Here is a 57671-nt window from a genome sequence, read left to right as displayed (position 1 = left end):
GGGCCCGCGCCGACTTCCGGCGGATGCTCCTCGGAGAGCCGGGGCAGGCCCTGCCGGCCGACCGGAGGGAACCTTCGGGCCGCGAGGCACGTAGTCTTGGTAGCAGTACGACCGCTCTCACGAAGGACTGAACGACACTGGGCAAGCGACAGCCCGAAGGCCCGCCGCCCGCACCCGCGGTGCAGCGCATCCGACTGCGCTACACCAAGCGCGGCCGCCTCCGGTTCACCAGCCACCGTGACTTCCAGCGCGCCTTCGAGCGTGCGTTGCGCCGTGCCGAGGTGCCGATGGCCTACTCGGCAGGCTTCACGCCGCACCCGAAGGTGTCGTACGCCAATGCCGCACCCACCGGCACGGGCAGTGAGGCGGAGTACCTGGAGATCGCGCTCACCGCGCCCCGCGACCCGGAGCAGCTCAGAGTCCTCCTCGACGCGTCGATGCCCACCGGGCTCGACATCGTCGAGGCGGTCGAGGCCCGTACCTCGGGGCTCGCCGACCGGCTGACGGCCTCCGTGTGGGAGCTGCGCCTGGACGGAGTGCCGCAGGAGGAGGCCCGCCGCGCGGCGGACGCCTTCATCGCGGCCGAGTCCGTCGAGGTGAAGCGCCTCGCGAAGAACGGCGTCCGCACGTTCGACGCCCGTTCGGCCGTCGTGAGCCTGGAGACGCGCGACATCCCGGAAACGCACAGTTCGCAGGCTGATAGGCCGAGCGACCAGCCCTGTGCGATACTGCGGCTGGTTGTTCGGCACGTGACGCCTGCCGTACGACCCGACGACGTCCTGTCCGGTCTCCGCGCCGTGGCCGACCTGGCGCCGCCGGTCCCCGCAGCGGTGACCAGGCTGGCGCAGGGGCTGTTCGATGAAGAGACCGGCACGGTGACCGACCCGCTCGCGCCCGACCGCGAGGCAGCACAGGCCCACTCAACGGCCGAACCGCCTGCCGCCGCGACGGCGCCGGCGTAAGGAAGGTTCCGCGTAGGGACGGACGTCGTAGCGCCGCCCTCGGACTCGGGAGCCACCTGGGTCGGGCAGCGCACCGACCAGAAGACTTTCGCCAGGCCGTACGCATTCGGCGTACGGAACCGGTGAGACAGGACACGGAAAGCTCCCGTGCGGCGCCCGCGCCCCGGACGGCGGCGACGCGCACAGCGCGAGCCGCGGACGTCACCGGCATCGCCGGACCAGGTGCGGCGCCCGGGAGCCTGACGGGAGAAAAGCCCGCATGCTCGAACCGACCGAACCCACAGAGTCCTCCACGGGCTCCGAACAGAACACCCCGAGCGACACCCTGCCGCCGCGCCGGCGGCGTCGTGCCGCATCCCGCCCGGCGGGGCCGCCCGCCGGTGGCCCCTCCGACGCGTCGGCCGAGACCGTCGCGCCGGCCATACCGGCCGCCGACCCCGAGGCCCTGACCGAAGCCGACCTCGAGGCCGTGGAGGCCGACGAGGCCGCCGTGGCGGAGACCGCCGCGCAGCCGGAGCCCGCCGAGGCCCCCGCCGCCGAGGAGGCGGCGCCCGCGGAGCGCAAGCGCCGCCGGGTGGTGCGCCGGGCCGCCGCGCCCGCCGGGTCCCCGGCGACCGCCGAGGTCGCCGAGACCGTGGTGCCGGCGAGTGCTCCCGCCGCCTCCGAGGAGCCGGAGGAGACCGAGGTCTCCGCGCCCGCCGCCGAGGTGTCCGAGGACGCCGCTCCCCGGCGCTCCCGCCGTCGCGCGACCCGCAGCGTCACCTCGCCCTCCGCCGCCGCCGCGGCTGAGGCGACCGAGGCGGTGGCCGCGCCGAGCGGCGCCGAGCCCGCCACGGACGAACCCGCCGAACCCGCCGAGGTCGCTGAAGCCGTCGAGGCTGCTCCCGCCGCCGACGACGCGGCTCCGCGCCGGACGCGCAGGCGTGCCTCCCGGCGTGCCTCCGCGCCCGCCGGCGCGCCCGCGGCCCCGGACGCGGCCGCCCCCGCGACGGACGAAGGCACCGACGCCGGTCCGTCCGTCTCCGCCGACGCGTCCGCCGAGGCCGGCGCCGGCTCGCCCGAGGAGGCGAAGGCACCTGTGACCGAGAACTCCCGCTCCAGCTCGCGCCGCACATCGAAGGCCAGGTCCAAGGCCGCGGCCGAGGCCGCCGAGCCCGCCGCCGCGGACACCGCTGCCGCCGCACCCGCCGCCGAGGCCCCCGCCGTGCCCGAGGCGCCGGCCGCCGCCGAGGCAGCGGCCGAAGCCGCTCCCGCCGCCGACGAGCCCGCCGAGGAGGCCGCTCCGCGGCGTCGCCGCCGGGTCGTCCGCCGGGCCGCCGGCGGATTCGCCGAGCCCGCCCAGCCCAAGCGGTCCGCCCGCGCCGCCGCCGGTGACGGCGAGAGCGACGCGCCCGCACGGCCCGCCCGCCCCGCGGTCGCGCTGTTCCAGCCGCCCGTCTTCACCGAGCCCCAGTTCCAGACCCCGGAGCGGGCCGCCGCCGCGGCCGCCGCCGAGGCCGCCGAGGCCGAGGAGCCGGAGGAGTCCGCACAGGACACCCGGGCCACCCAGGACCGCCGGGACTCCCGTGACGAGCGGGACTCCCGTGACGACCGGGACGAGCAGTCCTCCGGGTCGCGCCGCCGGCGCCGCCGCCGCGGATCCGGCGACGACTCCGACGTCCAGGCCGCCGAGCCCGCCGCCGACGAGGTGGAGGAGCCCGACGAGTCCGCCGAGGACCAGGCCGAGGGCGACGACCAGGACGAGTCCGAGGGCACCGGCTCGCGCCGTCGCCGCCGCCGGGGCGGTCGCCGCCGCCGGCGTGGCGAGTCCGCCGACTACGACGACGGCGAGTCCATGGACGCCGAGACCGAGCAGGTCGCCGCCGCCCAGGCCGCGCAGGACGCCGAGGACACGGCCGAGCAGACCGAGGAGGACCAGGAGGACTCCGAGGGGTCCGCCGACCGGGACGAGTCGGCCGGTGGGGGCTCCAGCAGCAGCCGCCGTCGCCGTCGCCGCCGTCGCCGCGCCGGTGACAGCGGCGCCGAGCCCGAGTCCTCCGACGACGACCCGGAGCGCACGGTCGTCAAGGTCCGCGAGCCCCGCCCCAAGGCGGAGCCGTCCGACGAGGTGCAGTCCATCAAGGGCTCCACCCGCCTGGAGGCCAAGAAGCAGCGCCGCCGCGAAGGCCGCGAGCAGGGCCGCCGCCGCGTGCCGATCATCACCGAGGCCGAGTTCCTCGCCCGCCGCGAGGCCGTCGAGCGCGTGATGGTCGTCCGCCAGCACGGCGACCGTACGCAGATCGGCGTCCTCGAGGACGACGTGCTCGTCGAGCACTACGTCAACAAGGAGCAGGCGACCTCGTACGTCGGCAACGTCTACCTCGGCAAGGTGCAGAACGTGCTGCCGTCGATGGAGGCCGCCTTCATCGACATCGGCAAGGGCCGCAACGCCGTCCTGTACGCCGGTGAGGTCAACTTCGAGGCGCTCGGCATGGCCCACGGGCCGCGCCGCATCGAGTCCGCCCTGAAGTCCGGCCAGTCCGTGCTCGTCCAGGTGACGAAGGACCCCATCGGGCACAAGGGCGCCCGTCTCACCAGCCAGGTCTCCCTGCCGGGCCGCTACCTCGTGTACGTGCCCGAGGGCTCCATGACCGGCATCAGCCGCAAGCTGCCCGACACCGAGCGGTCCCGGCTGAAGACCATCCTCAAGAAGATCGTCCCCGAGGACGCGGGCGTCATCGTGCGCACCGCCGCCGAGGGCGCGAGCGAGGACGAGCTGCGCCGGGACGTCGAGCGGCTGCAGCAGCAGTGGGAGGACATCCAGAAGAAGGCCAAGAACGGCAACGCGCCGACGCTGCTGTACGGCGAGCCGGACATGACCGTCCGGGTCGTGCGCGACATCTTCAACGAGGACTTCTCCAAGGTCGTCGTCAGCGGCGACGAGGCCTGGTCGACCATCCACGGCTACGTCTCGCACGTGGCGCCCGACCTCGCCGAGCGGCTGCAGAGGTGGACCTCCGAGGTCGACGTCTTCGCCACGTACCGGATCGACGAGCAGCTCGCCAAGGCCCTGGACCGCAAGGTCTGGCTGCCCAGCGGCGGCTCGCTGGTGATCGACCGGACCGAGGCGATGGTCGTCGTCGACGTCAACACCGGCAAGTTCACCGGCCAGGGCGGCAACCTCGAGGAGACCGTCACCAGGAACAACCTGGAGGCGGCCGAGGAGATCGTCCGCCAGCTGCGGCTGCGCGACCTCGGCGGCATCATCGTCATCGACTTCATCGACATGGTGCTGGAGCAGAACCGGGACCTGGTGCTGCGGCGCCTGCTGGAGTGCCTGGGCCGGGACCGTACGAAGCACCAGGTCGCCGAGGTGACCTCGCTGGGCCTGGTGCAGATGACCCGCAAGCGGGTCGGCCAGGGCCTGCTGGAGTCCTTCTCCGAGACCTGCGTCCACTGCAACGGCCGCGGTGTCATCGTGCACATGGAGCAGCCGACGGCCCCCGGTGGCGGCGGCAAGCGCAAGAAGCGCGCCCGTGCCGGTGCCGCCGAGCAGCCGCACGTCCACGAGGCGGCCGTCGAGACCGCCGAGGAGGAGGCCGAGACCGAGGCCGAGGTCGTCGCCGAGGCCGCCGAGCCGATCGCGCTGCCCGAGCCGTCCTTCGAGCCCGACGAGGAGCTGTACAGCAGCGCCGCCGAGGCGGAGGCCGCCGCGACCCGCGGACGGACGCGGCGCCGGGCGAGCCGGCGGGCGTCCGCCCCGGCGGGTGCGCCGCGCGGTGAGACGGCGGAGCCGAAGGCCGAGCGGGGCCGGGACCGGTCCAGGCCCGGCAAGGACCAGGCCGAGCAGGCCGAGGTGCCGACGGCTCAGGACGTGACCGCCGCCGAGGAGGTGGCCCGCCCGGTGCAGCCGGAGCCGGCCGCCGAGGCGCACGCCGAGCCGATGGCCGTGGAGGACCCCGTCGTCGAGGCCGCTGCCGCCGCTGCGGAGGCCCCGGCCGCCGAAGCCCCGGCCGCCGAGGAGGCCGCGCCCAAGGGCCGTGGCCGTCGCCGGGTGACCCGCAAGGTGACCGCGCCGGCCGGTTCCCCCGCCGGTGCCGAGGCGGCCGTGGTGACGGTCGCGGAGACCGCCCCCGCGCCGGCCGAGCAGGCTCCGGCCGAGCAGGCTCCCGCCGGGCAGGCAGCGGCCGAGGAGGCCGAGGCGCCCGCCGAGAGCGCCGCCCCGGCCCGTCCGCGGCGCCGCGCCGTGCGCAAGGCCACCGCGCCCACCGCGTCCGAGGACACGGCCGTCGTGGTCGTGCCGTCGGCCGCCGCGGAGCCGCAGGACGAGGCCCCGGTCGCCGGGGAAGGCCGGGCCGCCGAGGAGGGCGAGGCCGCCGAGGAGCAGGCCCCGGCCAAGAAGACGGCCCGCAAGACGGCCAAGAAGGCCACGGCGAAGAAGGCCGCCACCAAGAAGACCGCGGCGAAGAAGACCGCGGCCAAGAAGACGACGGCCAAGAAGGCGGCGAAGACCACCAAGTCGGCCGCCAAGAAGACCACGTCGAAGAAGACCGCGGCGGCGGAGCAGTCGCTCTCCTCCGTCTCGGCCTCCGCCGACGAGGGCTGACCCGTACGACGCCTGCCGGGGCGTGCGCGTGCGCGCGTGCGCCCCGGAGCGCGGCCGGAGTGACCGGACGCACAGGCGGGGGGCCCGGCTCGGTTTGACCCTCTCGGTCGCGGCCCCGTAACCTTGACCGTCGGCGTGTCGACTGACACGTCACATCCCCGTAAACCTCATCCTCCGGGCGCCGGGCGCCCAGGAGAGGCCGCCCGCTGTGCGGGTGGCTGGCCTGCGGGGGTGCCGTTTCCCGAGCGAGAGAGTGAGTTCCGCGTGTACGCCATCGTGCGCAGCGGTGGTCGCCAGCACAAGGTTGCTGTCGGCGACATCGTTGAGGTTGACAAGATTTCCACTGCCAAGGTTGGCGACACGGTCGAGCTCTCGACCCTGCTCGTTGTCGACGGCGAGGCCGTGACCAGCGACCCGTGGGTGCTGGCCGGCATCAAGGTCCAGGCCGAGGTCGTGGACCACCACAAGGGCCAGAAGATCGACATTCTGCGCTACAAGAACAAGACCGGTTACCGTCGTCGGCAGGGCCACCGCCAGCAGTACACGGCGATCAAGGTCACCGAGATCCCCACGGCTGCGAAGTAAGGGACTGAGGAGAAATGGCACACAAGAAGGGCGCATCGTCCACCCGGAACGGTCGCGACTCCAATGCCCAGCGGCTCGGCGTGAAGCGCTTCGGCGGTCAGGTCGTCAACGCTGGTGAGATCCTGGTCCGTCAGCGCGGCACCCACTTCCACCCGGGCGCGGGCGTCGGCCGCGGCGGCGACGACACGCTGTTCGCCCTGCAGGCCGGTTCGGTGCAGTTCGGCACCCACCGTGGCCGCAAGGTCGTGAACATCGTTCCGGTCGCCTGATCGGACACTCTCGCGAGGCGGACCTCACTTCCCGTTGCGGGAAGGCGGGTCCGCCTTTCGCTTGTTGAACAAGTAAATCTCGTACGTACTTCTGGAGGCACCCACCATGACCACCTTCGTGGACCGCGTCGAGCTGCATGTCGCCGCGGGTAACGGAGGCCACGGCTGTGCCTCCGTCCACCGTGAGAAGTTCAAGCCGCTCGGCGGCCCGGACGGCGGCAACGGCGGTCGCGGCGGGGATGTGATCCTCACCGTCGACCAGTCCGTCACCACGCTGCTGGACTACCACCACTCCCCGCACCGCAAGGCCACCAACGGCAAGCCCGGCGAGGGCGGCAACCGTTCCGGCAAGGACGGCCAGGACATGGTCCTGCCGGTGCCGGACGGCACGGTCGTGCTGGACAAGGCGGGCAACGTCCTCGCGGACCTGGTCGGGCACGGCACCTCCTACGTCGCCGCGCAGGGCGGCCGGGGCGGGCTCGGCAACGCGGCCCTGGCCTCCGCCCGGCGCAAGGCGCCCGGTTTCGCGCTGCTCGGCGAGCCGGGGGACGTGCAGGAGATCGTCCTGGAGCTGAAGACGGTCGCCGACGTGGCGCTCGTCGGCTACCCGAGCGCCGGCAAGTCGTCGCTGATCTCGGTGCTCAGCGCCGCCAAGCCGAAGATCGCCGACTACCCGTTCACCACGCTCGTGCCGAACCTCGGTGTCGTCACGGCCGGTTCGACGGTCTACACGATCGCCGACGTGCCCGGGCTGATCCCGGGCGCCAGCCAGGGCAGGGGCCTGGGCCTGGAGTTCCTGCGGCACGTGGAGCGGTGCAGCGTGCTGGTGCACGTGCTGGACACCGCGACGCTGGAGTCCGAGCGCGACCCGGTCTCCGACCTCGACGTCATCGAGGAGGAGCTGCGGCAGTACGGCGGGCTGGACAACCGGCCGCGCATCGTCGTGCTGAACAAGATCGACGTACCGGACGGCAAGGACCTGGCCGAGATGGTGCGGCCCGACCTGGAGGCGCGCGGCTACCGCGTGTTCGAGGTGTCGGCGGTGGCGCACATGGGGCTGAAGGAACTGTCGTACGCGCTCGCGGAGCTCGTGGCGCAGTTCCGGGCGGCCAAGCCGAAGGAAGAGGCCACGCGGATCGTGATCCGGCCCAAGGCCGTGGACGACACGGGCTTCACCGTGACGCGCGAGGCCGACGGCCTGTTCCGGGTGCGCGGCGAGAAGCCCGAGCGCTGGGTGCGCCAGACCGACTTCAACAACGACGAGGCCGTCGGCTACCTCGCGGACCGGCTCAACCGTCTCGGTGTCGAGCAGGAACTGATGAAGGCGGGTGCCCGGGGTGGCGACGGTGTCGCCATCGGCCCCGAGGACAACGCGGTCGTCTTCGACTGGGAGCCGTCCATGACGGCCGGGGCGGAGATGCTGGGCCGGCGCGGTGAGGACCACCGGCTCGAGGGGGAGCGGCCGGCCGCGCAGCGCCGCAAGGACCGGCAGGCCGAGCGGGACGAGGCGCAGCGCGCGTTCGACGATTTCGAGCCCTTCTGAGCCTCCTCGGGTGAACGGGGAGCATACGCACGGCGGACTCGGGGGCAACCAAGTCGTCGTCCGGTGAGTCGTACGGGGCGGTGCGGAGCGGATCTTGGTCCGCTCCGCACGGCAACTGCCCAGCGGATCACCGGAGTTCACGTGCCCCAGTCCATGAGCAAGCGCAGGCTCGGCCGGACGGCGGCGGCTGCCGTCGCCGTCGTGGCGGCGGTCACCACCCCGATGGCCGCGCACGCCGCGCCCGCCGCCGGGTCCACCACGGCGAAGCTCCACGACGATTTCAACGGCGACGGCTACCGCGACCTCGCGGTGGCCGCCCCGAGCGCGACCGTCGACGGCAGGAAGGGCGCCGGCTACGTCGCCGTCGTCTACGGCTCCGAGAACGGGCTGAACGTCACGACACGGCAGGTCCTCACCCAGAGCACGGCCTCGGTGCCCGGCAGTCCCGAGACGGACGACGCCTTCGGCAGCGCGCTGACCACCGCCGACCTCGACCGGGACGGATTCGCGGACCTGGTCGTCGGCGTGGGCCGCGAGGACACCGCCGAAGGCGGCGCGGAGTCCGGCCTGGTCGAGGTGGTGTGGGGCGGCCCGAAGGGGCTGACCGGCGGTGCCGTCCTGGCCACCGGCAAGGCCTACGACGGGCTCGGCGGCCAGGGGCGCCTGACCGTGGGCGATGTGAACGGCGACGGTGCCGAGGACCTGGTGACCGTCGAGAACCAGTTCGACCTGCGGGTGCTGAACGGCCCGTTCCGCCGGGACGGCGCCACGGACGGCGGCGAGCAGATCGTGCGGGACGAGTTCGACAGCCGCGTCCTCGACCTGGCCGCCGGTGACGTCAACGGCGACGGCATCACCGACGTCGCCGCCACCGAGAACGACGGCGACGAGTTCGACGCCCGCCGGGTCGTGTACTGGCCGGGCGGCAGGCAGGGGCTCTCCCCGTACGTCACCGTGCGGGGCGGCGACGGCCACCGGCTCCAGGGCGGCGAGAACCTCGACCTCGGGGACATCGACGGGGACGGCTACGACGACATCGTGGTCGGCCGGGCCGTCGACGGGTACGACAGCGACCTCGACACCCCCGCGGCCAGGGGCGGCCGGGTCACCTGGATCCCGGGCGGCGCGGACGGCCCCGACGGCCCTGCGGCCGTGCACCTCAACCAGGACAGCCCCGGCGTGCCCGGTTCCGCCGAGGCGGGCGACGGCTTCGGCACGGACGTGCGGATCGCCGACGCCGACGGTGACGGCCACCCGGACGTGGTGACCGGCTTGCCCGGCGAGGACCTGGGCAGCGTCCCGGCGGCCGGTGCCGTGGTCCTGCTGCACGGCACCGCGAGCGGGCTCACCGGGACCGGCGCCCGGGCGGTCACGCAGGACCCGCCCGACGTGCCGGGCGCCGCCGAGCAGAACGACGCCTTCGGCAGGGCCGTCCACCTCGCCGACGCGAACGGGGACGGCCTGGCCGACCTCGCCGCCGGTGCCCCGGGGGAGAACTCCGGCGCCGGGTTCGTCTGGTCCTTCAGGTCCGGCCCCACGACCGTCGTGAGCCCCAACGGCACCACGGCCTTCGGCAACACGCTCCTCGGCACGACGGCCACGGGTGCCCGGCTCGGCACCGGCTTCGCTCACTGATCAGCCGTCAGACCCGCCCCGGCAAAGGCTTGTTCCGACGCTGGCGGCAGGTCTCTCTTTGTCTGCTTAGTTGTCATGTACGTGAACCCCGGCGTTCAGCGGGCGGACCGCCCGCGAGCGTGAAGCTTCCCCGTGTCCATGTGGCCAGCGAGGTAAGGGAGTTTGCCGATGACCGCAGCAGCATCCCCCGGACGACGCCGCTTTCTGACCGCCGGCGCCGCGGTGCTCGGCGCCGCCGCCTCCGCCCAGTTGTGGCTCCCGGCCGCAGCGCACGCGACCGGGACGACGCTGCCCGACGGCGTGTTCAGCCTGGGTGTGGCCTCGGGCGACCCGCTGCCCGACGGCATCGTGCTGTGGACCAGGCTCGCCCCCGACCCGCTCCAGGGCGGCGGCATGCCCGAGCAGGTGGTGCCCGTGGAGTGGCAGGTCGCGCGGGACCACCGGTTCAGAAGTCTCGTCCGCCGCGGCACCGCCCAGGCCAGGCCCGAGTACGGGCACAGCGTTCACGTGGACGTACGGGGACTGCACCCGGACCGCACCTACTGGTACCGCTTCCGCGCCGGCGGGCAGCTCTCGCCCGTCGGCCGCACCCGCACCGCGCCCCACCCCCACAGCTCCGGCGGCTCGCTGCGGATAGCCCTCGCCTCCTGCCAGAACTGGCAGCACGGCTACTTCACGCCATACGCCGACATGCTCGACCAGGACCCCGACGTCGTGGTGTTCGTCGGCGACTACATCTACGAGTCCACGCCCTCGGCGACGGCCCTGCGGCGGCACGAGGGCACCGGCGAGCCGGTCGGCCTCGTCCAGTACCGCAACCGGTACGCCCAGTACCGCACCGACCCCGACCTCGCGGCGATGCACGCCGGCGCGCCGTTCGTGGTGAGCTTCGACGACCACGAGGTGGACAACGACTTCGCCGGCGAGATCCCGCAGGACCCCGGCAAGCAGCCGCACGACGCGTTCGTGGCGCGGCTCACCGCGGCGTACCAGGCGTACTACGAGCACATGCCGGTCCGCGCCACGGCCGTCCCCACGGGTCCGCACATCCGGATGCACCGCCGTCTGGAGTTCGGCCGCCTGGCGCGGCTCAACGTCCTGGACACCCGGCAGTACCGCAGCGACCAGGCCACCAGTCAGGAAGGCGCCCAGGACCCGTCGCTGACCATGCTGGGCGCGCAGCAGAAGCAGTGGCTGCTCGACGGGCTGCGCCGCTCGCCCGCCCGCTGGAACCTCATCGCCTCGCAGATCATGATGGCCGAGACGGACCTCAAGGTCGGCGAGGGCAAGCTCTGGTTCTACGACGCCTGGGACGGCTACCAGGCCGAACGCAACCAGCTCCTGCGGGAGTTCAAGCAGGTCCGCAACCCCGTCGTGCTCTCCGGCGACCGGCACCTGACGATGATCAGCGACCTCAAGGAGGACTACGCCGACCCCGGCTCCGCGGTCGTCGGCGCCGAGTTCGTCGGCACCTCCATCTCCAGCAACGGCGACCAGGACCAGGAGGCCTTCCGCAGGGAGTGGGACCCGCGCCGCCCGGACAACCCGCACTGGAAGCTGCTCGACGCGCACCGCGGCTACCACCTCCTCGACGTCCGCCGCTCCGGCATCGACGCGCAGGTGCGCGTGGTCGACACCGTCCGGCAGCCGGCCGCCACCCCGAGCACGCTGGCCCGGCTGCGGGTCGAGGCCGGCCGGCCGGGCGTGGAGGTCGTCTGACCGTCAGGAACCCACCGGAGCCCGGGACCGTTCGCGGTCCCGGGCTCCTCGGGTTGTGCGCGCGGCCCGGCGACTGGTTACCGCTGCCCGCTCCGTAACCGATAGGCTGCGGAATCTTGATCCGGAACTCAGCGATCCGGAACTCCTTGTGGAGTTACTCACAGCAAATTCCGAGACGTGCGCGCCGATCGGTGGAACCGTCTCGCCAATCACCAGCGCTCGCAGGTGAATGACAGGTTGCGCGCACATATGCGGTGGAGGGCGCTCACCTTGCACTGCGGTAACCACAAGTGGGACCATTTCAAGGTTCCCTGTCGCCCCAAGGTAGGTCCTCTGTGTCCCAGCACATAGCCAAGCCCCGTACCACCGCAGTGATCCTGGCCGGTGGCACCGGTCAGCGGGTGGGTCTGTCGATCCCCAAGCAGCTGCTGAAGATCGCCGGCAAGGCAGTCATCGAGCACACCCTGACCACCTTCGAGAACGCCGACTCGATCGACGACGTCATCGTGCTGATGGCGCAGGGCTACGTCCCCGACATCGAGAAGATCGTCGCCAAGGCCGGCTTCAAGAAGGTCTCGAAGGTCATCGAGGGCGGCTCCACGCGGAACGAGACCACCGAGCGCGCCATCGCCGCCCTGGGCGAGGGCCTCGCCGAGGGCGAGGACCTCAACGTCCTCTTCCACGACGCCGTCCGCCCGCTGCTCTCGCAGCGCGTCATCGACGACTGCGTCGCCGCGCTGCAGCGCTACCAGGCCGTCGACGTGGCCATCCCCTCCGCGGACACCATCATCGTCACGCGCACGCACGGCGAGGACGGCGAGTTCATCACCGAGATCCCGGACCGCTCCCGGCTGCGCCGCGGCCAGACGCCGCAGGCCTTCAAGCTGTCCACGATCAAGCGGGCCTACGAGGTCGCCGCCGGCGACCCCAACTTCCAGGCCACCGACGACTGCTCGGTCGTGCTCAAGTACCTGCCGGACGTGCCGATCCACGTCGTCGCGGGTGACGAGTACAACATGAAGGTCACCCAGCCCGTCGACGTCTTCATCGCCGACAAGCTCTTCCAGCTGGCCTCCGCGGCCGCCCCCGAGCAGGTGAGCGAGGAGGCCTACCGCCGGCTGCTGACCGGCAAGACGGTCGTCGTCTTCGGCGGTTCCTACGGCATCGGCAAGGACATCGCCGAACTCGCCGGGTCCTACGGCGCGAAGGTCTACGCCCTCGGCCGCTCCACCACCGGCACCCACGTGGAGAACCCGGAGGAGGTCGACGACGCCCTGTCCAAGGCGTACGCCGAGACCGGCCGCATCGACTACGTGGTCAACACCGCGGGCGTGCTGCGCATAGGCAAGCTCGCCGAGACCGACAACGCCACCATCGAGGAGGCGCTGAAGGTCAACTACCTGGCCCCGGTGCAGATCGCCCGCTCCTCGTACAAGTACCTGTCCGAGACCAAGGGCCAGTTGCTCCTGTACACCTCCAGCAGCTACACCCGCGGCCGCGCCGAGTACAGCCTGTACTCCTCGACCAAGGCCGCCATGGTGAACCTCACCCAGGCCCTGTCCGACGAGTGGGCCGGCGACGGTGTGCGCGTGAACTGCATCAACCCCGAGCGCACCGCCACCCCGATGCGCACCAAGGCGTTCGGCCAGGAGCCCGCCGGTTCCCTGCTGTCCTCCGAGGCCGTGGCCCGCACCTCCCTCGACGTGCTGCTGTCCGAGCTGACCGGGCACGTCATCGACGTCCGCCAGCAGGACCCGACGGCCGGCGCGGCCCGCGCGTCCGGTTTCGAGCAGGCGCTGGCCTCGGTGCTGGACCGTCAGGACGGCGTGTAATAATTGGCGCCAATTAGACTTCAGTAATTCAGGCCTCTGCGCCCTCCTGTTAACGAAGCCGGTAACAGGAGTGTTCGCAGGGGCCTGAATCCGTACCCCTCGGAAAATTCACAGACCAGCCGCATTCTTGAACAAGACCGGCACACCCCTCTCAAGAGCAGGTTCCTCCGTGATATCCACCGCTATTCGCGTCGCCCGGGTGGGCAGCGCGGCCGAGCTGGCCGCGGCGGTCCTCATGGTGGCGGGCTTCCCCGCCCTCATGCTGGCCGCGCTCGTCCCGAGCGTCCCCGCCTTCGCGGCAGCGGCCGCCGTGACGTACCTGGCGGACCACTATCTGCACCGCAAGGGCAGCTACCTGATCAACCGCCTCGGCAAGGTCCGGGCCGGCCTGTCGATCCGCTTCCTGATCCGGCAGCTGCTGCTCATCCTGCTGCTGGCCCGGCTGTCCCTCGCGGACAACCTGATCTACTACGGGGCGATCGCCTGCTTCATCGCCTTCTACGGTCTGCAGGCCCCGCACGGCGCGCTGGTCCAGCTGATCCGCAACCGCCGCCGCCTGCCGGTCGCCACGCGCAACATCGACCTGAAGTCCCGCATCCGCATCCCGGACGCCCCGCCGCGCCGGCTGATGCACCGCTCCGCCGAGAAGATGCTGCACCTGGACCTCGCGGCGGTGGCCGGGATCCTGGTCGCCGCGCAGGTCGAGTCGGCGCTGATCGGCTTCGTCGGCATCGGTGTCACGGTCGCCCTCGGCATCCTGTACGTCCTGGTGCTCGTGCCGTACGTGCGCGGCCGGAAGACCCCGCCGAACGCCGAGAAGGTGCTGGCCGCCGTCGACGACTGGCTGCGCGAGTACCAGCCGGAGACGGTCCTGTACTTCTCCGGTTCCAAGGACTCCGCCTACCAGGTCAACATGTGGCTGGACACCATGGAGAACCTGGACTCCAGGCCGCTGATCATCCTGCGCGAGCGCGCCATCCTGAAGAACCTGGCGCCGACCACGGTCCCCGTCATCTGCGTGCCCGGAGGGGTGCACCTGATGAACCTGGACCTGTCCACGGTGCGGGTCGCGCTCTACGCGGCGAACGTCGGCAAGAACATCCACCTGCTGCGCGTGCCCACCATGAAGCACGTCTTCATCGGCCACGGCGACAGCGACAAGCTCGCCAGCGTCAACCCGTTCAGCAAGGTCTACGACGAGGTCTGGACGGCCGGCCGCGCGGGCCGCGACCGCTACGCCATCGCCGACGTCGGCGTCCGCGACGAGGACATCGTCGAGGTCGGCCGCCCGCAGCTCGCCCCCATCCAGACCTGGCAGGGCGTGCCCGCAGGCCCCCGCGGCGAAGCCGCCGACGGACACTGCCCGACCGTGCTCTACGCCCCCACCTGGGAGGGCTGGGACGGCAACCCGGGCAACACCTCGCTGGTGCTGGCCGGCGAGAACATCGTCAAGAAGCTGGTCTCGGCCGACCCGCCGGTGCGGGTGCTGTACAAGCCGCACCCCTTCACCGGCACCGTCAGCAAGGAGGCCGGCGCCGCGCACCAGCGGATCACCGCCCTGGTCGAGAAGGCCGCCGCCGAGCGCGCCATGAACCCGCGGTTCGTCGCCGACACCGCCGCCCAGGCGCAGGCCAAGGACGAGCTGCAGCGGATCGAGGCCCGGCTGGCGCAGCTGACCGGCTCCGGCGGCGACCGCGGTGACGAGGCCGAGGCCACCCGTGACGGGCTGGTCGACGTCGCCCGGCACGAGGAGATCGCCCGGCTGCGCACCGAGTGGAACGACGCCTACTGGCGGGCCTTCCCGTCCTGGGAGCACCGCGTCATCACCGGCCCCGAGCCGCGTCTGTACGACTGCTTCAACGTCTCCGACGCGATGGTGTCCGACATCTCCAGCGTGGTCTCCGACTTCATCGCCAGCGGCAAGCCGTACGCGGTCACGGACTCCGCCGAGGTGGGTGCCGAGGAGTTCAAGCGGAACAACACGGCGGTGCGTGCCGCGGTGATCCTCTCCAACAGCGCCGCCGAGCTGGGCGAGCTGCTGGACGCCGTACGCGACCCGGCCGCGGACCCGCTGGCCGAGGACCGCAAGGAGCTCAAGCAGTACCTGCTGGGCCCGGACGAGCCCGCCTCCATCGAGCAGTTCAACACCGCGGTCGCGAACCTCGCGCTCAAGGCCGAGACGCGCAACGTCGGCCAGCAGTCGCGGGACGCGGCCGCCCTCGCGGAGGCCGAGGCGCAGACCGAGGCCGAGGCCGAGACCGAGCTGGCGAACGTCGTGCCCGGGCAGCGGCTGTCCACGGCCGGCGAGACGGACGGAGTCGGCACCGCCTGAACTGCCGTCCACAGCTGAGGGGTTCGGCCCCGGGGAGTTCTCCCCGGGGCCGAACCCTTTCCGTTTCGCGTTCCCTGTGCGTTCACCGTGTGACGTCCCCCACTAACACCGGTGGGTGAGGCAACCGCTTCCGGTGATCACCCGTCTATCAAGTAGCGAATGAGTGGATACAGGGGAAATGTCCAGTGGTCAGGGGGAGAACGTGACGAGGGGGAGACGTGACCGTGGCGCAGCCTGATGTGAGTGTCGTCATCGGGGCGTACGAAGCGATGCCGTACCTGATCGAGTGCCTCTCGTCCGTCGAGGCACAGACCATCGATCCGGAGCGCATCGAGGTCATCGCGGTGGACGACGGCTCGACGGACGGCACGGGGGAGTACCTGGAGGAGTTCGCCGAGCGCGCTCCCATGCACGTCCTGGTGATCCGGCAGGAGAACTCCGGCGGCCCCAGCGGCCCGCGCAACGTGGGCCTGAGCAAGGCGACGGGACGCTACGTCTTCTTCCTCGACGCCGACGACCGGCTGGGGCCCGAGGCGCTGGAGCGGATGGTCGCCATGGCCGACCGCGCCGGCACGGACGTGGTCCTGGGCAAGGTCGAGGGAGTGAACCGCTCCGCGCCGAAGTCCATGTGGGGCCGGACGGAGGAGCGCACCGACGTGTTCTCCTCCAACATCATGTTCACGCTCAGCGCGCAGAAGCTGTTCCGCCGGGAGCTGCTGGACCGGCACGGCATGCGCTTCGACGAGTCGCTGTTCACCGGCGAGGACGCGCTGTTCACCATGGAGGCGTACCTGCGGGCCGACGGCGTCTCCGTGGTCGCCGACCACACCTGCTACTACCTGGTCGGCCGCGACGACGGCAAGCACGTGACCAAGAGCGGCGGTTACACGCTGCGCTTCGACTCCGCACGGGCCCTGATGCGGCTCATCGCCGACCTCGTCCCGGCGGGTGCCCGGCGCGACCAGCTCATGGTCCGGCCCTTCGTGGTGACGCTGCTGCCGCAGTTCGGCCCGAAGTACCTCACGGACGACGAGGAGACGCGCCGGCACAAGCTCGAACTGGCCAAGCCGCTGATGGACGCCTACTGGACGCAGGGCGTCGCCCGGCGCCTCAAGGTCCACGAGCGGCTGCGACTGCACCTGGTCGCCGAACAGCGCCCGGAACTGCTCCTCGACGTGGTCAAGTTCGTCAAGAACAAGAAGCAGGCGGCGGCACTCCTGGAGAAGAAGGGCCGCCGGGTCTACCTGGCCTACCCGCACTTCCGGGACCGCGCCGCCGGCATCCCCGACGCGGTCTACCTCGCCGGGCCGCGCGAGGCCCGCGCGTTCCCGGGCTACCGGGAGGGCGGCGTCGACTCGTTCGTGCGGCGTGCGGCGCGCAAGGCCCGGCGGGTGCTGACGGCCCGCGAGATGCGGGCGGCATGACAGCGGGGCCGCCGGCCGGTGGCCGGCGACCCCGTGGCCGCCTCGTCGTGCCGTTCCGTCAGCGCGGTGCGGCCGTGACCGCCGGCTCGGAGCGCGGGCTCGGCACGGCGGGCAGCTCCGCCCGCAGCCGCTCCATCACCCGGGCCCGGTGCTCCCGGGCCGTCTCGCACAGGGCCTGTACGGCCGCGTTGAAGCGCTCCTGGGACGACGGCTCGGCCGGCCCCAGCAGGCGGAGCTTCAGCTCGGCGCGGGCTTCGGCCAGTTCGTCCTTCTCCGGGTGCCGGACCGTCTCCAGCAGCGCCGGCACACCGGCCGCGTCCGGCGTCAGCACGGTCGCCGCGGCCACCGTCGGGAACGCCGCGCGGAAGGCGTCCTCGGGCAGCCCGCTGGTGTTGGCCACCGCGTACGGCTTCTCGCTGGCCAGGAAGTCGCTGATCACGCTGGAGACGTCGGAGATCAGCAGGTCGGCCGCGTTGAAGCAGGAGTACAGCGCGGGCCGGGCGTCCGTGATGACCTGGTGCTCGCCCTCCGGCAGCGAGGCCCAGTACGCCTCCTCCCACGCGGCCGTCGCCCGCGCCACCGCCTCCGCGCGGCCCGGCTCCGGCGCCGACTGCAGCAGCATCCGCTCCACGGTGTCGGCCCCGGACCGGAAGACGGACGTGGTGAGGCGGTCCAGCTCGGCGGCCCGTGCGGTCACCTCCGCGCCGGCCGGGGGACGCTGCTCCGTCCGCTCCCGGTTCGCCGCCCGGATCAGCTCCCGGATGCGCAGGTCCGCCGCTCCGGCGCGCGGGTCCACCGAGCCCGTCAGCGGGTGCGGCTTGTACAGCAGCCGCACGCCCGGGTCGGCCAGCAGCGCCCGCACCAGGTTCTCGCCGGCCTCGATCACCGAGGTGTTGCCGGGGTTGCCGTCCCAGCCCTCCCAGGTCGGCGCGTACAGCACGGTCGTGTACGCCCCCGTCGGCGCGCCCGTGCCGGGCAGCACGCCGTCCAGCTGCGGGCGGCCCGTCTCCACCACGTCCTTGTCCTCGACCCCGACCTCGGCCAGCGCGTACCGCTCGCGGGCGGCGGGACCGGCCACCCACACCTCGTCGTACGCCTTGGCGTACGGGTTGCACGAGGAGAGCTTGTCGCTCTCGCCGTGGTTGACGAAGGTGTGCTTGATCGTGGGGATGCGCAGCACCTGGGAGGTCTTGCCGGAGTTCGACGGGTGGATCAGCACCTGGAGCGTGGACTGCTCAAGACGCATCAGCGTGGACACCTTCGGCAGGCAGACGATCGGGATGTCCGTCGCGGCGATCTTCTGCACCATGAACCGCTCGCGCAGCACGATGACCGGCCGGCCGTCGACCTTCGCCAGCGGCTCCAGCCACATGTTCGCCTGGTACGCCGAGGAGGCGCCGCCGGAGAAGTACAGGCCGACCGTCGGCCGGTACTCGGCCAGCCACGCGTCGAACCACTCCAGCACCCGCTGCTCGTCGGCCGGACGGCGGCCCGGCAGCAGCCGGACCAGCAGCGCGCCCAGGCCGGCCAGCGCGAGGACCAGCGAGAGCGCGACACCGGCGGCCCCGTACACCGGCCGGTCGGTGGAGGCGGTGGCCAGCAGCCCCGCCGTCGCCGGCAGGCCGAGCACCAGCAGCCGGGGGCCGGGGCGGCGCAGCAGCACGTGCGGGGCGGGGGAGAGCCGCAGCGCCGAGGCGTCGATGTTGCGGGTGAGCACCGGCAGCGTGCGGGTGCGGCGCACCAGCACCGAGGCCGCCTGGATCGCGCAGTGCAGCACGTAGAACCCGAGCAGCCCGGCCACCAGCGGGACGTACACCGTCTCCCGGTCCTGCTCGCCGAGCCGCAGCAGACCCACGACCAGCAGCAGGTCCCGCAGGACGTGCCGCACGGTGATGTCCGCCTGGGACTTGGCGAAGAGGTTCAGCACACCGCGCTGCCAGCGGTACAGCACGCCCTCGGTGACCAGGGACAGAGCGGTCGCGGCGAGCAGCAGCGGGACGTGCGGCAGCAGCGCCGCGACCGCCTGGGCGGCGAACGCGGCGGCCAGGGCGAGGGTGACCAGCCCTTTGAACAGGGCCGGTGGGCGGGGGAGAGGTAGGGGCACTGCGGTCACTCCAGGAGCTTCGGTTCGGCGCGCATCGGCCGTCCGGGTTAACGCGCGGCGACCTCCGGACGACACGCGCGTGTCCGGTTCATGGCAGACGACTGCCGTCCCGCCGTGCGATCGGACGGTAGCGGATGATCGCCGTCCTGTCGCGGGGTGGGGTGCGAAATCACTGCCGCCCCCGCCGCCGCGTGATCCGCCCGGCACTGTCCGTAGCGTGGACCGGCTCCGCGCCGCGTCCGCGCGTCCCGTAGATTTCCTGGTGAGGGACCGGAACGACGTTGAGGGGACGGGCGGCGACGTGGCAGGGGCAAGGCAGGCCGTGGGCGAGGCCCGAAGGATCGTCGTCAAGGTCGGCTCCTCCTCGCTGACCACCGCCTCGGGCGGCCTGGACGCCGACCGTGTGGACGCGCTGGTCGACGTGCTCGCCAAGGTGCGCGGTTCGGGGGAGCGTGAGGTCGTCCTGGTCTCCTCGGGCGCCATCGCCGCCGGTCTCGCCCCGCTGGGCCTGCGGCGCCGCCCCAAGGACCTGGCCCGCCAGCAGGCCGCCGCCAGCGTCGGCCAGGGGCTGCTGGTCGCCCGCTACACCGCCTCCTTCGCCCGCTACGGCGTGCGCGTGGGCCAGGTGCTGCTCACCTCCGACGACATGAGCCGCCGCGCCCACCACCGCAACGCCTCGCGCACCCTCGACAAACTGCTCGCCATGGGTGCCGTCCCGGTCGTCAACGAGAACGACACCGTCGCCACGGACGAGATCCGCTTCGGCGACAACGACCGCCTCGCCGCCCTCGTCGCCCACCTCGTCCGCGCCGACCTGCTGGTGCTGCTCTCCGACGTGGACGGCGTCTACGACGGCGACCCCGGCAGGCCCGGCACCTCCCGCATCGCCGAGGTGCACGACCCCTCCGACCTCGCCCACGTCGAGATCGGCAGCGCGGGCAAGGCCGGAGTCGGCACCGGCGGCATGGTCACCAAGGTCGAGGCCGCCCGGATCGCGGCCGCCGCCGGTGTCCCCGTCGTCCTCACCAGCGCCGTCCACGCCGCCGACGCCCTGACCGGCCAGGACACCGGCACCTACTTCCACCCCACCGGCAAGCGCTCCGCCGACCGGCTGCTGTGGCTCCAGCACGCCTCCACCCCGCAGGGCGCGCTCACCCTGGACGACGGCGCCGTGGAAGCCGTCGTGCGGCGGCGCAAGTCGCTGCTGCCGGCCGGTATCGCCGCCGTCGAGGGCGAGTTCAGCGCCGGCGACCCGGTCGAGCTGCGCGACGGCACGGGACGCGCGGTGGCCCGCGGGCTCGTCAGCTTCGACGCCAAGGAGATCCCCCGCCTCATCGGCCGCTCGACCCGCGAGCTGGCCCGCGAACTCGGCCCCGCGTACGAACGCGAGGTCGTACACAGGGACGACCTGGTGCTTCTGCACCCGTAATGTGCCCAAACATCCGCCCCCGGTGGTGGACGTTCCGCAAAACCGCCACGCGATCCCTTGCGGCCTGCTCAACTTTGACGCAGGGAACTGTTCCGCAGCAGCGCCGCTGAGCGAAGGAGGTCGTCGTGAGACGAGTGCGCCCTGGGACCGCCGCGTCCCGTGGTGGTGCCGGCTCCCGCACGACCGGCGAGGAGCGCGCCCTGACCAGCGTGGCGGCCGGGGACCGCTTCGAGGGCGGGGAACCCGCGGACACCCCGCGCCTGTGGCACGTCACCCTCAGCGTCTCCGGCAAGGAGGCCCCGCTCCCCGAGGTCCGGCGCGCCCTGGAACAGCTCGCGCACGACCACCCCTTCCTGCTGACCAGCCGCTACGCCGTCGACCACGCGGAGATCCGCTACTGGGAGGAGGCCCGCGACCTGCACGACGCGGCCGCCGTCGCCCTGCGGCTGTGGGGCGAGCACCGGCAGACCGCGGGGCTGCCGCCCTGGGAGATCGTCGGCCTGGAGGTCATCGACCGCGCGACCTACCACCAGCGCATCGCCGAGGGCTACGGACCGCCCCCTGCCTCGCCCGTCGGAGTCCACCCCTTCTGATCGCCCTGCGGTCCCTGTCCGGTCAGGGTCCGGTCCGAGTCCGGGTCCGGGTCCGAGCCCTGTCCGGTCCCGGTCATCTGCCGGTCCGATCCCGTCAGGGACGTGTCTCGGGACGTGTCTCGGGGTGTGTCTCGGGGTGTGGAATGCGCGATGAACGGATCCGCCCGGCGCACTACGCTTCCGGTATGACCACGCTCTCTCCGTACGACTCGATGTCCCCGGTCACCGAGGCCGCCTACCGCGCCAAGGCCGCCGCCGCGAGCCTCGCGCCGCTGCCGCGGGCCGACAAGGACGACGCGCTGCTCGCCATCGCGGACGCGCTGGAGGTCCGTACGAGCGAGATCGTCGAGGCCAACGCCAAGGACGTCGCCAAGGCCCGCGAGGCCGGCATCAGCGAGGGCATGATCGACCGGCTCACGCTCACCCCCGAGCGGGTCCGCGCCATCGCCTCAGACGTGCGCGACGTGGCCGCCCTGCCCGACCCGGTCGGCGAGGTCGTCCGCGGCTCCACGCTGCCCAACGGCATCGACCTGCGCCAGGTCCGCGTGCCGCTCGGCGTCGTCGGGATCATCTACGAGGGCCGGCCGAACGTGACCGTCGACGCCGCCGCCCTCTGCCTGAAGTCGGGCAACGCCGTCCTGCTGCGCGGCTCCTCCTCCGCCTACCAGTCGAACACCGCCCTGGTGCGCGTCCTGCGCGACGCCGTGGGCGGGGCCGGGCTGCCCGCCGACGCCATTCAGCTCGTGCCCGGCGAGAGCCGCGACAGCGTGCGCGAGCTGATGCGCGCCCGCGGCCTGGTCGACGTGCTCATCCCGCGCGGCGGCGCCTCCCTGATCAACACGGTCGTCCAGGAGTCCGTCGTCCCGGTCATCGAGACCGGCACCGGCAACTGCCACGTCTACGTCGACGCCCAGGCCGACCTCGACATGGCCGTCGAGATCCTGATCAACTCCAAGGCCCAGCGGGTCGGCGTCTGCAACGCCGCCGAGACCCTGCTGGTCCACCAGGACATCGCCGCCGCCTTCCTGCCGCGCGCCCTGGACGCCCTCGCGGAGGCCGGGGTCACCGTGCACGCCGACGAGCGCGTGCAGGCCTACGCCAAGGACTCCAAGGCCACCGTCGTCGAGGCGACCGCCGAAGACTGGGAGACCGAGTACCTGTCCTACGACATCGCCGCCGCGGTCGTCGACTCGCTGGACAAGGCCGTCGAGCACATCCGGCTGTGGACCTCCGGCCACACCGAGGCCATCGTCACGACCTCCCAGCAGGCCGCGCGCCGCTTCACCCAGCTGGTCGACTCCACCACCGTCGCCGTGAACGCCTCCACCCGCTTCACCGACGGCGGCCAGTTCGGCTTCGGCGCGGAGATCGGCATCTCCACGCAGAAGCTGCACGCCCGCGGCCCGATGGGCCTCCCGGAGCTGACCAGCACCAAGTACATCGTGACCGGCGACGGGCACGTCCGCCGCTGAGCGCACCGGACCCGCACCCGCCCCGAACGGCGTAGTGGGTATGCGCGGCGGCGTATCGGTGTGCGGCGGGGGCGGACCCCCTGGCCGCGCGCCGCGGGGAGCACCGGGAACGCCGTCTCGACCGGCGGATGAATTTCCCTGCCGTCTGCCCAAAATGACCCCCCAGGTCTACTCTGGATGCGTGCCGGAGGACGTGGGGGGCACGCCGTTCTCGGACGGCCGCGAGCCCGACGACGACCACGACCGCGGGGTGTCGGACGAAGAGTTCGCCTCCGTGGTCTTCGACGAGGCCTTCGTACGCGCGGCCGTGGTCCACGAGCCGACCGCCGTGGAGCGTCTCCTGGCCGCCGCACAGGCGAGAGCCGAGGCCTCCGAGGCGGAGGCCCGCCGCGCCCACTCCGCGGGCGAGCGCTTCGACGACGGATACGGCCACCGCGGCTTCGACCGTGATCCCGACCTCGACGACCTCGACGACCCCGATCTCCTCGAGGACCACTACGGCGACGGCGGGCCCTACTCCAGACAGGTGCGCTGGCACCGCCCCGTCGCCTGGGTACTCGCCCTCGTGATGGGCATCGGCATGGTCGCGCTGGCCTTCACGGCGGTCTACCGGGGCGCGTCCTCCAACCGCGAGGACCCGGTGCCGCCGCCCGCCTCGACAGGGCAGGAACAGGGCGGCGGCGCGGCCCCCTCCGCCTCCGCCGACCACTCCCGGCCGGCCATGTCGGTGATCCCCCGCACCCCCTGACCTGAACCCGCCCTTCTTGGTGAGAACCTGTCAGAACTTGTGGCGGAGCGGGGCGTTTACCCGGGCTTCGGGCGACCTACCCTGAAGATATGGGCGGACCTGGAGACCCACCCGAGGGGACACCCGAGGGCGCTTCCGGAGGTGGAGAGGACGAGTACCGATCCGTCGTCTTCGACGAGTCGTTCGTCCGCGCTGCGCGGCTGCAGGAGTTCTCCGCCCAGGAGCGCATCGGCGACCACGCGCCCGCCGTGCGCCGCCGCCCGCCCCTGCGCCGCGGCCTCTCACGGCAGGCACTGGTCCTCGTGCTGCTGATCGCCCTCGCCTTCGGCACCGCCATCTACATGGGCGTACGGCACCCGTACCAGACCCCCGCCGCCAAGGGCACCGCCGAGCCCCTGCGCATGACCGTCATCCCGCTGGCCCCCGAGGGCAAGGTGCCCGGCACGGCCGACACGGCGTCCCTGTACGACAACAGCCCCGCCGCGCAGTTCAAGGTCGGCGCGGAGGGGGTGGCGCTGCCTCCCTCGCGGCGCACCGCGCACTTCTCGGACAGCCAGGTCGTGACCGCCCTGACCACCGCCAAGGACTACATCGTCCGGTCCGCCATCGACCCGGACGTCGTCACGGGCGGCGAGGTCCGCGCCGTGCGGGTGCTGCTGGACCCCGACCAGCTGGACCAGTTCGACCAGAGCTTCGCCCGCCCCACCCCGGACGGACGCCACGCGCCCACCGGCTGGCTGGTCCGCTTCGACCCCGGCCGGGCCGAGCTCGCCGACCGCGAGGTGCGCGTCCAGGGCACCCTGCAGGCCGCCGAGGTCGACTCCTCGACGCTGGAGGTCACCGCGGACCACACGTTCGTGTACGCGCTGCGCCCGGCCGGGGCCGGGGACAAGGCCGACGCCTCCCTGTTCACCGTCCGGCGCGAGCTGCACTTCCGCTTCGACCGCGACGACCTGCGCCTGCACCAGGCCCAGCTCGTCGTCTCCTACGTCCAGGCCGGACCGCTCTCCTGTGCCGAGGACTCCACGAACCACCTCCGGCCCCTGCTCGCCGGCCAGACCGCCAAGGAGGGCGGACCGGCCGGCACCGACCCGTACGCCACGGGCAGCGCGACGGCCCTGTGCGGCTCGCTGGCGACGAGCGCGCTGCCGAAGGTGTGAGGCGCCACCGGCGCCGGCGCGGGGCTTGGGGGTCCTGGGGGGGGCACGCCGGGTGGGCACTCGCACCCCCGGGCCTCCCGCGCCCCCGGGCACTCGCACCCCCCCGGCACTCGCACCCCCCCGGCATTCGCACCCCCCGGGCATTCGCACCCCCCGGGCATTCGCACCCCCCGGGCATTCGCACCCCCCCGGGCCTCCCACGCTCCCCGCTTCTCCCGCGCGCCGCGGCCCCCGCGGGGCCTCCGCTCAGGCCCGGGGCACCGCCCCGGTCCCCCGGCCCGGTGTCACCTGGTCACTTGCCGTCGCGCGGGCCGTCGCCGCCCGGGCCGTCGGACCCGTCCGGTGTCCCCGTACCGCCGGAGGACGGCCGCTGACCCGAACCCGTGAAGCCGCCGAAGCCGCGCCGGACCCGGTCCCCCAGGTCGCCGGCGCCGCCCGCCAGGTCGGTGACCAGCTTCATCAGCGGGTCCTTGGAGTTCTTCACCTCTGAGGTGTAGTGGGCCGCCGACTCCCGCCAGGAGTCCCGGACCGAGGTGTCCTTGTCCTCGTCGCGCCGCGCGTAGTGGCCGTCCATGATCCGCTGGTAGTCCCGCGACTCGGCCCACCTCTTCAGCTCCGCCGCCCGCACGGTGGTGAACGGGTGGGAGCGGGGCATCACGTTGAGGATCTTCAGCACGGAGTCGCGCAGGTCGCCCCCGGCCTCGTACTCCTCGGCCTGGGCGAGGAACGCGTCCACGTTCATCTCGTGCAGGTGGTTGCCGCCGGCGATCTTCATCAGGCCCCGCATGGACGCCTGCAGATCCTGCCCCACCAGCAGCCCCGCCCGGTCGGCGGACAGCTCCGACTTGCGGAACCACTCCCGCAGCCCGGTCACGATCGCCATGATCGCGAAATTGCCCAGCGGGATCCAGGCGACCCGGACGGCGAGGCTGGTCAGGAACAGCAGGATCGTCCGGTACACCGAGTGGCCGGACAGCGCGTGCCCCACCTCGTGGCCGACGACCGCCCGCATCTCCTCTTCGTCGAGCAGCTCGACCAGGCCCGTCGTCACGACGATGATCGGCTCGTCCAGGCCGATGCACATCGCGTTGGGCTGCGGGTCCTGGTTCACGTACATCGGCGGGACCTTCTCCAGGTCCAGGATGTAGCAGGCGTCCCGCAGCATCACGTTCAGATGGGCGAACTGCTGGTCCGACACGCGAACCGAGTCGGACAGGAACAGCAGCCGCAGACTGCGCTCCGGCAGCAGGCCGCTGAGCGCCTTGAACACCGTGTCGAACCCGCTCAGCTTGCGCAGCGCCACCAGGGCGGAGCGGTCGGCCGGGTGCTCGTAGGCGCGCGAGGAGATGCCGGGGAAGCGCCTGCGCTGCCTGCTCGGCACGTGCTCGTGGCCCTGGTGCGCGTGGCCGTCGGACATGTCTTCCCCCATGTGCGTATGGATGACCTTTGCGGCCCCTTGTGCGGCCCTTTGCTTCCCCGGGACCGAGCTCAGCCTAGGCGGAGTTACGGTGGTCGGGCAGTACGGCGAAGGGAACCACCGTCATGGAGCAGCACCCCGCCGCCTGGCTCGCCGAGGCCGCGAGCGCGGCCGACCGGCAAGGAGGGCCGGGGATTCTCCGGATCGTTCTCATCGTGATGATCGTGGGGTGTGCGCTGACCGCGTGGTTCCTGCTGCGTGGCTACAGACGGAAGGACGACTGAGCCACCGCGAAGGTTCCCTCGCGGGGCCCCGCGACCGGGCCCGGCGGCAGCTCCCGCGGCCTGGCGCGAGACGAACAGGCGGAGTCGGGGTGATCGCGCTCGGGGCGCCCGCTTACGATGAGCCGACGTCTTTAACCCGCCCTCACGCGATAGGTACTGCCGAAGATGAGCTTCCACAGCACCGCTGCCCAGTTGGTCACCCTCGCCGCCGAGGGCGAGGAGCACGGCGGAAACCACGAGAGCCTCAGCCCCTACCTCACCGGTGGTGCCGCCCTCTTCATCCTGCTGCTCCTGCTGTGGATCACCACCCGCTTCAACCGCGACCGCTGAGCCCGGCCGGGCGCCCCGCGCGGGGCGCCCCGGGGACCACGGGGGCCGCCGGGGCCCTCAGGCGGGGCCGGTAGGGTCTGCACGCATGGGAGAGCAGGACATGCCTACCGGTCCGGCGAGCGAGACGCCGCACGACCCGGCACAGGACACGGCGAGCGGCACCGAGCGGCACCCGGAGCCCCGCCGTGCCGCCGCGGACGCCCCCCGGACCTACGGCCCCGGCAGGGGCCCGTCGCAGCCGGGCAGGCGCCGCCTCGGCGTCATGGGCGGCACGTTCGACCCGATCCACCACGGGCACCTGGTGGCCGCCAGCGAGGTCGCCGCGGCGTTCCGCCTCGACGAGGTGGTGTTCGTCCCCACCGGCCAGCCCTGGCAGAAGAGCCACCGCAGCGTCTCCCCGGCCGAGGACCGCTACCTGATGACGGTCATCGCGACCGCCGAGAACCCGCAGTTCTCCGTGAGCCGCATCGACATCGACCGCGGCGGCCCCACCTACACCGTGGACACCCTGCGCGACCTGCGCGCCCTCAACCCCGACACGGACCTGTTCTTCATCACCGGCGCCGACGCGCTCGCCCAGATCCTGACCTGGCGGGACAGCGAGGAGCTGTTCTCCCTCGCGCACTTCATCGGGGTCACCCGGCCGGGCCACCATCTGAACGACCCCGGGCTCCCGGAGGGGGGTGTCTCGCTCGTGGAGGTTCCCGCGCTCGCCATCTCCTCCACGGACTGCCGTGCGAGAGTCGCCGAGGGCGATCCCATCTGGTACCTGGTGCCGGACGGCGTCGTGCGCTATATCGACAAGCGCGAGCTGTACCGCGGCGAGTGAGCCGAGAGGGGCACCGGTGAACGACCGATACGACCCGGGGTACGGGGGCGACCAGTACGAGCTCGTCGGCTACGACGAGTACGGCCGGCCTGTCTACCGGCAGGTCCCGGCCCAGCAGCAGACCTACGACCCGTACGCCCAGCAGCACCAGCAGGCGTACGGCTACGACCCCTACGCCACGGACGGGCAGCAGCAGCCCCCGCCCGCGTACGACTACGGCGGGCAGCAGCAACAGCAGCAGGGCTACGGCTACGACCCCTACGCGACCGGCGGGCAGCAGGGCGGCCCCCAGGAGCCGTACGGCGAGCCGTCCCGCGCCGCCGGGCAGACCGCCCAGCAGACCTCCCCGCAGGCGCCCCGGCAGACCCCCCACATCCCCCGGCAGGCCGGGCCCGCCGGCCACGACGAGGCCCCCGCCGAGCAGGAACGGGACTACCGCACCGAGCAGTTCGCCTTCGTCGAGGAACCGGACGGCGACTCCGAAGACGTCATCGACTGGCTGAAGTTCACCGAGAACCGCACCGAGCGCCGCGAGGAGGCCCGGCGCCGCGCCCGCAGCAGGATCGTCGCCCTGGCCGTCGTCCTCGCGCTCGTCGCGGCCGGCGGCGTCGGCTACCTCTGGTACGCGGGCAAGCTGCCCGGCCTGTCCTCCGACGGCTCCAAGGAGGGCACCGCGACGGCCGCGGGCGCCCAGAAGCGGGACGTCATCGTCGTGCACCTGCACGACACCAAGGGCGGCGGCACCTCCACGGCCCTCCTCGTCGACAACACCACCACCGGGAAGGGCACCACCGTCCTGCTGCCCAACTCGCTCGCCCTGACCAGCGACGACGGCACCACGACGACCCTCGCCAAGTCGGTCGACGACGACGGCTCCGACGGCACCCGAGAGGCGCTCGACTCGGTCCTCGGTACCGCCATCGAGGGCACCTGGCGCCTGGACACCCCCTACCTGCAGAACCTCGTCGACCTCGTCGGCAACATCGAGGTCGACACCGACACCGACGTCCCCGACCCCGGGGCCGAGAAGAAGGGCGAGGCACCCCTGGTCAACCAGGGCAAGGACCAGACCCTCAGCGGCAAGGCCGCCGTCGCCTACGCCACCTACCGCGCGACCGGCGAGGCGCAGAACGCCCAGCTGGAGCGCTTCGGGCAGGTCATGCAGGCCGTGCTGCGCAAGATGTCCTCCGACCCCCAGGCCGCCACCACCACGATCCAGACCCTGGCGCAGATCCTCGACCCGTCCCTGACGGACAAGGACCTCGGCTCCTTCCTCGCCGGGCTCTCCGACCACGCCAAGGGCGGCGACTACGCCACGGACCTGCTGCCCGTCCAGGGCGACGGCACGCTGAGCGCCCAGACCGGCGCCGAGGTGGTCAGGAACGTCCTCGGCGGCTCCGCCAAGAGCCCCGACAAGGACGCCGCCGTCCGCGTCTCCGTCCAGAACGCCACCGGCGTCAAGGACAACACCGAGAAGGCCCGCGTGGTGCTCCTCAACGGCGGCTTCACCTTCCTGGAGGGCGGCACCGCCGGCGCCCGCGCCACGTCGCAGGTCGTCTACGCCGACGCCGCCGGCAAGGCCGAGGCCGCCGAGGTCGCCAAGACCCTGGGCCTGCCCGGCAGCGCGGTCACCAAGGGCAAGAGCGCGGCGAACGCCGACGTCTCCGTGGTCCTCGGCCAGGACTACGAACCGTCGTCCGGCTAGTGCCGGGCACCGGTCGGGAGTGCGGCCCCCGCGTGATCCTCGTTTATCGCGTGGGGGGCGCGCCGCGGTCCGTGAGACCCTGGGGGACAAGTGTCCACCGACCGAAAGCCATGCAGTGACCGTGACCGACCGCTCCCAGGAGCTCATCAACACCGCCGCCCAGGCGGCCGCCGACAAGCTGGCGCACGACATCGTCGCCTACGACGTCAGTGACGTGCTGTCCATCACGGACGCCTTCCTGCTCGCCTCGGCTCCCAACGACCGCCAGGTGAAGGCGATCGTCGACGAGATCGAGGAGCGCCTGCAGAAGGACCTCGGCGCCAAGCCGGTGCGCCGCGAGGGCGACCGCGAGGCCCGCTGGGTCCTGCTCGACTACGTCGACATCGTGGTGCACGTCCAGCACAGCGAGGAGCGCGTCTTCTACGCCCTGGAGCGGCTGTGGAAGGACTGCCCCGAGCTGGAACTGCCCGAGGACGCCAGGGCCACCCGCGGCAAGGCCGAGGAGCACGCCAAGCTGCAAGCGGCCGAGGAGGCGGCGGAGCTGGGCGGTGACTGGCGGTGAGCACCTTCAGTGAGGCCGGCAGGCCGGGCCGGGGCCGCCGCGTCATCCTCTGGCGGCACGGCCAGACGTCGTGGAACGTGGAGCGCCGCTTCCAGGGCACCACAGACGTCGCGCTCACCGAGACCGGCTTCGCCCAGGCCCGCCGCGCGGCCCGCCTGCTCGCCTCGCTGAAGCCGGACGCGATCGTCGCCTCCGACCTGCAGCGGGCCGCGCACACCGCCGCGGAACTCGCCACGCTCACCGGCCTGGACGTGACGCACGACGAGGGGCTGCGCGAGACCTACGCGGGCGTCTGGCAGGGCCTGACGCACGAGGAGATCCTCGCCCGGCACGGCGAGGAGTACGCCGCCTGGAAGCGCGGCGAGCCCGTGCGCCGCGGCGGGGGCGAACTGGAGACCGAGGTCGCCGACCGCGCCGCCCCCGTGGTCCTCCGGCACACCGAGAAGCTCCCCGAGGACGGCACGCTCGTCGTGGTCAGCCACGGCGGCACCATCCGCACCACCATCGGCCGCCTCCTCGGCCTTGACCCCCACAACTGGGAGAGCCTCGGCGGACTCTCCAACTGCTGCTGGTCCGTCCTCGGTGAAGGCGCCCGCGGCTGGCGTCTGCTGGAGCACAACGCCGGCACGCTGCCCGAGCCGGTGCTCGGCGACGACGACTGACCCCGGATTTCACTTTCCGGCAGGTCGCAGGCTAAAGTTCTTCTTGTTCGCCCGGCCCGCCGGGAAGCGGACATCATGCGGTTCCACCGCGTGACGAGGGGCTATAGCTCAGTTGGTAGAGCGCCTGCATGGCATGCAGGAGGTCAGGAGTTCAATTCTCCTTAGCTCCACATCAAGATCCCGTTCCCGTCAGGGGACGGGATTTTTCATGCTCCGCGTTGAGTCACCCGGGCCCTGTGAGGCGTATACCTCTACGGCCCCGCCGGGGTGCCGTGTCCGGACTGGTACTGAGGCGTCGCTGACCGTATTGGTCCGGCCGTGGCAGAATCAAACGGCCGGAAGGGGGCGCGGCCCGACGGGAGGAGTAGCGATGCCTGCGAGCATCCTCGAGGAGGTCGACCACCTCCTCGGAGCAGGACTGACACGGGACATGTCCACCCGCCTCAGCTGCCCTTCCTGCGGATCCGCGCACGTGGCCCAGATGCTCGGCGACAACGGCGGGATCTCCTACGTGTGCACGGCCTGCGGCCACAGCTGGAGCTGATCGATGGGTGCACACAGGCGGAAGTGCGACTGGTGCGGCAGCGGGACGCCGATCGTCCGCGACATGGAACCGATCAATCCCGACTACCAGTACTGGTGCGAGGAGTGCGCGCGGGCGCTGATCATAAAAGGCGACCCCATCGAGACGTACCGCGAACTGGAGGGCGAGCCGATCTACGGCCGGCTTCTGGAGGAGCACTGCACACTCAAGCGGTTCTACTCGTTCGTCACGGCCTGAGAACCGGCATTCCGGGCATATCGGGCAAGGCGAAACCGATTTGGTGTTGAGCCCGCAGGACCAGTAATGTTGGCTTCGCCGCCGGGGAAACCCGAAGGCAACACCGCAAGGGGCTATAGCTCAGTTGGTAGAGCGCCTGCATGGCATGCAGGAGGTCAGGAGTTCAATTCTCCTTAGCTCCACAGCAGATGAGAAGGCGGGCCATCCGATCGGATGGCCCGCCTTCTCGTTGTGCGTGGGTTGTGCGCGGGGAGACACGGATACGGCGGGCCCCCCGGTGAGGAGCCCGCCGACGCGTCCGCTCAGCGGCCCAGAGCGCGGCGTCCGCGGCCCTGGGACAGGACGGGGAGGTTGCGGGACGGCGCACCGCCCGAGCGCGTGTCCTCCTCGATGCGCAGGGCCAGCGCGGGGCACCGGCGCACCGCGCGTAGAGCCTTGGCCTCGGCGTAGCGCGGCACCTGCGCCTGCGCCACGGTCGGGAAGCCGTCCGCGCCGAGCTGGAACACCTCGGGGAGGATGTCCGCGCACAGCCCGTGGCCACGGCACAGCGTCCAGTCGACGTAGATCTTCTGACGGCTCGGGCCGTTCTCCTCGGACTCGCCGCCCGGGATGCCCGTCGGGGCCCGGCCGCCCTCGAAGAGCGGCAGAACGCCCTCCACGCGCCGTCCGCAGCCGTTGCCGAGGACATGGGCGGCCAGGTCGTCCGTGAACGCCTTGATGGTCGACTCCAGGAACATCGCGGAGCCGTCCGGGTGCGAGCAGGCGCCGCGCCGCTTCACGTTCTTGGCGACCTGCTTGAGCGCCTCGAGCGCGGCCGGGCCACCGCCGTTGAGGATGTCCTCCAGGCCGCGCGCGGCGGCCGGCAGGCCGAGGTAGCAGGGGCCGCACTGGCCCGCGCTCTCCTCGGCCAGCCACTGGGCGACCCGCAGCGACTCGCCCAGCGGGCAGGTGTCCTGACTGATCGGCAGGATGGCGCCGGCGCCCAGCGAACCGCCCACCGCGTCCAGGGAGTTGCGGGAGACGATCGCCTCGTTGACCGTCGCCGCGTCGATCCACTTGCCGTGGTAGCCGCCGGTGAGCACGCCCTGCGGCACCGGCGGCGCGCCGGCCAGCTGCAGGACGTAGCGCAGCGGCACGCCCGTCGGGACCTCGATCACCATGGGCCGCGCGACCGCGCCGGAGACGGTGAGCATGACCGTGCCCGGCTCGTCGTACAGGCCGGTGTTGCCGTAGCGCTCCGGGCCGATGCGGGCGGCGATGGCCAGCTGGGCGAAGGTCTCGGCGTTGGACAGCAGCGTGGGCGCGCCGCCGACGCCGTACTGCGAGGCGCTGACCTTGCGGCCCGGCGGGATGGCCGGGCCGCCGTCGATCGAGCGGATCAGCGACGCGGCGGCGCCGGTGACCATGCGGACCGGGTTGCGCTGCACGCGCGCCCGGAGGGCCGAGCGGCGGCCGTTGCTGAGGCCGCGTTCGGAGAGCGCGGCCTCCATGGAGCGCTGTGTGGACTCACGGGTGACCCCCACCACGAGCGTGCGGGCACCCAGGGCCTCGGCGCACAGCAGCGCGCCGTCCAGGATGAGGTGCGGGGCACGGTTGATCAGCACCGTGTCCTTGCGGCAGGCCGGTTCGTCCTCGCTGCCGTTCACGACGACGACCGGCCGGACGCCGCGCTTGATCGCCGCCTCGGCGACCGAGCGCAGCTTCTTGTGGAAGGGGAAGCCCGCGCCGCCGCGGCCCTTCAGGTTGATGCGTTCGGCGAGTTGCGCGAGCTGCTCGCCGCCCATCGGCTCGAGCGGCCCGTGCACCTTGAGGTGCATGGGCAGATCGAGCCGATCGACAAGGTCGAAGCCCGACGTGAGCTGGGGAAGGCCGACCACGCGGACTTCGGGTACGTCGGGCAGGGCCTCGTTCACTTAAAGCCTCCGGAAGGCGTGTTCCAAGGTTCGCCCGATCCCGGTGCGTCGAAGTCGTAGGACGCACCGGGCAGTGTTTCAGTGGCGGGACCGCTGTTGTACGTGTCGTTCGGGTAGTACGTGTCGTAGACGGCGTTCGTCTCACCCGTGTCGTACACATCACTCGATCCGTAGCCGGCGGCGCCTTGATTGCCATAGGCCGGGATGTTTTGTCCGGTGTCCTGGGCCGGGTCGTAGGGCGGGATGTTGAAGCCCGTGTCCTGCAGCGGGTCGTAGGCCGACGGCGGGGCCTCGCCGACCGGGGGCGGGGACGGGATCGGCCAGCTGCCCGAGGTGCTGGACGGGCTGTCCACGGCCGGCATCGCCTGGGTGGGCTGCATGTCCAGCGGCAGCTCCATGCGGTCGGTCGGGCCGGGTGCGAAGGGCTGACCGCCCGGCGGCGGGCCCGAGACGGCCCGGTAGGCCGCCGCGAAGCCGTTCGCGGGCTCCTTGGCCGCGGGGCGTTCCGCCTTCTCGAACAGCGGCCCGGACGGGGACGCGGCCGCCCTCGGGGAGGCGTCCCGGCTCTCGTAGCCGGGCAGCGGGGAGCCGCCGCCGGTCCGGGACCGGCTCTCCTCCAGGTCCCTGCGGCCCTGGGGCCCGCCGGTCCCCAGCAGCTCGGTCAGCCGGTCGGCGACCCGGCGCTTGACCTGGCGCGGAGCCGCGCGCAGGGCGAGGGCTCCGGCCACGCCGGCCAGCGACAGGCAGTACAGGATGATGAAGATCGGCTTGGCCGCTCGACCCGCGTAGAGCCCGTGGATCAGGGCGGCGCACCAGGCCGGGTAGGCCAGCATGTGCATGGCGCGCCAGCGGGCCGCGACCGGCGCGGGGGAGGCGAAGCGGTTGCGGAGCACGCCGGTGATGCCCACGAAGATCATGAGCATGCCCGCCAGGGTGCCCAGGCCGATCAGGAACGACCTGCCCTGGACCAGCTCCTCGTCGGTGAGGAACAGCCCGAAGGGGATCACCGCGGCGATCCACGAGGTGTGCGAGAGCGCTAGCTTCACGCCGATGTGCACCAGCAGGAAGGCGATCGAGGCGACGGCCGTGGTCCGGTGCACGGCCTGCGCCAGGATGCGCCTGCGGGCGTCCAGCAGGATCCGGTCCTGGGCGACCAGGCCCCAGATCACCGAGCAGGTCAGGCACACGAGGGACAGCACGCCCGCGCCGAAGTTCAGGAACTCGGCGAAGGAGTCGTCCGCCGTGGAGTCGTAGGGGTTCACGACGCGGCTCCCCACATCCCGGTGACCGGGGGTGGCGAGCTGATGGAGCGATGAGGGTTCATGGGGGCAACTCCGAGCGGTTCGGGAGGGCAGCGGTCCCGTGCCGCACTCTAAGCGGAGCCGTACCGATCGGTAGAAGGTTTGAGTTATTGCGCTGTTATCAAAGGACAATGTGCTTGTTGTGATGCCCCTTAGTGGCTGTTACGCGAAGTAACTTTTGAACCTTGTTCAGCCTTTCGGGGTGCGAGGGGCCCCTGTGTCCGCCCGGAAGCGCGTCGCGGCGCGCTGTGGGCCTGCGGTACCCTGACGCCATGCGTGCCGTACGCCTTCTGCTTAGCGGGCCGCGCTGATCAGTCCCGGCCACCGGACCAGTCGAGTGGCCGGAATCGGCGCGGCGTCCCCTCCTGTGCGAGGGGATTTTTCGTTTCTCGACGACACAGCCCGCAGGCAGAGACGATCGATGGAGCTTTGAGGATCATGAGCGAGACGAACCCCGCGGCCACCTCCGAGGTGGCCGCGCCGCACCGCTACACGGCCGCGATGGCTGCCGAGATCGAAGCACGCTGGCAGGACTTCTGGGACGCCGACGGCACCTACGCCGCACCCAACCCCAAGGGTGACCTGGCGGGCGACGCGGAGACCGTCGCCCGGCCCAAGAAGTTCATCATGGACATGTTCCCCTACCCCTCGGGCGCGGGCCTGCACGTCGGCCACCCCCTGGGCTACATCGCCACGGACGTCTTCGCCCGCTTCCAGCGGATGACCGGACACAACGTCCTGCACACCCTGGGCTTCGACGCCTTCGGCCTGCCCGCCGAGCAGTACGCGGTGCAGACCGGCACGCACCCGCGCGTGTCGACCGAGGCCAACATGGAGAACATGAAGGCCCAGCTGCGCCGGCTGGGCCTGGGCCACGACAAGCGCCGCTCGTTCGCCACGATCGACCCGGACTACTACAAGTGGACCCAGTGGATCTTCCTGCAGATCTTCAACTCCTGGTACGACCACGACGCCCGGCGGGCCCGCCCGATCTCCGAGCTGGTCGCCCGGTTCGAGTCCGGTGAGCGGCCCGTCCCGGGCCACACGCGCGCGTGGAGCGAGCTGAGCGCCGCCGAGAAGGCCGACGTCCTGGGCGGGTTCCGGCTGGCCTACGCCTCCGACGCGCCGGTCAACTGGTGCCCCGGCCTGGGCACCGTGCTGGCCAACGAGGAGGTCACCGCCGAGGGCCGCTCCGAGCGCGGCAACTTCCCCGTCTTCAAGGCCAAGCTGCGCCAGTGGAACATGCGCATCACGGCCTACGCCGACCGGCTGCTGGAGGACCTGGAGGAGCTGGACTGGCCCGACGCCATCAAGCTGCAGCAGCGCAACTGGATCGGCCGCTCCGAAGGCGCCCGCGTCGACTTCCCGATCGACGGGGAGCGCATCACCGTCTTCACCACCCGCCCCGACACCCTGTTCGGCGCGACCTACATGGTGCTGGCGCCCGAGCACCCGCTGGTGGAGAAGTTCACCCCGGCCGCCTGGCCGGAGGGCACCCACGAGGTGTGGACCGGCGGTCACGCCACCCCGGCCGAGGCCGTCGCCGCGTACCGCGCGCAGGCCGCCTCCAAGTCCGACGTGGAGCGGCAGGCCGAGGCCAAGGACAAGACCGGCGTCTTCATCGGCTCCTACGCCACCAACCCGGTCAACGGCGAGCAGGTCCCGGTCTTCATCGCCGACTACGTCCTGATGGGCTACGGCACCGGCGCGATCATGGCCGTCCCGGCCGGTGACCAGCGCGACTTCGAGTTCGCGCGCGCCTTCGAGCTGCCGATCCACTGCATCGTCGAGCCGACCGACGGCCGCGGCACGGACACCTCGACGTGGGAGAACGCCTTCTCGTCGTACGACGCGAAGATCATCAACTCGTCGAACGACGAGGTCAGCCTGGACGGTCTGGGCGTCGCCGAGGCCAAGGCGCGCATCACCGAGTGGCTGGAGCGGTCCGGCGTCGGCGAGGGCACCGTCAACTTCCGCCTGCGCGACTGGCTGTTCAGCCGCCAGCGCTACTGGGGCGAGCCCTTCCCGATCGTCTACGACGAGGAGGGCATCGCCCACGCGCTGCCCGAGTCGATGCTGCCCCTGGAGCTGCCGGAGGTCGAGGACTACTCGCCGCGCACCTTCGACCCGGACGACGCCGACACCGAGCCCGAGACGCCGCTGTCCCGCAACGAGGACTGGGTCTACGTCACGCTGGACCTGGGCGACGGCCCGAAGAAGTACCGGCGTGAGACCAACACCATGCCCAACTGGGCCGGTTCCTGCTGGTACGAGCTGCGCTACCTGGACCCGCACAACAGCGAGAAGCTGGTCGACCCGGAGATCGAGCGGTACTGGATGGGCCCGCGCGAGGGCCAGCCGCACGGCGGCGTCGACCTGTACGTCGGCGGCGCCGAGCACGCCGTGCTGCACTTGCTGTACGCCCGCTTCTGGTCCAAGGTCCTGTACGACCTGGGGCACGTCTCCTCCGCGGAGCCGTTCCACAAGCTGTTCAACCAGGGCATGATCCAGGCCTACGTCTACCGCGACAGCCGCGGCATCGCGGTGCCCGCCGCCGAGGTGGAGGAGCGCGACGGCGCGTACTGGTACCAGGGCGAGAAGGTCTCCCGGCTGCTGGGCAAGATGGGCAAGTCCCTGAAGAACGCCGTCACTCCGGACGAGATCTGCGCCGAGTACGGCGCCGACACCCTGCGCCTGTACGAGATGGCGATGGGCCCGCTGGACGTCTCCCGGCCGTGGGACACGCGTGCGGTGGTCGGCCAGTTCCGGCTGCTGCAGCGGCTGTGGCGCAACATCGTCGACGAGGCGAGCGGCGAGGTCACCGTCGTGGACGCCGAGCCGGACGAGGAGACGCTGCGCGCCCTGCACAAGGCGATCGACGGGGTGCGCGGGGACCTGGAGGGCATGCGGTTCAACACCGCCATCGCCAAGGTCACCGAGCTGAACAACCACCTGACCAAGGCGGGCGGCGCGGTGCCGCGCTCGGTCGCCGAGCCGCTGGTGCTGATGGTCGCGCCGCTGGCCCCGCACATCGCCGAGGAGCTGTGGCGCAAGCTGGGCCACACCGACTCGGTCGTCCACCAGGACTTCCCGGTGACCGACCCGGCGTACGTGGTCGACGAGACCGTGACCTGCGTCGTCCAGATCAAGGGCAAGGTCAAGGCGCGGCTGGAGGTCTCGCCGTCGATCTCCGACGAGGAACTGGAGAAGGTCGCCCTGGCGGACGAGAAGGTCGTCGCCGCGCTGGGCGGGGCCGGGATCCGCAAGGTGATCGTGCGGGCGCCGAAGCTGGTCAACATCGTTCCGGCGTAGCCGCGGGGGCGTACGGGCTGTACGGGCCGTACGGGCTGCAGGGACCTTAGGGGTCTGTACGGGCGTACGGGCGTACGGGCGGCCGTACAGACTGCGTGGGCCGCGTGGGCCGCGTGGGCCGCTCTGCCGCTCTCCGGGGGATCCCCCAGTGGTCCCCTAGTGGTCCCGTGGTGGTCCTCTACGGGCAGGTTCGGGGTTTTTCTGGAACTCCGGGCCTGCCTGTTGCGTTTACCGTGGAGAGCGAGCCGAGGTGTGGCGAGACGTCCTGAGGAGGAGCCGGTGGAAGCAGTGTTCGCAGTATTCGCCCTGCTTGTCGTGCTCCTGGTCGTGCTCGGCGTGTACGCGACCGTGAAGGTGGTGGGCGCCGCCAAGCGCGGTGTGGACCGCGGCATCGACCAGGCCCGCCGCACGGTGGAGGACCACACCCTGCGGGCCAAGTCCTTCGCCCAGCCGGGCGCCGCCGGGGAGCTGGCCCAGCTCCGGCTCAGGCTGCGCACCTCGATGCGCGCCACCCAGGACGCGCTGCAGGCGGCCTCCGCCGAGGACGCGTCCCTGAAGGAGACCATCGGCCTCTTCGAGCGGCTCAGCGCGCACGGACACGAGCTGGACGGCGAGCTGAAGCGCCTGGAGTCCGAGCCGGACCGCACCGCGCTCCGCGGACGGCTGCCCGAGCTGCGCGAGCGCACCGAGCGCATCACGCAGTCGGCCGACGCGCTGCGCTGGGCCGCCCGCGACCGTGCCCGCCGTTTCGCCGAGGACGACCTGGACTCGCTCAGCACGCAGATCGACGTCGAGGCCGGCGCGCTCCGGCACTGGACGACGTCACCGGAGTCCCAGGCCGCCGAGCCGAAGCCCGAGTCCGCCGCGCCGAAGGACGAGCGCGCATCGGCGCCGAAGCCCGGGCCGGGAGCCTCCCAGCCTTGGCCCGAGGCCCCCGCCGCCGGTGCCGGGGCCGCCGGGCAGACCTGGCCCGAGGCGCCGCAGTCGAGCCCGGAGCAGGAGCCGGCCCGGCCCGCCATCACCCCGCCGACGCCGCCGCAGACCTATCCCTGGCAGAAGAAGCGCCGCCCCGAGAGCACCACTTGATCCGGCCACGCGCGCCACGGGCCACCGGGGCCGGGCTGCCCTAAGGGTTCCCCGGCAGGTAACCTCCAGCTCATGTCCCGCCATGTCGCGATCGTCACCGATTCAACGGCCTACCTGCCGGCCCGGACGATGGAACGCCATGGCATCACAGCGGTCCCGTTGACCGTGGTCCTCGGCGACCGCGCGCTGCAGGAGGGCACCGAGATCTCCACGCGCGCCCTCGCTCAGGCTTTGCAGAAGCGGCGCCCGGTGACGACCTCGCGGCCCAGCCCGGCGGTCTTCGAGGAGACGTACCGCAAGGTGGCCGAATCCGGTGCCACCGGCATCGTCTCCCTCCATCTGTCCGCCGAGCTCTCCGGGACGTACGACGCGGCCGTCGCCGCCGCCCGGCAGGCGCCCGTGCCGGTGCGGGTGGTGGACACCGGCATGATCGCCATGGCGCTCGGCTTCTGCGCGCTCTCCGCGGCGGAGGCCGCCGAGTCGGGCGGCACTGTGGACGAGGCCGTCACGGCGGCGGAGAAGCGGGCCGCGGGCACGTCCGCCTACTTCTACGTCGACACCCTCGACTACCTGCGCCGCGGCGGCCGGATCGGCGCCGCGCAGGCTCTGCTGGGCTCGGCCCTGGCCGTGAAGCCGCTGCTGCAGCTGGCCGACGGCCGGATCGAACCGCTGGAGAAGGTGCGGACCGCGTCCAAGGCCATCGCCCGCCTGGAGGAGATCGCGGCCGAGCGGGCGGGCGACGCCGAGGTCGATGTCGCGGTCCACCATCTCGCCGCCCCGGACCGGGCGTCGGCTCTCGCCGACCGGTTGCGGACCCGGGTGCCCGGCCTGGCCGATCTGCATGTCAGCGAGGTCGGCGCGGTCATCGGGGCGCACACCGGGCCCGGGCTGCTGGGGGTCGTGGTTTCGCCGCGGTGAACGGTGCGGTGGGGCATCAGTCACCCGTGTGAGTGGGGGAGTTGTCCACAACGGGGCCGCTGTCCCCGGAAATCCACCATGATCATCGCGGGTGGGCCGGGGTGTCCGATCCTCGTCGCATGGCACTTCGATCACGTTCACGCACAGCGACCGCGACCAGTGGCCCGGGGCGCGGGCCCGCATCCGACGGGCGGGTCCGTCATCGCCGCCGTCCGGCTGCCGTACGCGCCCGGGGACGCCACCGTCATGCACCCGCTGAGGAACTCCGGCGGCGTGCGGGAGTGTTGTTCGGCGGGCAGGCCGGGCCGCTCGAACCGGCCGGGGAGCGCCGGGAGTCGGGGCAGGGGCCACCGCCCGGTCCGGCCGGTGCGGGGGAGCACCGCCAAGGGCCTGCTCGGCGGACGGCCCTTGCGGAGCCCGGCACTCTCCCCGCCGGTCCACCGGACGGTGACCTCCATCTCGCCGAGGGCGCCTGGCGGGAGCGGGCCGCGCTCGCGCTGCGGGAGCGCATGCCGCTGTGGTTGCAGGCCAGGTGCGCTCTGGAGCTGCGGAGTGTGCTCGCGCTGTCCGTGGTGCTGATCGCCGCCGCGGTGTTCGCCGTGCAGCACTTCTGGGCGGGCCGGACCCAGTCCGTGCGACCACCCGAGGTGGTGCGGGCGGCGGTGCCGTACGGCCATGGCGAGGAGAGCGGCCGGACCGAGGAGGGACGCGGGCCGGGCGGCGCCGGGGTGCCGGAGGGGGCGTCCGCCGCGGGGGCAGCGGGGTCAGCCGGGCCTCCCGGCGGCGCGGGGAAAACGGGGGCGGGGGCGGCAACGGGTGAGATCGTCGTGGACGTCAGCGGCAAGGTGCGCCGTCCGGGCATCCACCGGTTGCCGGCGGGCTCACGGGTGGCGGACGCGCTGAGCGCGGCGGGCGGGGTGAAGCCCGGCACGGACACCGACGCCCTCAACCGGGCCCGTTTCCTGGTGGACGGTGAGCAGGTGATCGTCGGCGGTCCGGCCCCCGCCGCGGCGACCGGGGCGAGCAGCTCGGCCGGCGGGGCGGTGGTCGGTGGGGCGCCGGCGGCTCCGGTCTCCCTCAACACGGCCACCGCTGAGCAGCTCGACACCCTGCCGGGCGTCGGCCCGGTGCTCGCACAGCACATCCTCGACTACCGCACGCAGCACGGCGGCTTCCGTTCCGTGGACGAGCTGCGCGAGGTGAACGGCATCGGCGACCGCCGCTTCGCCGACCTGCGAAATCTCGTACAGCCATGAGCGGCACCCCGGAGACGCCGACGCGGGGAGACGAGGCGGCGGCTCGGCTCTCGGCTGCTCGGTCGCGGCGGGGTGGGGCGGCGGCTCGGCTCTCGGACGCCCGGTCGCGGCAGGACGAGCCGACAGCCTGGCTGCCTGCCCCCCGTTCACAGCGGGACGAGGCGGCACCCCCGCTCCCGTCCTCCCGGCCGCAGCCAGGCGAGGCGTCCCCCCGTCCCCCAGCCGTCCGGTCGTCCGTGCACGCCTCCTCCGGGACGCGGCTCGGCGCCGCCCGGCCCCGTCAGGAGGGCCCCACGGACCTGCGGCTGGTACCGCCCGCCCTCGCCGCCTGGGGGACGGCGGCGCTGGTGCTGGACGCGCCGGCGGCGGTGGTCGTGGCGATCGTGGCCGGCTGCCTGGTCCTGGTCGGGCTGCTGCCGCTGGTCCGGCGGCGCGGGGCGGCGTCATGGCCGCGGGTCTCGGCCGCCGCCGTGCTGTTGTGTGCCGCGGCGGCAGCGGCCTCGGCCGGGCTGCACGGGGCGGAGCTGCGGCGCGGGCCGGTGCCGGGACTGGCGCGGGAGTACGCCACGGTGACAGCCGAGGTCGAGCTGACCTCCGACCCGCGGCTCACCCGGCCCCGGGTGCGGGGCGACCAAGTGGCACCGGCCGCCGTGCTCATCGACGCCGAGGTGCGCAGCGCCCAAGAGGCGGGCGGCGCCGCGGTGGTGACGCGGACTCCGGTCCTGGTGATCGTGGACGTACCGCCGCCCGCCACGCACCGGGTGGCGGGCCCGCCGGTGCGGTCGCGATGGCTCGGGCTGCTGCCGTCGACACGGCTGCGGCTGAGTGCCGCGCGGCTGGCGCCCGCCGTGACGCGCGGCGACCGGATCGCGGCCGTGCTGCGGGTACGCGGTGGGGCGGTGCCGGAGGTGGTGGGTGAGCCCTCGGCGGCGCAACGGCTCGCAGGGCGGCTGCGCGCCGGGCTGCGGGAGGCGACGGACGGACTGCCCGCCGACGCCCGGGCGTTGCTGCCGGGGCTGGTCGTCGGGGACACCTCGCGGATCACTCCGGAGCTGGAGGAGGCTTTCAAGGAGACCGACCTCACCCACACCCTGGCCGTGTCCGGAGCCAACTTCACGATCCTGCTCGCCCTGTTGCTCGGTCCACCGGGGCTGGCGCAGCGCGTGGAGCGGCGAGGACTCGCGCCCCGCCTCGGCCTCTCGCTGCGGGCGACCGCGGTGCTCGGCGGTGCGCTCTCGCTCGGGTTCGTCGTGGTGTGCAGACCCGATCCGAGTGTGGTGCGCGCCGCGGCCTGCGGTGCCGTCGCGCTCGTCGCCCTGGCGACCGGCCGCCGGAGGTCGATGATCCCGGCGCTGGCGACGGCGGTCCTGTTGCTCGTGCTGTACGACCCGTGGCTGGCGCGGAGTTACGGCTTCCTGCTCTCGGTCGTGGCCACCGGGGCCCTGCTCACGCTCGCGCCCCGCTGGAGCGCCGGGCTGCGGCGGCGCGGGGTGCCGCCGGGCCTCGCCGAGGCGCTGGCCGCCGCAGCCGCCGCGCAGGCGCTGTGCGCGCCCGTCGTCGCCGTGCTGTCGGCGCGGGTGAGCCTGGTGGCCGTGCCGTGCAATCTGCTCGTGGAGTCCGCGATCGCGCCGGCCACGGTGCTGGGCTTCGCGGCGCTGGCCACGGCACCGGCGGCGATGCCGCTGGCCGAGGCCCTGGCGTGGTGCGCGCAGTGGCCCGCCGAGTGGATCGCGGAGATCGCGCGGACCGGGGCGGCGCTGCCGGGCGGGGGAGTGGACTGGCCGGGCAGTTGGTCCGGCGCGGCGCTGCTCGCGGCCGTGACCCTGGGCGTGGTGACGGCGGGGCGGCGGCTGCTCCGGCACCCCTGGTGGTGCGGGGCCTGCGGGCTGCTGCTGGCACTGGCCGTGGTGCAGCCGCCGCCGCTGACCCGGGTGGTCACGGGCTGGCCGCCGCCGGGCTGGCGGCTGGTGATGTGTGACGTGGGGCAGGGGGACGCCGTGGTGCTCGCGGCGGGCGAGGGCGCCGGTGTGGTCGTCGACGCGGGACCCGATCCGCTGCTCGTCGACCGGTGCCTGCGCGACCTCGGCATCACCGAGGTCCCGCTGATCGTGCTCACCCACTTCCACGCCGACCACGTGGCGGGCCTCCCGGGGGTGCTGCGTGGACGGGCGGTGGGTGCGATCGAGACGACGGGGCTGGAGGAGCCCGTCGACCAGGCGGCGTTCGTGCGGAGAGTGGCGGCGGCGCGGCGGATTCCCGTGACGCGGGCGGCGGCGGGGGAAGAGCGGCGCACGGGGGAGCTGTCCTGGCAGGTGGTGTGGCCGCCGCCGAGCCCGCCGCCGGACGCGCCTGCGGGGCCGCATCCCGGGCTGCTGCCGGCCCACCCGGTGCCGGAGGGGCCGAACGACGCCAGTGTCGCCATGCTGGTCAGGTCGGCGGGGCTGCGGCTGCTCCTTCTCGGGGACCTCGAACCCCCGTCCCAGCGGGCTCTGGCGAGGTCGCCGGCGGCGCGGGAGCTGGAGGGCGTGGACGTGCTGAAGGTCGCCCACCACGGCTCGGCCTACCAGGACCCGGGTCTTCTGCGCCGGGCCGCCCCGAGACTGGCTCTCATCAGCTGCGGCGAGGACAACCCGTACGGGCACCCGGCTCCCGGCACCCTCGCGGCGCTGCGTGCCGGAGGCGCGGCGGTGCTGCGGACGGACCGGGACGGCGCGCTGGCGGTCGCGGGAGGGGAGGGCGAGTTGACCGTGGCGCGAGACTGAGGGCATGAACTCAGCACAGGTTGATGCCTATCTCCGCCGACTGGGAGCCGAGCACCCGGCGTGGCCCACCGCCGACGTGCTGCGCGAGCTGCACCTGCGCCATCTGCGGGCCGTGCCGTTCGAGAACCTCTCGATCCATCTCGGCGAGGAGATCGTGCTGGAGGAGAAGCGGCTGCTGGACAAGGTGGTGGGGGCGCGGCGGGGCGGGTTCTGCTACGAACTGAACGGGTCCTTCGGGGCGTTGCTGGCCGCGCTGGGATACGACGTGACGCTGCTCGCGGGCCGGGTGTACGGGGACGGGGGGCGGTTGGGGGTGCCGTACGACCATCTGGCGCTGCGGGTGCGGACGGTGGACGGGGGCGACTGGCTGGCCGACGTGGGGTTCGGGGCGCACAGCCACCTGCCGCTGGCGTTCGGGGAGCGGGGGGAGCAGGAGGATCCCGGGGGCGCGTTCCGGATCGTCGAGGCGGGACCGGACGCGGCCGGGGTGCGCGGTGGGCACGACACCGTGGAGGCGGCGGACCTGGACGTGACCCGGGACGGCAGAGCGCAGTACCGCCTGGAGGTGCGGCCGCGGACGCTCGGCGACTTCGCGGTCGGGGCGTGGTGGCACAGCACCTCGCCGGAGTCGCACTTCACGCGGTCACTGGTGTGTTCGCGGGTCACGGGGGACGGAGGACGGATCACGCTCAGCGGGCGCAAGGTCACGTCCACGGCGGCCGACGGGACGAAGGAGGAGCGGGAGCTGGCGACGGACGAGGAGGTGCTCGGGATGTACCGGGAGGATTTCGGGATCGAGCTCGGCGGCGTGCCGGTGCTGCGGCGGTCCGTCTAGGGGGCGGCGGCGCGGCATCGCCCGTGTCGGACAATGTGCGGCGTGAGTGATGTGCGACATGTGCTGGTGCTGCCCGACCGGGATGCGGCGGAGGAAGCGGCCGAGGCGCTCGCGGAGCGGTTCGGCGTGGTCGAGGAGCCGCAGCTGGTGCGGGACGCGCTGGCCGGTGAGGACGACGCCGAGGACGCGCAGTGGCTGGTCGTCCTGAGAGACGAGGAGGGGCGGCTCGACCCCGGGGAGCTGGACCGTTTCGCCGGTGAGTGGGAGGGCTGGCGGGAGGAACCGTAGGTGCCCGCGGGCCGCTCCGCCCGGCGTTCCCGCGGGCCGCTCCGCCCGGCGTTCCCGCGGGCCGCTCCGCCCGGCGTTCGCTGGCGGGGTCGGTCGTCGGGGCGAGGCCTGTCCGTCCGGGCAAGGCCGGGCCTGTGCATCCGGGCAAGGTCGTCCGGGCGGGGTCGTCGGGGCGGGGACCGTCCGTCCGGACGCGTTGTCGGTGCCGCGTGGGATGCTGGGCGCGATGGCCAGGAAGACTGCGAATGACGACCCTCTCGCCCCCGTGACGCTCGCCGTGGGCCAGGAGGACCTGTTGCTGGACCGTGCCGTGCAGGAGGTGGTGGCTGCCGCGAAGGCCGCCGACGCCGACACGGACGTCCGCGACCTGACCCCCGAGCAGGTGCAGCCCGGCACGCTCGCCGAGCTGACCAGCCCGTCGCTCTTCGCGGAGCGCAAGGTCGTGGTCGTGCGCAACGCACAGGACCTGTCGGCCGACACGATCAAGGACGTGAAGGCCTACCTCGGGGCGCCCGCGGAGGAGATCACGCTGGTGCTGCTGCACGCGGGCGGCGCCAAGGGCAAGGGCCTGCTCGACGCGGCGCGCAAGGCGGGCGCGCGCGAGGTGGCCTGCCCGAAGATGACGAAGCCGGCGGACCGGCTGGCGTTCGTGCGGACCGAGTTCAGGACGGCGGGCCGGTCCGCCGCCCCGGAGGCGTGCCAGGCGCTGGTCGACGCGATCGGCAGCGATCTGCGGGAGCTGGCGTCGGCCGTCTCCCAGCTGTGCGCGGACGTCGAGGGGACGATCGACGAAGCCGTCGTCGGGCGGTACTACACCGGGCGTGCCGAGGCGTCGAGTTTCACGGTCGCCGACCGCGCGGTCGAAGGGCGGACCGCCGAGGCCCTGGAGGCGCTGCGCTGGTCGCTGTCCACGGGGGTGGCGCCGGTGCTGATCACGAGCGCGCTGGCCCAGGGCGTCCGGGCGATCGGCAAGCTGTCGTCGGCCCGGGGCGGCCGGCCGGCCGATCTCGCGCGCGAGCTGGGGATGCCGCCCTGGAAGATCGACCGGGTGCGGCAGCAGATGCGCGGCTGGACGCCGGACGGCGTGGCGACGGCGCTGCGGGCGGTGGCCGAGGCCGACGCGGGCGTGAAGGGCGGCGGTGACGACCCGGCGTACGCGCTGGAGAAGGCCGTGGTCACCATCGCACGAGCGGCTCGCTCCAGAGGGCGCGGCTAACGTCCCGTCCCCGGGCCGGACCGGACCGGGGCGCGGCGGCGCGGTCCGCGGCCCGTCACCGCGTATGCCGTCTCCCGGGCGGCGCTCCATGCCGCCACGCCGCCATGCTGGCTTGCCGCATTGCCGCATTGCCGCATTGCCGCCATGCCACCGGTCCGCCATGCCGCCCGGGCCCCCCGGAGGGACAATCGGGAGTGTCAGCCGTACGTCGCCAAGGGACGGAAAGGTGGCGAGGGGCATGGCTGAACACCCGCACGCAACACTGGTCCGCAAGGGGTTCGACGCCTTCAGCCGGGGAGATCTGGACGCCCTGCGGGAACTGATCGCGATGGACGCCACCCATCACGTGCCCGGCAGCCACCCGCTCTCGGGTGACTTCAAGGGGCAGGACGCGATCATCGACATGTACCGGCGGCTCGCCGAGGAGACCGCGGGGTCGATGCGCCTGGAGGTGCTCGGGATCGCCGTCGACGGCCGGGGGCACGCGGTCGGCATGTGCAGGGTCACCGCCGAGCGCAAGGGCAGGCACCTGGACGACACCGGATGCATCGTCTTCCGGATCGTCGGCGACAAGGCCACCGACCTCGACGAGTGCGTCGAGGACATCGAGAAGAGCGACGAGTTCTGGTCCTGAACGGGACGGGATCCGGGCAAGCCGAAGGCCGGGTGCCCTCCCATGGGGAACAGGAGAGCGCCCGGCCTTTGGATCAGACTGCTGGATCCGCGCCCGCGTGGCGAACGCAGGCCGCGCGCGGATCCGAAAGGGGTGCCGGACGGGAGCGGATGAGAGAGGGCCCGCTCGATTCCCTCCGGCGTCACATCAGATGTCAGCCCTTGAGCGCGGCGACCTTCTGAGCCAGCGCCGACTTCTTGTTGGCGGCCTGGTTCTTGTGGATGACGCCCTTCGAGACGGCCTTGTCGAGCTGACGCGCGGCAGCGCGCTGGTACTCGGTGGCCTTCTCGGCGTCACCCGCGGCAGCAGCCTCACGGGCCTTGCGGATCGCGGTCTTGAGGGAGGACTTGACGGCCTTGTTGCGCAGCCGCGCCTTCTCGTTGGTCTTGATCCGCTTGATCTGGGACTTGATGTTCGCCACGAATGAGCCTTTTCAGGTTCTGGCACGGGCCGCACGGATGCCGCACGATCCCTGCCGGGTGATTTCTTGAGGTCGTGCCTCCTGCGAGAGGGCATGAGGCACAGCCACCCAGGCTACCAGCGGGCCCATTCCCGGCCCAAACCCGTCCATGGTCCCCGCCCGTGGGACCATGGAGGCTACGTATCGATCCGACCCGAGACCGCAGACACTGCGGACGCCTCAAGAATCAGGACCCTGCGTGCCCGCGATCCCCAGCCACGTGCCCGAGCCGAGCCGTACCGACCCGGCTCTGATCCGCAACTTCTGCATCATCGCGCACATCGACCACGGCAAGTCCACGCTCGCCGACCGGATGCTCCAGCTGACCGGAGTGGTCGAGCAGCGGCAGATGCGCGCCCAGTACCTCGACCGCATGGACATCGAGCGCGAGCGTGGCATCACGATCAAGTCTCAGGCGGTGCGTCTGCCGTGGGCTCCCACCCACGACAAGACCAACACGCACATCCTGAACATGATCGACACCCCCGGGCACGTCGACTTCACCTACGAGGTCTCGCGGTCGCTCGCCGCCTGCGAGGGCACCGTCCTCCTGGTCGACGCGGCCCAGGGCATCGAGGCCCAGACCCTCGCCAACCTGTACCTGGCGATGGAGAACGACCTCACGATCATCCCCGTGCTGAACAAGATCGACCTGCCGGCCGCGCAGCCCGAGAAGTTCGCCGACGAGCTCGCCCACCTCATCGGGTGCGACCCCGCCGACGTGCTCAAGGTCTCCGCCAAGACCGGGCTCGGCGTCGAGGCGCTGCTGGACAAGGTCGTCGAGCAGGTCCCGGCCCCGGTCGGCGTCAAGGACGCCCCGGCGCGCGCCATGATCTTCGACTCCGTCTACGACTCCTACCGGGGCGTCGTCACGTACGTCCGTGTCATCGACGGGCAGCTCAACAAGCGCGAGCGCATCAAGATGATGTCGACCGGCGCCACGCACGAGCTGCTGGAGATCGGCACCAACTCGCCGGAGATGCTCGGCGCCGACGGCCTCGGTGTCGGCGAGGTGGGCTATCTGATCACCGGCGTGAAGGACGTCCGCCAGTCGAAGGTCGGTGACACCGTCACCAGCCAGTCCAAGGGTGCCACCGAGCCCCTCGGCGGCTACAAGGACCCCAAGCCCATGGTCTTCTCGGGCCTGTATCCGCTGGACGGCTCGGACTACCCCGAGCTGCGCGAGGCCCTGGACAAGCTCCAGCTCAACGACGCCGCGCTGGTGTACGAGCCGGAGACCTCCGCCGCCCTCGGTTTCGGCTTCCGCGTCGGCTTCCTGGGCCTGCTGCACCTGGACGTGATCCGCGAGCGGCTGGAGCGCGAGTTCGGGCTCGACCTGATCGCCACCGCGCCGAACGTGGTCTACCGCGTGGTCATGGAGGACGGCAGCGAGCACACGGTCACCAACCCCAGCGAGTTCCCCGAGGGCAAGATCTCGGAGGTCTACGAGCCGGTCGTGCGGGCCACGATCCTGGCGCCCAGTGAGTTCATCGGCTCGATCATGGAGCTGTGCCAGACCCGGCGCGGTGTCCTGCTCGGCATGGACTACCTCTCCGAGGAGCGGGTCGAGATCCGCTACACCCTGCCCCTCGCCGAGATCGTCTTCGACTTCTTCGACCAGCTGAAGTCCAAGACCCGCGGCTACGCCTCGCTCGACTACGAGCCCACCGGCGAGCAGACCTCCAGCCTGGTCAAGGTCGACATCCTGCTGCACGGCGACAAGGTGGACGCCTTCTCGGCGATCACCCACAAGGACCAGGCGTACGCGTACGGCGTGCGGCTCGTCGCCAAGCTCAAGGAGCTGATCCCGCGGCAGGCCTTCGAGGTGCCGGTGCAGGCCGCCATCGGCTCCCGGGTCATCGCCCGCGAGACCATCCGCGCCATCCGCAAGGACGTCCTCGCCAAGTGCTACGGCGGTGACATCTCCCGGAAGCGCAAGCTGCTGGAGAAGCAGAAGGAGGGCAAGAAGCGGATGAAGATGGTGGGTTCCGTGGAAGTCCCGCAGGAGGCGTTCATCGCCGTCCTGTCGAGCGATGACAGCGCGGGGTCGGGCAAGGGCAAGAAGTAACCGCTGATTACCGCGGGTTACACCGCAAACCGGGTAGAACTGGGGCCCGCCGTGCGAAAGTGCGGCGGGCCCTGTGCGTCCGCGGGGTAGCTGTCTCTGTGAAGTGACAGGCCGCAGCCCCTTACGCGGCGGCCGGTCGACCTTTACTCTGATCCCTGCTCCCTAGTTACTCGCGAGTTAAACAAGGGTCGTGACCTGCACCTCGTCATGCCCCCCAGCTCGTGAGTGCCACCCAGCCGCACCTGAGCCAGCCGCACTGTCGCGGGCCCGGAGGATGTCGTGAGCGACACACAGACTTTGATCGAGAACCGTCCGCCGTCCGTGGCGGGCCTCTTCCTGGAGCGCGTGGCGGCCACGCCGGACGCCGAGGCGTACCGGTATCCGGTTCCCTCGTCCACCGGCCAGGGCCCGGACGAGTGGAAGTCGCTGACCTGGGCGCAGGCAGCCGAGCGGGTCTTCGCCATCGCGGCGGGGCTCATCGAGCTGGGCGTGCAGCCCGAGCAGCGCGTCGCCCTCGCCTCCAGCACCCGGATCGAGTGGATCCTGGCCGACCTCGGCATCATGTGCGCCGGCGCCGCCACGACCACGGTGTATCCGCAGACCAACGCCGACGAGTCGGCGTACATCCTGTCCGACTCCGGGAGCCGGGTGCTCATCGCGGAGAACGCCGAGCAGGTCGCCAAGGCCAAGGAGAAGCACGGCGAGCTGCCCGAGCTGACCCATGTCGTGGTCGTCGACCCGGCCGGCGCCGAGACCGCCGACTGGATCCTCACCCTGGAGGAGCTGGAGAGGCGCGGCGCGGCCCGGCTGGAGAAGGACCCGGAGCTGATCAAGGAACGGGTCGGCGCGATCACCAAGGACCAGCTCGCCACCCTCATCTACACCTCCGGCACCACCGGCCGCCCCAAGGGCGTGCGCCTGCCGCACGACAACTGGTCGTACATGGCGAAGGCGATCGCGGCGACCGGGCTGGTCAGCAAGGACGACGTGCAGTACCTGTGGCTGCCGCTGGCGCACGTCTTCGGCAAGGTGCTGACCTCCGGGCAGATCGAGGCAGGGCACGTCACCGCCGTCGACGGCCGTGTCGACAAGATCATCGAGAACCTGCCGGTGGTCCAGCCGACGTACATGGCGGCCGTGCCGCGCATCTTCGAGAAGGTCTACAACGGCGTGGCCGCCAAGGCCCGGGCGGGCGGCGGCGCCAAGTACAAGATCTTCCAGTGGGCCGCCCAGGTCGCCCGCGAGTACGCCAAGGTCTCCCAGGACAACTTCCGGCGGACCGGGACCGCGTCCGTGCCGTTCGGGCTCGGCGCGAAGCACAAGGTCGCCGACGCGCTGGTGTACGCCAAGATCCGTGAGGCCTTCGGCGGCAGGCTGCGGGCGTGCGTCTCGGGCTCGGCCGCCCTCGCGCCCGAGATCGGCTTCTTCTTCGCCGGCGCCGGCATCCACATCCTGGAGGGCTACGGGCTCACCGAGTCCTCGGCGGCGTCCTTCGTGAACCCGGGCGAGGCCTACCGCACCGGTACGGTCGGCAAGCCGCTGCCCGGCACGGAGGTGCGGATCGCCGACGACGGGGAGATCCTGCTGCGCGGCCCCGGGATCATGGAGGGGTACCACAACCTGCCCGAGAAGACCGCGGAGGTCCTGGAGTCGGACGGGTGGTTCCACACCGGCGACATCGGCGAGCTCTCGCCCGACGGGTACCTGCGGATCACCGACCGCAAGAAGGACCTCATCAAGACGTCCGGCGGCAAGTACATCGCGCCGGCGGAGGTCGAGGGCCAGTTCAAGGCGGTCTGCCCGTACGTGTCGAACATCCTGGTGCACGGGGCCGACCGGAACTTCTGCACGGCGCTCATCGCGCTCGACGAGATCGCGATCACCGAGTGGGCCAAGGACAACGGCCTGGAGGGCAAGCCGTACGCGGAGATCGTGGCGGCGCCGCAGACCGTCGAGATGGTCGACGGCTACGTGAAGCAGCTCAACGAGGGGCTGCAGCGCTGGCAGACCATCAAGAAGTTCCGGCTGCTCCCGCGTGACCTCGACGTCGAGCACGGGGAGATCACGCCGAGCCTGAAGCTGAAGCGGCCCGTCGTGGAGCGGGAGTACAAGCACCTGATCGAGGAGATGTACGCGGGGTCGCGCGAGGCGTAGGGGGTCGCCGAGGGCTGTGCGGCGGGTGCGGGTCCGTCCCGTGGCTCGTCGCGCAGCTCCCCGCGCCCCTGACGCACCTCCCCGCGCCTCTAACGCACCTCCCCCGCACGGCGTCGCAGTTCCTGGACCTCCGCCCTGAGGCGTTCCACCTCTCTGCCCTTGCGGTAGAGGTCCAGGAAGACGCCGACCTTCGCCCTGAGGACCCACGGGTCGAAGGGCTTGGTCAGGTAGTCGGCGGCGCCGGTGGCGTAGCCGCGGAAGGCGAGGCCCGCGTCGTCGTCCGCGCCGGTCAGGAAGATGATCGGGACGTCGCGGGTGTGGACCAGGCGTTTGAGGTGGGACGCCGTCTCGAAGCCGTCCATGCCGGGCATGCGGACGTCGAGCAGGACCAGGGCGACGGGCTGCCGCAGCACGGCCTTCATCGCCTCCTCGCCGGAACGGGCCCGTATCAGCGGTTCGTTGAGGGAGGCGAGGACGGCCTCCAGGGCGGTCAGGTTGTCCTCCATGTCGTCGACCAGGAGGATCCCGGCGCGTTCGTGACGGGTGCCCGTGCTGCTCATACCTCTTCTTCCGTGCCCTCGGGGTCCAGCAGTGCGCACGCGACGGTCAGCAGCCGGTCGACGTCCACCGGCCCGGGCACGTGGTCGTTGGCGCCGCGGGCGATGGCCTTCTCCCGGTCACCGGGCATCGCCTCGGCGGTCAGTGCCACGATCGGCAGGCCCGCCGAGCGGGGTGTGGGGCGGATCGCGGAGATCGTCTCGCAGCCGTCCATCTCCGGCATGGGTCCACCATCGAGTTCAAGGCCCGGCCCACTCGGCGCGGGTCGCCGCGTGACTGCCGGGTCCCGTCGTGCAGATCGACCCGCTGGGTCGGATCGCCGCCGGCCACCGCGTCCCGCACCCGCGTGGCGTTCGCCGCCGGGGCGACCAGGGCGTCGAGCAGCCGGTTCACGTCGTTCACGCGGGAGGTCCACTGCCCCTGCCCCGGACTGGCCGAGAGCCGCTCGTCGAGCCGGCCGTGCCGCACCAGCTCCCGCCGCACCCGCCGCACCTCACCGGTGAAGTGCACGCTGCGGGCGGTGATCCGGTGGAAGCCCCCGGCGAGTTCGGCCACCGTCCCGTGGCCGGTTTCCGGCGCCTTGGTGAAGTCGCCAGCGCGTACGACTGCCATCGCGGCGAGCGGGGGACGGAGATCGGATGCACGAATATGACCGTCTTCGTGCCGGTCTTCGACCACAGCGGTAGCAGGGTTCTCACTCATGGCGGCCCACTTCGGTAACTCGGTGCTTATGGGCGGGGTCAGTCTGTCACTCTGTCGGCATCGACTGTGGCGTATTCGTACGAACTGCCCGGGGAGCTGTCCATGGGGGCCATTCCGACGCAGCGGGAGATCACCTCCCGTGCCTCAGGGGTGCCTGCACACGTTGGGGAGACGCCTGTGCCCGTTCAGGAGGGGCCCGTTCACGAGGGTCCCGCAACCACCGCAGGGGCCGTTCCGCCGGCCGCCGGGACGACCGTCCCGTCCGCCGCGAAGCCGGTCCCCGCCGCGAGCACGCCGGTGTGCACGGCGCCCGTGCCCGAGGCGGAGGCGCCCGTGCGGGAGTGTGCGCGGGCGCGTGCGACCCTGTCCGGCAGTTCCGCCGCGCCGGGCGCCGCCCGCGCCCTGCTGCGCTCGGCGCTCGCCGAGTGGACCGTGCTGGCGCTGCCCGGCGCCGGGCAGCTCACCGACCGCCTGTCCGCCGACGCCCTGCTCGTCGTCAGCGAACTCGTCACCAACGCCGTCGTGCACGCCGGCACCGACGTCGAGATGGAGTGCCGGCTGGAGGGCGCGGACGAGGGGACGGCCGCCCTCGTCGTCGAGGTGTCCGACCACCACCCCTCCCGCGCCCCGCGCGGCGGCGAGCCGGACACCCCGCACGACACCCCCGAGTACGGACGCGGACTGCGGCTCGTCGGCGCGCTCTGCGAGGCGTGGGGGATCACCTACCGGACCGGGCGGAAGACCGTCTGGGCGCGGTTGCCTGCGGCCGGGGGCGAGGCCGGGGAGCAGATCGAGGCCTACGCCGGGGAGCACGCCCTGGCGAGCGGCCTGCGGGTCGCGGAGATCCTGGCTCCCGAGCCGCCCGGGGGCCGGGACGCCGGCCCCACCGGCGACACCCGGACGGGCTGGCGGCGCGACTGGTCCGAACCGCCGGATCCCCACGGCCCGGGGGACTGGCGGGAGTGGACCGACGTACGGGACTGGCGCGACCGCCACGAGGACCGGGACGGACCCGACGGCCACTGGCTCGGCCGGGGCGCCCTGTCCTTCCTCGCCGAGGCCTCCGACCTGCTCGCCGGGCAGCTCGACGAGGACCTCGTCGCCGCTCTGACCGGGCAGCTGATCGTGCCCCGGCTAGCCGACTGGTGCGCGGTCTGGCTGGAGGACGAGGCCACCGGCGGCCGGCACGGCGCGGCCGGGGCGGGCGGGGCCCGGCTGGCCCGGGTCTGGCACGGCAGCGAGAACCGCATCGAGGAGCTGCGCCGGGCCCTGGAGAAGGACCCGCCGCCCTCGTCCGACCCGCTGCGGTCCGGGCCCGTCGACTACCCCTGGCCCGGCGAGGCGCTCGGCGACGCACCCGGGGCGCCCGGCTCGGCCCTCGCCTACCGGCTCGCCGCCGGCGGACGCCCCCTGGGCACCCTCGTCCTCGGACGGTCCGGCACCGCCCGCTTCCCCGACGAGATCACCGGTCTGGTCGAGGACCTCGGCCGCCGCGTCGCCCTCGCCATCGGCGCCGCCCGCCAGTACGCTCGGCAGGCCACCATCAGCGCCGTGCTGCAGCGCGGCCTGCTGCCCGGCGCCGTGGCCGAGATCCCCGGGGTGCGCAGCGCCCTCGTCTACGAGCCGTACGACAAGGGCGGGCCCAGCGGCGACTTCTACGACCTGTTCCCGGCCGGGGACGGCCGCTGGTGCTTCGCCGTCGGCGACGTGCAGGGCAAGGGCCCCGAGGCGGCCGTCGTCATCGGCCTCGCCCGGCCCTGGCTGCGGCTGCTGGCCCGCGAGGGCTACCGGGTCGCCGACGTCCTGGACCGCCTCAACCAGCTGCTGCTCGACGACGCCACGGAGGCCGCCGACGCGGCGGCCCGGGCCCTGGTCGCCGCGGGCGCGCGGCAGCCCCCGCCCGGCGACGGCCCGCAGACGCGCTTCCTGTCCCTGCTCTACGGCGAGCTGGTCCCCTTCGACGGCGGGGTCCGCTGCACCGTCGCCTCCGCCGGGCACCCGCTGCCCCTGCTGCTCGGTGCGGGCGGCGAGGTCCACACCGCCGCGCAGCCGCAGACCCTGCTGGGCGTCTTCGAGGACGCCACGTACACCAGTGAGAGCTTCGAGCTGCGCTCCGGCGACACGCTGCTGTGCGTCACCGACGGCGTCACCGAGCGCCGCTCCGGTTCACGCCAGTTCGACGACGGCGACGGGCTCGCCGCGGCCCTGGCCGGCTGCGCCGGGCTGGACGCCGAGCTGATAGCCGAGCGGATCAAGCGGCTGGTGCACGAGTTCTCGGCGCGCCCGCCGGCCGACGATCTGGCGCTGCTGGTGCTCCAGGCGGAGTGAGGGCGCGGGTGCTGGACAATGGAGGGCATGCCTTCCGCACTTCCCGACGGCGAGCCCGTCCCCGAGGACGGGGCGCTGCCCGCGTCCGCGCTCGCCGGGGCCGCCGACCGCCCGCTCGGCTTCTACCTGCACGTTCCGTACTGCGCCACCCGCTGCGGCTACTGCGACTTCAACACCTACACGGCCACCGAGCTGCGCGGCAGCGGCGGAGTGCTCGCCTCCCGGGACAACTACGCCGGGACGCTGGTGGACGAGATCCGGCTGGCGCGAAAGGTGCTGGGCGACGATCCGCGTCCCGTGCGCACGGTGTTCGTGGGCGGCGGCACCCCGACGCTGCTGGACGCCGGTGACCTCGTACGGATGCTGCGGGCGGTCCGGGACGAGTTCGGGCTGGCGGCGGACGCCGAGGTCACGACGGAGGCGAACCCGGAGTCGGTCGATCCCGCGTATCTGGCCGCCCTGCGCGAGGGCGGCTTCAACCGGGTCTCCTTCGGGATGCAGAGCGCGCGGCAGCACGTGCTGAAGGTGCTCGACCGCACGCACACGCCGGGGCGGCCGGAGGCGTGCGTCGCGGAGGCCCGGGCGGCCGGGTTCGAGCACGTCAACCTCGACCTGATCTACGGCACGCCGGGCGAGTCGGACGACGACTGGCGGGCGTCGCTGGACGCGGTGCTGGCGGCCGGCCCGGACCACGTCAGCGCGTACGCGCTGATCGTCGAGGAGGGGACGCAGCTGGCACGGCGGATCCGCCGCGGCGAGGTCCCGATGACCGACGACGACGTCCACGCCGACCGGTACCTCATCGCGGACGAGGTGCTCTCGGGCGCGGGCTTCGAGTGGTACGAGGTGTCGAACTGGGCGACCTCCCCGGCGGGGCGGTGCCTGCACAACGAGCTGTACTGGCGGGGTGCCGACTGGTGGGGGGCCGGGCCCGGTGCGCACAGCCACGTGGGCGGGGTGCGGTGGTGGAACGTGAAGCACCCGGGCGCCTACGCGGCGGCGCTCGCGGCCGGGCGTTCGCCCGGGGCCGGGCGTGAGCTGCTGAGCGACGAGGACCGCCGGGTCGAGCGGATCCTGCTGGAGCTCCGGCTGCGGGACGGGGTGCCGCTGTCGCTGCTGCGGGAGGAGGGGCTCGCGGCGTCCCGGCGGGCCCTGGCGGACGGGCTGCTTCAGGAGCGGCCGTACCAGGAGGGGCGGGCCGTGCTCACCTTGCGCGGGCGGTTGCTGGCGGACGGTGTCGTGCGCGATCTGGTGGACTGAGGCGCGCGGCGTGGGTGCCGGGGCCGGGGCGTCGGGCCCGGCCGAGCCGGGTGCCGCGCCCACCCGTGCCGCCCCCGGCGGCACGACGGCCCGCAGCTGCGCCTGGTGAATGCCGGCAGGTACGCCCGCGGCTCACGCCGTCACGAAGTCGATCAGTTCCTCCACCCGGCCCAGCAGTTCCGGCTCCAGGTCCTTGTACGACCGCACCCCCGACAGGATCCGCTGCCAGGCCGCGCCCGTGTTCTCCGGCCAGCCCAGGGCCCGGCACACGCCCGTCTTCCAGTCCTGGCCCCTCGGGATCCGGGGCCAGGCCCCGATGCCCAGGGACGCCGGCTTCACCGCTTCCCAGATGTCGATGTAGGGGTGGCCGACCACCAGCGCGTGCTCGCTGGTCACCGACCGGGCGATGCGCCACTCCTTCGAGCCCGGGACGAGGTGGTCGACCAGGACGCCGAGGCGGGCGTCGGGGCCCGGGGCGAAGGAGTCGACGATGGCGGGAAGGTCGTCGACGCCCTCCAGGTACTCCACGACCACGCCCTCGACGCGCAGGTCGTCGCCCCACACCTTCTCGACCAGCTCGGCGTCGTGCCGGCCCTCGACGTAGATGCGGCCGGCGCGGGCCACGCGGGCGCGGGCGCCGGGGACGGCCACCGAGCCGGAGGCGGTGCGGGTGGGGCGGGCCGGGCCGCCGGACGAGGGGCGGACCAGCGTCACGGCCCTGCCCTCCAGCAGGAAACCGCGCGGTTCCATCGGGAAGACCCGGTGCTTGCCGAAGCGGTCCTCCAGCGTGACCGTGCCCGCCTCGCAGCGGATCACCGCGCCGCAGAAGCCCGTACCGGACTCCTCGACCACCAGGCCCGGCTCCGCGGGGACCTCGGGAACCGGCTGGGGCTTCTTCCACGGCGGGGTCAGGTCCGGAGAGTACTGGCGCATTCGGATGACGATAGGAGAAGCCGCGGGGCGATCACGGAGACACGCCGAAACGGGCCGTCAGCGCGTCGCGCTGGGCCCGGACGAACGCCGCGTCCACCACCGCTCCGTGACCGGGCACGTACAGCGCGTCCTCGCCGCCCAGGGCGAGCAGCCGGTCCAGGGCGGCCGGCCACCGCGACGGCACGGCGTCCGGGCCCGCCTGCGGCTCGCCGGACTCCTCGACCAGGTCGCCGCAGAACACCACCTCCGGATCGCCCGGCACCAGCACCGCCAGGTCGTACGCGGTGTGCCCCGGGCCCACGTTCGCCAGCAGCACCTGGCACCCGCCGCCCAGGTCCAGGGTCCACTCGCCGGAGACCAGGTGGCGGGGGGCGGCCAGCCGCCCGGCCGCCTCCCGCGCGACGTCCTCCGCCAGGCCGTTGCGCTCCGCGTCCGCAGCCAGCTCCTCACGGTCCCGCAGCCGCGTCAGCACCGTGTCCACGCCCACCGCCGCGAACACCTCCGCGTCCGGGAAGGCCGCCGTCCCGAAGACGTGATCGAAGTGGGGGTGGGTCAGCGCGAGATGTGTCACACGACGACCGGTCAGCGAGTGTGCCTGCTCACGCAGCCGCGCGCCCTCGGCCGGGCTGGAGCCCGCGTCGATCACGAGGACCGCGTCCGCACCGGCGACCAGCCCCGCCGTGCAG

46 protein-coding genes, 2 tRNA genes and 1 pseudogene (2 of these 49 cut by a window edge) are annotated in these 57671 nt (G+C 72.6%); 39 read left to right on the top strand and 10 right to left on the bottom strand.

The genetic code is table 11. From position 1 onward, the window contains the following. The 11 genes from ABZY20_RS17720 to ABZY20_RS17670 form a co-directional block, all read left to right on the top strand. Window positions 1–131: the 3' portion of a hypothetical protein gene (locus ABZY20_RS17720; protein ID WP_356442442.1), read on the top strand. Its footprint begins 1054 nt before the window's first position; 131 of the gene's 1185 nt are visible here — the last part of the coding sequence; its start codon lies beyond the left edge, outside the window; it ends in the stop codon at window positions 129–131. 48 nt (window positions 132–179) lie between these two features. Continuing rightward, on the top strand, window positions 180–962 hold the full coding sequence (locus ABZY20_RS17715; protein WP_356442441.1) for a TIGR03936 family radical SAM-associated protein: 783 nt from the start codon (window positions 180–182) through the stop codon (window positions 960–962). A 259-nt stretch (window positions 963–1221) separates the two neighbouring features. Beyond that, window positions 1222–5547 (top strand): Rne/Rng family ribonuclease, encoded by a 4326-nt coding sequence (locus ABZY20_RS17710; protein ID WP_356442440.1) that lies wholly within the window; start codon window positions 1222–1224, stop codon window positions 5545–5547. 264 nt (window positions 5548–5811) lie between these two features. Beyond that, complete coding sequence (gene rplU / locus ABZY20_RS17705) at window positions 5812–6132, top strand: 50S ribosomal protein L21 (RefSeq protein WP_345659671.1); 321 nt, start codon at window positions 5812–5814, stop codon at window positions 6130–6132. 14 nt (window positions 6133–6146) lie between these two features. Next, window positions 6147–6401 carry a 50S ribosomal protein L27 gene (gene rpmA, locus ABZY20_RS17700; RefSeq protein ID WP_010041940.1) on the top strand — a complete coding sequence of 85 codons (255 nt, stop codon included), beginning with the start codon at window positions 6147–6149 and terminating at the stop codon, window positions 6399–6401. A gap of 106 nt (window positions 6402–6507) precedes the next feature. Further along, window positions 6508–7944: a GTPase ObgE gene (gene obgE / locus ABZY20_RS17695; RefSeq protein WP_356442439.1), complete on the top strand. Its 1437-nt coding sequence runs from the start codon at window positions 6508–6510 to the stop codon at window positions 7942–7944. Window positions 7945–8097: 153 nt separating this feature from the next. Beyond that, complete coding sequence (locus ABZY20_RS17690; protein ID WP_356442438.1) at window positions 8098–9579, top strand: FG-GAP-like repeat-containing protein; 1482 nt, start codon at window positions 8098–8100, stop codon at window positions 9577–9579. Between the two features lie 168 nt (window positions 9580–9747). Then, the gene (locus ABZY20_RS17685; RefSeq protein WP_356442437.1) at window positions 9748–11298 is read left to right on the top strand and encodes an alkaline phosphatase D family protein; all 1551 of its coding nucleotides are present in this window, start codon (window positions 9748–9750) and stop codon (window positions 11296–11298) included. Between the two features lie 335 nt (window positions 11299–11633). After that, window positions 11634–13130, top strand: coding sequence for a bifunctional cytidylyltransferase/SDR family oxidoreductase (locus ABZY20_RS17680; protein WP_356442436.1), 1497 nt, complete (start codon window positions 11634–11636; stop codon window positions 13128–13130). Between the two features lie 199 nt (window positions 13131–13329). Beyond that, entirely contained in the window at window positions 13330–15462 is a 2133-nt protein-coding gene (locus ABZY20_RS17675; protein ID WP_356442554.1) for a hypothetical protein, read from the top strand. 218 nt (window positions 15463–15680) lie between these two features. Beyond that, window positions 15681–16886, top strand: a complete 1206-nt coding sequence (locus ABZY20_RS17670) for a glycosyltransferase family 2 protein (protein WP_356442435.1) — start codon at window positions 15681–15683, stop codon at window positions 16884–16886. A gap of 58 nt (window positions 16887–16944) precedes the next feature. Here the strand turns inward: ABZY20_RS17670 and ABZY20_RS17665 are convergent, their stop codons facing one another. Continuing rightward, window positions 16945–18990 (bottom strand): hypothetical protein, encoded by a 2046-nt coding sequence (locus tag ABZY20_RS17665; RefSeq protein ID WP_356442434.1) that lies wholly within the window; start codon window positions 18988–18990, stop codon window positions 16945–16947. Window positions 18991–19291: 301 nt separating this feature from the next. Here ABZY20_RS17665 and proB point away from each other — a divergent pair, with 301 nt between their 5' ends. The 5 genes from proB (at window position 19292) to ABZY20_RS17640 (ending at window position 24392) form a co-directional block, all read left to right on the top strand. Next, window positions 19292–20419 carry a glutamate 5-kinase gene (proB, locus tag ABZY20_RS17660; protein ID WP_356442433.1) on the top strand — a complete coding sequence of 376 codons (1128 nt, stop codon included), beginning with the start codon at window positions 19292–19294 and terminating at the stop codon, window positions 20417–20419. 134 nt (window positions 20420–20553) lie between these two features. Continuing rightward, window positions 20554–21012, top strand: coding sequence for a hypothetical protein (locus ABZY20_RS17655; protein WP_356442553.1), 459 nt, complete (start codon window positions 20554–20556; stop codon window positions 21010–21012). 185 nt (window positions 21013–21197) lie between these two features. Then, window positions 21198–22484 carry a glutamate-5-semialdehyde dehydrogenase gene (locus ABZY20_RS17650; RefSeq protein ID WP_356442432.1) on the top strand — a complete coding sequence of 429 codons (1287 nt, stop codon included), beginning with the start codon at window positions 21198–21200 and terminating at the stop codon, window positions 22482–22484. A gap of 154 nt (window positions 22485–22638) precedes the next feature. Next, complete coding sequence (locus ABZY20_RS17645) at window positions 22639–23232, top strand: hypothetical protein (protein ID WP_356442431.1); 594 nt, start codon at window positions 22639–22641, stop codon at window positions 23230–23232. Between the two features lie 89 nt (window positions 23233–23321). Next, window positions 23322–24392, top strand: a complete 1071-nt coding sequence (locus ABZY20_RS17640) for a hypothetical protein (protein ID WP_356442430.1) — start codon at window positions 23322–23324, stop codon at window positions 24390–24392. 292 nt (window positions 24393–24684) lie between these two features. Here the strand turns inward: ABZY20_RS17640 and ABZY20_RS17635 are convergent, their stop codons facing one another. Beyond that, window positions 24685–25809, bottom strand: coding sequence for a M48 family metallopeptidase (locus ABZY20_RS17635; RefSeq protein ID WP_356442429.1), 1125 nt, complete (start codon window positions 25807–25809; stop codon window positions 24685–24687). A 125-nt stretch (window positions 25810–25934) separates the two neighbouring features. Here ABZY20_RS17635 and ABZY20_RS17630 point away from each other — a divergent pair, with 125 nt between their 5' ends. The 10 genes from ABZY20_RS17630 (at window position 25935) to ABZY20_RS17585 (ending at window position 31144) form a co-directional block, all read left to right on the top strand. Beyond that, on the top strand, window positions 25935–26093 hold the full coding sequence (locus tag ABZY20_RS17630) for a hypothetical protein (protein WP_356442428.1): 159 nt from the start codon (window positions 25935–25937) through the stop codon (window positions 26091–26093). Between the two features lie 165 nt (window positions 26094–26258). After that, the gene (locus ABZY20_RS17625; RefSeq protein ID WP_094057638.1) at window positions 26259–26423 is read left to right on the top strand and encodes a hypothetical protein; all 165 of its coding nucleotides are present in this window, start codon (window positions 26259–26261) and stop codon (window positions 26421–26423) included. 85 nt (window positions 26424–26508) lie between these two features. Then, a complete protein-coding gene (nadD, locus tag ABZY20_RS17620) occupies window positions 26509–27252 on the top strand; it encodes a nicotinate-nucleotide adenylyltransferase (protein ID WP_356442427.1) in 744 nt (247 codons plus the stop codon). A 16-nt stretch (window positions 27253–27268) separates the two neighbouring features. Then, the gene (locus tag ABZY20_RS17615; RefSeq protein ID WP_356442426.1) at window positions 27269–28957 is read left to right on the top strand and encodes an LCP family protein; all 1689 of its coding nucleotides are present in this window, start codon (window positions 27269–27271) and stop codon (window positions 28955–28957) included. 115 nt (window positions 28958–29072) lie between these two features. After that, window positions 29073–29519, top strand: coding sequence for a ribosome silencing factor (gene rsfS / locus ABZY20_RS17610; RefSeq protein ID WP_356442425.1), 447 nt, complete (start codon window positions 29073–29075; stop codon window positions 29517–29519). Further along, window positions 29510–30181: a histidine phosphatase family protein gene (locus ABZY20_RS17605; protein WP_356442552.1), complete on the top strand. Its 672-nt coding sequence runs from the start codon at window positions 29510–29512 to the stop codon at window positions 30179–30181. Before rsfS ends, ABZY20_RS17605 begins: the two co-directional genes overlap by 10 nt. A 97-nt stretch (window positions 30182–30278) precedes the next feature. Continuing rightward, window positions 30279–30351 (top strand) — tRNA-Ala (locus tag ABZY20_RS17600). A gap of 200 nt (window positions 30352–30551) precedes the next feature. Continuing rightward, window positions 30552–30725: a hypothetical protein gene (locus ABZY20_RS17595; RefSeq protein ID WP_356442424.1), complete on the top strand. Its 174-nt coding sequence runs from the start codon at window positions 30552–30554 to the stop codon at window positions 30723–30725. 3 nt (window positions 30726–30728) lie between these two features. After that, complete coding sequence (locus ABZY20_RS17590) at window positions 30729–30962, top strand: hypothetical protein (RefSeq protein WP_006136074.1); 234 nt, start codon at window positions 30729–30731, stop codon at window positions 30960–30962. Window positions 30963–31071: 109 nt separating this feature from the next. Beyond that, window positions 31072–31144 (top strand) — tRNA-Ala (locus ABZY20_RS17585). Between the two features lie 120 nt (window positions 31145–31264). On the opposite strand, the gene ABZY20_RS17580 is transcribed toward ABZY20_RS17585, so the two are convergent. Beyond that, complete coding sequence (locus ABZY20_RS17580; RefSeq protein ID WP_356442423.1) at window positions 31265–32875, bottom strand: NADH-ubiquinone oxidoreductase-F iron-sulfur binding region domain-containing protein; 1611 nt, start codon at window positions 32873–32875, stop codon at window positions 31265–31267. Next, complete coding sequence (locus tag ABZY20_RS17575) at window positions 32872–34137, bottom strand: cytochrome b/b6 domain-containing protein (RefSeq protein WP_356442422.1); 1266 nt, start codon at window positions 34135–34137, stop codon at window positions 32872–32874. Before ABZY20_RS17575 ends, ABZY20_RS17580 begins: the two co-directional genes overlap by 4 nt. 477 nt (window positions 34138–34614) lie before the next feature. On the opposite strand from ABZY20_RS17575, the gene leuS reads away from it, so the two are divergent. The 9 genes from leuS to ABZY20_RS17530 all read left to right on the top strand — a co-directional run bounded on the left by leuS (window position 34615) and on the right by ABZY20_RS17530 (window position 46483). Continuing rightward, a complete protein-coding gene (leuS, locus tag ABZY20_RS17570; protein ID WP_356442421.1) occupies window positions 34615–37488 on the top strand; it encodes a leucine--tRNA ligase in 2874 nt (957 codons plus the stop codon). Between the two features lie 279 nt (window positions 37489–37767). Beyond that, the gene (locus ABZY20_RS17565; protein WP_356442420.1) at window positions 37768–38574 is read left to right on the top strand and encodes a hypothetical protein; all 807 of its coding nucleotides are present in this window, start codon (window positions 37768–37770) and stop codon (window positions 38572–38574) included. A gap of 72 nt (window positions 38575–38646) precedes the next feature. Beyond that, window positions 38647–39492, top strand: a complete 846-nt coding sequence (locus ABZY20_RS17560) for a DegV family protein (RefSeq protein ID WP_356442419.1) — start codon at window positions 38647–38649, stop codon at window positions 39490–39492. 119 nt (window positions 39493–39611) lie between these two features. Further along, window positions 39612–40748, top strand: coding sequence for a ComEA family DNA-binding protein (locus ABZY20_RS17555; RefSeq protein WP_356442418.1), 1137 nt, complete (start codon window positions 39612–39614; stop codon window positions 40746–40748). A gap of 236 nt (window positions 40749–40984) precedes the next feature. Beyond that, on the top strand, window positions 40985–43510 hold the full coding sequence (locus tag ABZY20_RS17550) for a ComEC/Rec2 family competence protein (protein WP_356442417.1): 2526 nt from the start codon (window positions 40985–40987) through the stop codon (window positions 43508–43510). Window positions 43511–43514: 4 nt separating this feature from the next. Then, window positions 43515–44345 (top strand): arylamine N-acetyltransferase, encoded by an 831-nt coding sequence (locus ABZY20_RS17545; RefSeq protein ID WP_356442416.1) that lies wholly within the window; start codon window positions 43515–43517, stop codon window positions 44343–44345. 42 nt (window positions 44346–44387) lie between these two features. Then, on the top strand, window positions 44388–44633 hold the full coding sequence (locus ABZY20_RS17540; RefSeq protein ID WP_356442415.1) for a hypothetical protein: 246 nt from the start codon (window positions 44388–44390) through the stop codon (window positions 44631–44633). A gap of 226 nt (window positions 44634–44859) precedes the next feature. After that, on the top strand, window positions 44860–45849 hold the full coding sequence (gene holA, locus ABZY20_RS17535) for a DNA polymerase III subunit delta (protein WP_356442414.1): 990 nt from the start codon (window positions 44860–44862) through the stop codon (window positions 45847–45849). 238 nt (window positions 45850–46087) lie between these two features. Then, window positions 46088–46483 (top strand): nuclear transport factor 2 family protein, encoded by a 396-nt coding sequence (locus ABZY20_RS17530; protein WP_356442413.1) that lies wholly within the window; start codon window positions 46088–46090, stop codon window positions 46481–46483. Between the two features lie 193 nt (window positions 46484–46676). On the opposite strand, the gene rpsT is transcribed toward ABZY20_RS17530, so the two are convergent. Then, on the bottom strand, window positions 46677–46943 hold the full coding sequence (gene rpsT, locus ABZY20_RS17525) for a 30S ribosomal protein S20 (protein ID WP_086849999.1): 267 nt from the start codon (window positions 46941–46943) through the stop codon (window positions 46677–46679). A gap of 238 nt (window positions 46944–47181) precedes the next feature. On the opposite strand from rpsT, the gene lepA reads away from it, so the two are divergent. Continuing rightward, window positions 47182–49050: a translation elongation factor 4 gene (lepA, locus tag ABZY20_RS17520; protein ID WP_356442412.1), complete on the top strand. Its 1869-nt coding sequence runs from the start codon at window positions 47182–47184 to the stop codon at window positions 49048–49050. Window positions 49051–49329: 279 nt separating this feature from the next. Continuing rightward, window positions 49330–51204 (top strand): AMP-dependent synthetase/ligase, encoded by a 1875-nt coding sequence (locus ABZY20_RS17515; RefSeq protein ID WP_356442411.1) that lies wholly within the window; start codon window positions 49330–49332, stop codon window positions 51202–51204. An 89-nt stretch (window positions 51205–51293) separates the two neighbouring features. Here the strand turns inward: ABZY20_RS17515 and ABZY20_RS17510 are convergent, their stop codons facing one another. The 3 genes and pseudogenes from ABZY20_RS17510 to ABZY20_RS17500 all read right to left on the bottom strand — a co-directional run. Beyond that, on the bottom strand, window positions 51294–51764 hold the full coding sequence (locus ABZY20_RS17510) for a response regulator (protein WP_356442410.1): 471 nt from the start codon (window positions 51762–51764) through the stop codon (window positions 51294–51296). Next, entirely contained in the window at window positions 51761–51985 is a 225-nt protein-coding gene (locus ABZY20_RS17505) for a response regulator (RefSeq protein WP_356442409.1), read from the bottom strand. Before ABZY20_RS17505 ends, ABZY20_RS17510 begins: the two co-directional genes overlap by 4 nt. Before the next feature lie 2 nt (window positions 51986–51987). Continuing rightward, window positions 51988–52464 (bottom strand): annotated as a pseudogene (locus tag ABZY20_RS17500) (hybrid sensor histidine kinase/response regulator); the annotation flags it as partial. A gap of 102 nt (window positions 52465–52566) precedes the next feature. Here ABZY20_RS17500 and ABZY20_RS17495 point away from each other — a divergent pair. Beyond that, window positions 52567–54792, top strand: a complete 2226-nt coding sequence (locus tag ABZY20_RS17495) for a SpoIIE family protein phosphatase (protein WP_356442408.1) — start codon at window positions 52567–52569, stop codon at window positions 54790–54792. 27 nt (window positions 54793–54819) lie between these two features. Next, window positions 54820–56052 carry a radical SAM family heme chaperone HemW gene (gene hemW, locus ABZY20_RS17490; protein ID WP_356442407.1) on the top strand — a complete coding sequence of 411 codons (1233 nt, stop codon included), beginning with the start codon at window positions 54820–54822 and terminating at the stop codon, window positions 56050–56052. A gap of 132 nt (window positions 56053–56184) precedes the next feature. Here hemW and ABZY20_RS17485 read toward each other — a convergent pair whose 3' ends face one another. Then, window positions 56185–56985 (bottom strand): DUF3097 domain-containing protein, encoded by an 801-nt coding sequence (locus tag ABZY20_RS17485; RefSeq protein ID WP_356442406.1) that lies wholly within the window; start codon window positions 56983–56985, stop codon window positions 56185–56187. A gap of 31 nt (window positions 56986–57016) precedes the next feature. Beyond that, window positions 57017–57671: the 3' portion of an MBL fold metallo-hydrolase gene (locus ABZY20_RS17480; RefSeq protein WP_356442405.1), read on the bottom strand. 77 nt of this gene lie beyond the right edge of the window; 655 of the gene's 732 nt are visible here — the last part of the coding sequence; the start codon falls outside the window, past its right edge; its stop codon occupies window positions 57017–57019.

This window comes from Streptomyces sp. NPDC006624 (assembly GCF_040611555.1).
In the GTDB taxonomy this organism is placed as follows: Bacteria; Actinomycetota; Actinomycetes; order Streptomycetales; family Streptomycetaceae; genus Streptomyces.
This window is presented reverse-complemented; position numbering and strand designations above follow the sequence as displayed.

What these genes read in the sequence shown, in the direction of transcription:
- ABZY20_RS17640 (WP_356442430.1), top strand. Translation starts at nt 23,322, where the DNA reads ATGGGCGGACCTGGAGACCCACCCGAGGGGACACCCGAGGGCGCTTCC.
- ABZY20_RS17560 (WP_356442419.1), top strand. Translation starts at nt 38,647, where the DNA reads ATGTCCCGCCATGTCGCGATCGTCACCGATTCAACGGCCTACCTGCCG.
- ABZY20_RS17645 (WP_356442431.1), top strand. Translation starts at nt 22,639, where the DNA reads ATGACCCCCCAGGTCTACTCTGGATGCGTGCCGGAGGACGTGGGGGGC.
- ABZY20_RS17510 (WP_356442410.1), bottom strand. Translation starts at nt 51,764, where the DNA reads ATGAGCAGCACGGGCACCCGTCACGAACGCGCCGGGATCCTCCTGGTC.
- hemW (WP_356442407.1), top strand. Translation starts at nt 54,820, where the DNA reads ATGCCTTCCGCACTTCCCGACGGCGAGCCCGTCCCCGAGGACGGGGCG.
- holA (WP_356442414.1), top strand. Translation starts at nt 44,860, where the DNA reads ATGGCCAGGAAGACTGCGAATGACGACCCTCTCGCCCCCGTGACGCTC.
- ABZY20_RS17545 (WP_356442416.1), top strand. Translation starts at nt 43,515, where the DNA reads ATGAACTCAGCACAGGTTGATGCCTATCTCCGCCGACTGGGAGCCGAG.
- rpmA (WP_010041940.1), top strand. Translation starts at nt 6,147, where the DNA reads ATGGCACACAAGAAGGGCGCATCGTCCACCCGGAACGGTCGCGACTCC.
- ABZY20_RS17530 (WP_356442413.1), top strand. Translation starts at nt 46,088, where the DNA reads ATGGCTGAACACCCGCACGCAACACTGGTCCGCAAGGGGTTCGACGCC.
- ABZY20_RS17690 (WP_356442438.1), top strand. Translation starts at nt 8,098, where the DNA reads ATGAGCAAGCGCAGGCTCGGCCGGACGGCGGCGGCTGCCGTCGCCGTC.
- ABZY20_RS17625 (WP_094057638.1), top strand. Translation starts at nt 26,259, where the DNA reads ATGAGCTTCCACAGCACCGCTGCCCAGTTGGTCACCCTCGCCGCCGAG.
- nadD (WP_356442427.1), top strand. Translation starts at nt 26,509, where the DNA reads ATGGGAGAGCAGGACATGCCTACCGGTCCGGCGAGCGAGACGCCGCAC.
- ABZY20_RS17590 (WP_006136074.1), top strand. Translation starts at nt 30,729, where the DNA reads ATGGGTGCACACAGGCGGAAGTGCGACTGGTGCGGCAGCGGGACGCCG.
- ABZY20_RS17710 (WP_356442440.1), top strand. Translation starts at nt 1,222, where the DNA reads ATGCTCGAACCGACCGAACCCACAGAGTCCTCCACGGGCTCCGAACAG.
- ABZY20_RS17505 (WP_356442409.1), bottom strand. Translation starts at nt 51,985, where the DNA reads ATGCCGGAGATGGACGGCTGCGAGACGATCTCCGCGATCCGCCCCACA.
- ABZY20_RS17635 (WP_356442429.1), bottom strand. Translation starts at nt 25,809, where the DNA reads ATGTCCGACGGCCACGCGCACCAGGGCCACGAGCACGTGCCGAGCAGG.
- ABZY20_RS17485 (WP_356442406.1), bottom strand. Translation starts at nt 56,985, where the DNA reads ATGCGCCAGTACTCTCCGGACCTGACCCCGCCGTGGAAGAAGCCCCAG.
- ABZY20_RS17595 (WP_356442424.1), top strand. Translation starts at nt 30,552, where the DNA reads ATGCCTGCGAGCATCCTCGAGGAGGTCGACCACCTCCTCGGAGCAGGA.
- ABZY20_RS17555 (WP_356442418.1), top strand. Translation starts at nt 39,612, where the DNA reads ATGGCACTTCGATCACGTTCACGCACAGCGACCGCGACCAGTGGCCCG.
- ABZY20_RS17685 (WP_356442437.1), top strand. Translation starts at nt 9,748, where the DNA reads ATGACCGCAGCAGCATCCCCCGGACGACGCCGCTTTCTGACCGCCGGC.
- ABZY20_RS17630 (WP_356442428.1), top strand. Translation starts at nt 25,935, where the DNA reads ATGGAGCAGCACCCCGCCGCCTGGCTCGCCGAGGCCGCGAGCGCGGCC.
- ABZY20_RS17650 (WP_356442432.1), top strand. Translation starts at nt 21,198, where the DNA reads ATGACCACGCTCTCTCCGTACGACTCGATGTCCCCGGTCACCGAGGCC.
- obgE (WP_356442439.1), top strand. Translation starts at nt 6,508, where the DNA reads ATGACCACCTTCGTGGACCGCGTCGAGCTGCATGTCGCCGCGGGTAAC.
- leuS (WP_356442421.1), top strand. Translation starts at nt 34,615, where the DNA reads ATGAGCGAGACGAACCCCGCGGCCACCTCCGAGGTGGCCGCGCCGCAC.
- ABZY20_RS17495 (WP_356442408.1), top strand. Translation starts at nt 52,567, where the DNA reads ATGGGGGCCATTCCGACGCAGCGGGAGATCACCTCCCGTGCCTCAGGG.